This is a genomic window from Streptomyces sp. NPDC002463 (genome assembly GCF_042889835.1).
In the GTDB taxonomy this organism is placed as follows: Bacteria; Actinomycetota; Actinomycetes; order Streptomycetales; family Streptomycetaceae; genus Streptomyces; species Streptomyces nymphaeiformis.
Genome location: NZ_JBIARL010000004.1, coordinates 338,471 through 393,617, shown reverse-complemented (window position 1 = coordinate 393,617; position 55,147 = coordinate 338,471). Strand labels below are relative to the sequence as shown.

The window sequence follows — 55,147 nt, the reverse complement described above, 5'->3', positions numbered from 1 at the left end:
GCGGGGTCCTGGACGGTGAAGTGCGTCCGGGCCTCGGCCAGTCGGGCGCCCTGCCGCCACGCCTCCACGTGCAGGACGAGGGCCGCGGCTCGCGTCCCGCGGTACTTCACGTCGGTGGCCGTGATGCGTAACTCGACGTCGGCGCCGTGTCCTTCGTCGCGTGCTACGGCGGGGTCGAGTTCCCAGCGGAAGTCCTGCCAGAGAAGGTGGTGGTCGAGCGGTACGCCGTACGCGGCGTGCGAGAGCAGGGGCAGGGTCTGGCGTATCGACTCGCTCAGGAGCAGGGGGTCGAGCAGGCCGTCGCGGTGGACGTAGAACCCGTGGGCCCCCGGCCAGCGGGCCGTGACGGCGAAGGCGTCGGGTCCCGTCCGGCGCCAGCCGGTGAGCAGGACTTCCGACGGGTTCGTCTTGTGGGTGAAGACCTGGGGCACGTGTGCGGCGGATAAGGCCGCCTCGTCGTGGACGAGGTCAAGCGAGGACAAGGCAGTTCCCCCAACCGGTTCATAGCCACTCACCCTGGCGTGCCAGCGCACGTCATGAAATGATAGAGGTCATTATTTTATTTTGTCGAGAGGGGTCAGGTGCAGGTGGAAGAGGGCACTCGGACCATGCAGCAGCGCGCCGTCCGCACGCGGGAGGTCCTCCTCCGGGCCGCCGCGGAGGTGTTCGACGAGGTCGGCTACACCCGGGCGAGCATCCTGAAGATCATCGACCGGGTCGGCCTGACGACCGGGTCGGTGTACTTCCACTTCAAGTCCAAGGAGGGGCTCGCCCGCGCGGTGATCCACGAGCAGGCCAAGGACCTGGAGTTCCCTCCCGGGGAGCCCGGCCTGCAGCACCTGATCGACATGACCTCCTACCTCGCCGTGGAGATGCAGCAGAACACCCTGCTGCGCGCGGGCGTCCGGCTCGCCGTCGAGCAGAACGAGGCCGACCTCCACGAGTACGCGATCTACGAGTGGTGGGCCCGGAAGTTCCACGACGAGCTGGTCGCCGCGCGGAGCAAGGGCCAGCTCCTGCCCGGGGCCGACGAGACCGCCTTCGCCTCCCTGCTGGTGGCCGCCTACACCGGCACCCAGATCATGTCGCAGCTCTCCACCAGCCGGACCGACCTGCCGTGCCGGATCGCCGACATGTGGCGATGTATCCTGCCCGCCCTGGCGCCTGCCGACGTCATCGCGGGGATCACCCTTCCCGCCGCCCCCGCCGAGGAGCGCGCGTGACCCTGCGGGTCGTCGTCACCGGGGCCGCCGGGTACACGGACTCCAGGTCCTGCGCGCCGTAGCGGGATTCCGCGGCAGGCCGGACGGCCGAGGTCCACGTCCTCGTCCGCACCGTCTCTCCCGGGCCGGCCGGCGCGTCCCGCCCGTCGTGGGTGAGCGCGGACCCGGCCCGGACGCGGCCGCTGCGTGGGGCCGGCGTGTACGGGGAAGGAGCCGGTCCCCGACTCCCCCGGCCGGTCGCACCCGGCCTCATGCCCATCCCGTCACATGGCTCACTCCAGCATCAACAGCATCGCCAGGGCAACTAGGAGGGAGTCGATCCGGTCGAGGAGACCGCCCGAGCCGGGCAGCCACCGGCCGGCGTCCTTGGCCCGGGCGCCCCGCTTGACCATCGACTCCAGCAGGTCCCCGAGCGGGCCGCCGACCGCCACGGCCACCGCCGTCTGCCACGTGAGGGAGGACAGCACGGCCGGCGTGAGGAGACCGGCCGCGGCCCCGGCCGGCGTGCCGCTCCACCGCTTGGCGGGCGACAGCGGGGAGAGCCGGGGGCCGCCGAGACGGCGACCCGCCGCGTACGCGACGATGTCGGCGATCGACACGGCCACGAACAGCACGAGGCCGAGGGCACCGGACGGTACGAGGCCGGCCAGGGCTCCCAACCACACGAGCCCCAGCAGGCCCGCCCCCAGGCGACGGAGTCCGTGCTCCGCATCGCCCGCGAGCAACGGCCCCCCGGCGATCGCGAGCGCCCCGGCCGCCGCCACCCGCAGCACCTCCCCCGGGGCCAGCCAGGCGGTCAGGACGAGTCCGACGACCGCCGCGCCCAGCACCGCCCGGTCCACCGGACCCAGCCGGAGCAGCCCGCCGAACTCCGCCACCGCGACCACCCCGACCACGGCCGCGAGCACCGCGATCCCGTCTGGAGTGGGCGATGCGGAACCTTCCTGCAGGAGCCAAACGGGACTTGGCCCGACTGATCACGCGCATCGATGAAGAATTCGAGCGCCGTACTCTGCCTGAACCCGACTCCATCGAGTGGGCGACGTTCGGCTGGTGGTGGACCAGAACGCGGGAACGCTGACGGGCCCCGGAACTCGTACACCTCCCCTCCGAATCGAACCACACCGTCACCCTCCTCAGCCGCTCCCCGAGAACTGCGCCAGAGCCGAGAACGGACAGCACGTGTCCAGCAGTTCGGGAGGCAGCCGGCGCCGCGAGCGAATCGACATGCGCACGGGTCTCGACAGCGCCGGTGCCGAGAGAACGCGGGAGGTTGTGGACACTCCACGACGGGGGCAGCCGGCCCGCCGGGCTTGGCAGAGGAGGCCGTAGGGTTCTGCCTCGTGCACCAGCTTGAGATTTCCGACCTGATCACGGCGGTGGAACCACACAGTGGCCGCCGGCTACCGGTCCGGCGCGCCGAGGTGATCCAGCAGTTCCTTGAGAGCGGCGACGAGCGTGCGGCCCGGATTGTTGCCGAGCTGCCCACGGACCAGGACGGCGTACTCGACCCGCACGCCGTGGACCGCCTGCTCATCAGCGTGCACACCGAGCTCCAGCGCCTGAGCGAGGAGCTACGGATCGGTGAACGCCTGGTCCACCTGCTCGGCCCGCTCTTCACCGCGATTCGGTCGACTACCGGGCAGACCGGGCCGTACCGCCTGGTCGACGTCGGTTGCGGCTTGGGCTACCTCATCCGCTGGCTGGCGGCCACCAACGCCCTCGGCGCGGACGTCGAGCTGGTCGGGGTCGACCTCGACGCCGCGCTGGTCGGCGAGGCGGACCGGCTGGCCCGCGCGAAGGGGCTCGGCTGCCGCTTCGTCCACGGAAACGCCTTCGACCTGCCGGAGGCGGCGACCCTCTACGTCTCCACCGGTGTGCTGCACCACTTCCGTGGTCCGGCCCTGGCCGAGTTCTTCCAGGCCCAGGCCGCCTCACCGGCGCATGCCTTCTGCCACTTCGACATCGCCGCGACCCGCCTGGCCCCCATCGGTGCCCGGGTGTTCCACCACGCTCGGATGCGCCACCCCCTCGGCCGCCACGACGGCGTCGTCTCCGCGCGGCGCGCACACAGCGACGAGACACTGCTGCGCGCCGCCGCCGCACCCGGCATCCGGCCGCTGCTGTACGAGCCGCGCGGCTTGGCGAACCCGTTCTGCACCACGTTGCGGCCGGTCATCGGAGTGCGCCCCCACCTGGAGGCGCCGCTCCGCCTGGCGCTGGGACGGGCCGCGCGCCGACTGGTCGGCCCGGAGCACCTGGCCGAGGCCACCGGATGACGCCCGCCATACTGCTCGCGCTACTCGGTCTGATCGACGCGTCGTTCAGTGGATTCCGCGCCTATGCCGGCCGTGACGCCCGTATCCGCAAGCACCGGGCCACGACGCGAGCGGCCTTGCGCGGGCTGGCCGTCGGGGCCGTTCTGCTGCTCGCCCCCGCTCTGACCGCCGCCATCGTGCTGCTGACCGCGTCCGACCGGGCCGAGACCTTCAACGCGCTGGCCGCCGGGGGCCTCGGCTACCTGCTCCCGCTCGCCCTCTACACCGCCGTCGTGATCGTCTCGCTCGCGGCGTACTTCGCCCTGCCCTTCCGGGCCAGCACCCTCGCGGTGGTCATCGGCCTCGGCCCGCTGACCCTGCTGCGCCCGCTCGCCATTGCCGCAGCCTGCCTCGGCGCGCTCATCAACGGTGGCGGAGCCCCGGCCCTGCTGGTCGGCACGATCGCAGGCGCCGCCGTACTGTGCGTCGAACCTGCGGTACACCGACGCTGGTACCACCACGTGCAGTAAAGAACCCGGGTGACGAGGTGCGGCTGCCACCGAACGTCACGGCGATGGCTGAGCCAGTGCTGCCTGTCAGGCTCTGGTTCAACTTGTGTGATGTGCCTCTGCGGCCAGTGCGTCGGCGATTCGCACAGCTGGATCTCCGGCGAACCGATGCCGCGACTGGCCAGCCGGCCAGGTGGAGATGCCGTCCTCCGGCCACCGCGGAACGACGTGGAAGTGCAGGTGAGGCACCGACTGCTCCGAGCCCGGACCACTCGCGCTGAGGACGTTCACGCCGGACGCGTTCAGCCCGGACCGCATCGCCTTGGCCAGACGCTGGACCAGCGCCGTCGTCTCGGCCAGTACCTCGCCGGGCGTGTCAAAGAGGTCGGCGAAATGGGACGTCGGCACCACCAGGGTGTGCCCCGGAGCGAGAGGCTTGAGCGGGGTGAACGCACACGCCCGGGGCCCACGGGCCACCCAGTGTGCGCGGTCTTCGCGGATGAGCTGGCAGAAGATGCACGACATACGGACGACGTTCCCACGAGCCATCGGCACGTCACACGACGGGGTACTGACCGGCGGAATCACGGAAGTTGCGCCAGAGCCGCTACTGCTCGACAGAGCCGAACAACCTCCGCCCGCGACCACTACAGCCCGGGAGGCGGGACCATCCCCATGCATGCGGGGAACAGGGTGGCCCGGTCGCCGTGATCGGCTACGCGGCCCGCAACGCGCAGGCCCCCACAGCGGTTTGAGTAGCGCTACTCAGGCGCCGGGGGCCGCCCCGTCGCACGATGGAACCCTCGCCGACACGGCGCAACCGATCCGCCCAGGAGGAATCAATCATGCGAGACAGCCGCCCCCGCACACTCGTCCGGCTCACGTTCGCCAACCCCGCCTCGCTGGTCTACCTCGGCCTGGTGACCGTGGCAGCGCTCCCCCTGGTGTTCGCCTCAGCGACCGCAGACAGCAGCTTCGCGGCCGTCTGGATACTCCTGGTCACCGCACCCACCAGCCTGATCCTGCTCCTCCCCGACTTCGCGAACGGCGACTCGGGCCTGGCGACCGGGTACTTCCTCGCGGCGCTGACCCTCTCCGCGCTGCTCCACTCCTTCCTCCTCGGCCTCGCATACCGGGGACTGCGGGGAAACCGGGGGCAGCAGGCCCGCACTGCCATGTGAAAACCCTCCCCCGGCTCCACAAAGCGCCGTGCTGTTCGACCCACCAGGAGTACGGGCCGCATCCTTCACGCGGGTAACAGCTTCTGTGGCACGGTCGAGAAGGGCGTCCCGCCCCCTCGCGTCGTCGCGGGCCAGAACAATGACGGGTGCGTCGTCTCCGCAATCTCGGCCCGCCTTTCCGCTGCACTCGCGGACGCCGGGCACTGCAGGTTGCGTGACGTCGCTGCCTCGTGGGCTCAGCCGCGTGCGGAGGACGGTGAGGTCATCGACAACGTCATGTCCCGGTGACTCACGGTCGGCCGCGTCGCCTGACTTCGGCACGTCCCGGCGATACGGCTGGGGCGCGGGGCATCGTCAGGAACTCTGGAACGGCTGGGAGTCGCTCCACTCCCAGAACAGCGTCCCGGCCTCCTCGTGCGCGTCCATGAACGCCACCAGGGAAGCCGGGTCCCCGTCGGCGGGCACGCCGATCGCCACGTGACGGTCACCGCTCCACTCGATGGCGAAGCCCCCGCTCCGAGCCCGCGAGGCGATACCGCCGGCGACCTCTTCGAAGACCTGGGGCTCCAGGCCGGCCTCGAGCAGCGCCCGCAGCGTGCGGTGACCGCCCTTCTCCACGACCGCGACGAGCATGCCGTCCTCGTCCAGGCGCACCACGTCGAAGAGGTTCAGCCCGTAGATCCGGAAGGGCACGCACTGCATGACGAACAGGCCGTCCTCGCGGCACCCGAGCCATATCTGCTCGTGGAGGCCCGGGAAGCCGAACGGAGCCAGATCAGCCATCGCAATGCGCTGGGAGGCCGTAAGGACCGCCGGTTCCTCGTGGACGATGTACTTCTGCGACATGGCCACAGGCTAATCGGCGCCCGTGCGAGACGGGCCTGCCGCCCCCTGCGGCCGGTCCTGTCGCCAGGGTGACCGGCCCGACCGTCAGGGGGCGCCCGTCACAGCCCGTTGTCTCCATCCGCGAAGCGAGCTCCGGCGGGCTAGAAGAACGTCATGTCCCAGTCGCCCGAGATCAGGGCACGCACGGCTTCCTCGAACCCGTGCGCGACCCGCTGGACTCCTGCGTCACCACCGAGGACGATGTCACCGTTCTCCGCGAGGGGAACCATCTCCTCGGTCTCGAAGGCGACGCCCACCGGCAGGGCGGACATGCCGAGACGCTTCTCGAAGTATCGCGCGTTCGGCACGAACGCCTCCGCGGCCTCCTCGACCGAGACCGTCAGCGACGTCTCGTCCCCGGTGACGTGCGACGGCCAGAAGACCGTCGTCTCGCCGTACGTCCCGAGGAACTCCACGAGCGCGTCGGTGACGTGGAAACCCGCCTCCGAGTAGGCCAGGCGGGCCGCATCGACGTCCACGGGACCGCACTCGACGTGCGAGGCACCAGCGAACACCCTGCCGAGGGACTCCCCCCTCGCCCTGCTCTGCTCGTCACTCATCCGGTGCGCACTTTCCCGAGCATGTCGAAGCCCCTCGTTCCCCGTGAGTCCCCGCACGATCCTGGCACGGATGTGGCACACCCCAGGCTCAGCCTCCACATGTGCAGCCGGCGGCCGCCTTCGCCTCCTCCGGCGTCTGCGTCGAGGCGAGGGCCTGCTCCTCGGGGGTGCAGCATGCCGTGGTGCCACAGCAGGCGTCGGGAGCGACCTCGGTGATCTTGGTCAGGGTGTCGGCGTCGGCCTTGACCACGTAGACCTCCCAGGGCTCCTTGCCCGGGCCGGTGACCCAGACCCTGTCCTGAGGGGCGTAGCAGCACGAAGTGTCGTTCTCCTCGAAGGTGGCCAGCCCGGCGTCCTTCAGTCGGGTAGTGGCCGCGGTGACCTGTTCCGTGCTCTCGACCTCCACACCGAGGTGGTCGAGCCGGGTGTCCTCGCCGGCCTCACCCTCGATGAGGACGAGCTTCAGCGGCGGCTCGGCCACGGCGAAGTCGGCGTATCCGGGACGACGCTTCGCGGGCTCGACGCCGAACAGCTTGGAGTAGAACGCGACGGAACCTTCGAGGTCGGCGACTGCGGGCCGCGTGAGAGGGACGTGGTCCGGGCCGTGCGCGAGGTCACGGGGCTGAGCCTCTGGCACAGCAAGGTAGTGATGCGGCGGGCCCCGGTCGCTGTCCTTGAGGATCGGCCCCAGGACCTGGCCGACGACGCCGTGGCCATACTTCGGAGTGTCGGCGCCCGGGCCGAAGCGCGGCAGGAGCCGGAGCCCGAGCACCGTGCGACCCCATCGCCCTGACGACCCACAGACGGCCCGGGTAACGGCTCGTTCGGCGGCTTACGAGCTGATGGGCAGTTCTCGTGCTCGCCGGCGTGCTTGGGCTCGTATCTCCTTCAGGCGATGGTGGAACGCGTTGTGGCGGTTCTGATCGAGGTTCAGCGGAAGGTCCAGCTCGGAGATGAGCTGTGACTCCAAATCCCATGGTTCGCTCTGCTCGATCCAGCACACCTGCGCGTTGTCCGCCATCCACTGGCTCAGTGTGGCCTCGCCGGCCTTGCCGAAGGTCATCCGTTTTCCGCTGCCCACGCGTCGTAGCTCGATTCCGAGCAGGCATCCGAGGGTGAGTCGCAGCGTCGAGCCGGCCGCGTTGCCCCGGTAGTGGTACCGCACCCGCTTGCGCAGGTTCTGTGTGCTGGTCCGGTTCGCCATGTACCGCGGGGCTATCCCGACGTAGAGCAGGCGCCCGGCGTCCAGGTCGAGGTGGGGCGGCTGCTTGAAATGCCACCCGTAGACCCCTGCCGCCGCCGGGACGGGGCTTGGCCGAAGCAAGACCTCCTGCGCCGACCACAACTGATCGGGACTGACGAGAGCGGTGGCTTCCACGGCACCTCCAGACGCGCGACGGCTGATCGTCGCAGGCTACTGGTCATCGCCGACAGAACGTCCCTCGCCTGCGTAGTTGTGTGGCATCAGCTCGGGAATCACCGATCTTCGAGCCGCCCACAGGGCTTTGAAAAGCCCATATGTGTGGAGGAGGCCCTCGAGGTCCCTGCGGCCCTCGTCGCCGGCCGCCGTTCACTGCCCTGTCCGGCACGCGAGTGGCATGTGGCTGTGGAGTCGTCCGCTGCCCTGGCCACGGCGCCCTACGAGGCCAGGAGGGCGGACGGCTCGCTGCCGGGGACGGACTTTCTCACGACGGTGTCGACGGCAAACCGATCCCCGGGGCCGTCCAGGCCCCGCGCTCCGCCAGGTCCAGGACGAGGGCGGCGATGTTCCACGCGTCGTCCTCGCCCCGGTGGTGGCGGCCCTCCAGCGGCAGCCCCGCGAGCTGCAGGGCGCCTGCCATGCCAGGCCGCTTACGCAGGCCGTACGCCTCGGTGAACACGGCTTTGGCGTTGGTGTGCCCCTGCTCTGCCGGCCGGCCGAACGGATAGGGCGCTCCGGCCGCCCGGCACTGTCGTTCGAACTGCTTGCGGTCGTAGTCTCCCCAGCTCGCCCAGGGGCGGCTGCGCGCGTCATGGGCGTCGGCAAGGATGCGACACGCCTCGGCGAAGCCGACGCCACCGGCGACCTCGGCCGGGGTGAGGCCGGTCAGCTCGGTGCAGAAGCCACTCACCTCGGAGCGCTCGGGCCGCACGAGAATCCGGTGCCGGCCCACGCGCCGTCGCACCGTCAGATCCACGACGGTGAGCCCGATCTCGATGATCTCGCTCACCGCGCCGGGCGGCGGCTGTCCCTCCCAGCAAGTGGCCTCGACGTCGACGACGTTCAAAAGGGCGGATCCGTGTTCCATGGCGGCAGGGTAAGGATGCGGGGCGGAGCGGGTCATCCGGTTTTCCGCGAGCCGGACTGCTCCCGGACGCGGCGGACGCCCGGACACGTGGGCCTACAGGATTTCGATGGCGTCCGGCGGGACCGATCCCTCTCTCGCACAGGAGCCGTCACACGGGTCGGAGACGGGGCCGGCGGCCCCTTCTCGACACCCGTCACCGGACCGAGTTCCGGAAGCCCGCTTCCGGCGGAGCTCCTGCCACGGGCCGCTCCGCCTCGTCCTGACTGCCGGCTTCGGCCTGCCAGGCGCTCAAGTGGACGACCACCACGTGACGTCCCTCGGGCACGCGGCGCGCGATCACGCCGTCCGAGGGGTTCTGGCCGACGGCCCTGCCGCCGCTCACGCACCCGTGTCCCCGCGCGACGAACGGATGCGGCATCGCCTCACCGACTGATGGTCCGTCTCCCGCTCGGCCGTCCTCGGTGCCTTCCGTCGGGGCAGGGTTCCCGTTCGTCGTCCACCGGTCTTGCGTGTCCGGGAAGTGGGCCATGCAGGGCTCTCGTTTCTCTCGGGGCCGCGGGGGGTGGCTCAGGCTCGCAGCCAGGCGGCGGTGTCCGGGGGGAGGGCGCCGACGGAGTCGAGGGGGCCGCTGGCGAGGAGGAGTTCGCCGTGGGCGGGGAGGGCGACGGGGCCGTCGGAGAGGTTGACGACGCAGGTCAGGCCGTGCGCGCGGGTGAAGGCGAGGACGCCGTCCTCGGCGGGGAGCCAGCTGAGCGGTCCGTCGCCGAAGCCGGGCACGGTACGGCGCAGTCCGAGGGCGGTGCGGTAGAGGGTGGGCATCGAGTCGGCGTCGGTGCTCTGCCGGTCGACGGCGTAGCGGGCCCAGTCGGCGGGCTGCGGCAGCCACGGTTCCTTATCGGTGCCGAAGCCGTACGAGGGGGCCTCGGCCTCCCAGGGGAGGGGCACCCGGCAGCCGTCACGGCCGGGGTCGGTGCCGTCGGCGCCGTGCACCTCCAGCTCGGAGAGCTGCGCGGCGGACCAGCCGGTGTTGGCGGTGATGTCGACCCGGACGAAGCGGGCCTGGGCGACCAGGCGATGGTGACGGTGTTCCCGGAGCCCGGGGTGAAGGCGTAGGTCGCCGAGGTCTTCAGGGTGGTGAAGGAGGAGTCGTACACGGTGGAGTTGCGGGTGCCGTTGGCGAAGTTGATGCCGTCGGCGTACGTGTTGCGGATCCGCATGCCGCTGAACTCCAGGCCGTCGCCCGGTCCCCACAGCTCCGGGATGTCGGAGTAGTCGCGGCCCACCCAGACGCCGACGTTGGCGTGCTCGATCCAGACGTTGGTGATCTTCGTGCCCTTGCCGAAGCGGCCGTTGAGGCCGACACCGCCCTCGGCGTTGCCGTCGCCGCCGCGGATGGCACCCGAGCCGAAGATGGCGATGTCCGAGATCTGCGTGTTGGCGTCGATGCCGAAGCCGAAGTTGCCCTCGTGCGGGTGGTTGATGCCGCCCGCGTCCTGCGACGGGGTCAGCGTGTAGAGCTGCGAGTGCCACATGCCCGCGCCGTGGATCGTGACGTCGCGGATGCCGACCTGGTTGTACTGCCCCGGTTCAGCGGGTCGTCGGTGAGGATCTTCTGCTCCTGCCGCCACTGCCCGGCCGGGATCCAGACGCAGGAGATCTCGCCCTTCTGGTCGGCGGTGACCGCGCGCTGGATCGCGTCGGTGTCGTCGAGCCCGTCGTTCGGCACGGCCCCGTACTCGGTGATGGAGACGCAGCCGGCCGGCTGGGCGCGGGCGGGGCCACCTGCTCCAGGTCGATCAGGTCGACCACGTAGTACGCGGCGCGGTCGTCGCTGTCGCGCTGGAGCCGGAAGCGGGTGCCCGGCGGGTAGGACCGGGCGAGCAGGGTGTGCGACTCGTCGAAGAGCCGGCGGGCGTCGCCGCCGGGTCGGTTGGTCAGGCCCTCCGGGTCGTCGGTGGTGCCGTACAGCCAGCTGTGCTTGGAGGAGAGGGTCACCTTCCGGACGAACACGTCGTTCGCGTAGAGGCTGAGGGTGGCCTCCTGGCCGCCGCCCGCCGCCGCGTCCGGGATGGAGTTGCGCACGGTCAGGGCATTGGCCTGGTCGACCGAGGTGAACTCGACGATCTGGCCGTTCGCGTCGAGGCGCACGGACCTGCGGCCCGAGGACTCGGTCGCGAAGTTGGTGTGCCGAAGGTGCGCAGCCGGTCCGAGGTGAGCAGGGTGCCCTGGTGGCGGGCGTCCTCGGCCTCGTACTCGGTGTACGGGACGGCGGCGCCGCGCCCGACGACCAGCGAGCGGGTGAAGACGTTGTTGTTCTCGTCGGTCTCGGTGACGGTGCCGGTGGCGTCGGCGGTCGCCGTGAGGGTGACCCCGCCGGAGGCGGCCGGCCAGGTGCCGGAGATCGGGACGTTCACGGTCTGGCCGGCGGCGACGGCGCCGGCCGTGCCCTGGAGGGTGGTCGTCCCCGCGGTGAGCCGGGTGACCGAGCCGGCGGGGACGGCGGTGGTGCCGCGGTTGAGTACGGCGACCGTGAAGGAGACCGGGGCGCCGACGGCCGGGGCGGAGGGGTTGGTGGTGATCCCGGTGACCATGAGGTCGGGGCCGGGGCTCTGGCCGACGGTCAGCTTGGAGGCGGCGGTGCGGCTGTTGTTGGTGTCGTCCAGCTCCGCGACCGTGTTCGCCGGGTCGGCGACGGCGGAGACGGTGTAGGCGCCGACCGGGCGGCGGCCGACGGGGATGGCGACGGTGGTGGAGGCCCCGGCCGGGAGGGGGGCGGCCTGGGCGGTGCCCGCGACGGCCCCCTCGACGCTGACGTCGACGGTGGCGGCGGGGGCCGCGACGGTGCCCGCGTTGCGAACGGTGGCCCGGACGGTGACCGCGTCGGTCTCGGTGGGGGCGGCCGGGGTCCAGGTGAGGTCGGTGACGACGAGGTCGGGGGCAGGGGCGGCGGTGCCGAGGACCTGGAGCTCGGCGATCTGGGCGCCTGGGGCGCCGGTGTTGGACTGGAAGGCGAGCCGCACGTCGGCGACACGGCCGGTGACCGGCACGGTCACCGTGTTCTGCCCGCTGGACGGGCTGAACGCGTAGTCGGCCCGCGGCTTGAGGGTGGTGAAGGCGGTGGCGCCCGCGGCACGGCCCAGGACCTCGAAGGACTGGGTGCGCGGGCCCCACGCCTGGTCGGGGTTGAGCTTGACCACGACGCCCTCGACGTCGGCGTCCGCGCCGAGCTTCACGGTGAGGCTCGCGGGGAAGCCTGCCGACTCCCAGTAGGTGGCGGTGGAGCCGTCGTTGGCGTTCGCGGCCTGGTAGTTCTGGGTGACGGAGGTCGCCTCGATCGCCTTGCCCCGGGCCAGGTCGGTGCCGCCGACGGGCGGCTCGACGGTGCCCGGCTCGCCGTACACCTCGACGGTGGAGAGCTGGGCGGCGTTCCAGCCGGTGTTGGCGGTGATCTGGACGCGCAGGTACCTGAGCTGACTGCCGCTCAGGGTGAGGGAGACGGCGTTCGCGGCGGCCGGGTCGAAGCGGCGGGCCTGGGTGCCGGCCAGGGTGGTGAAGGCGCTGCCGTCGGTGGAGCCGAGGACGGCGAGGTTCTGGTCGCGCGCCTCCCAGCCGGTGGGCAGTTCGAGGACGACGCGGTCGACGCGGACGGCCGCACCGAGGTCGACCTGCGCCCACTGCGGGAAGGCGCCGGCCGGGCCCTCCCAGTAGCTGGCCTGGCTGCCGTCGGTGAGGCTGGCCGCCGGGTAGGCGCCGAGGGCTCCGGAGGCGGTGGCGGGTCTGCCGCGCGCGAGGTCGGTGTCCGCCGCGGTGGCGGCCTGCGCGGGGACGGCCATCAGCCCGAGGGCGATCAGGGCCGCCATCAGCAGCCCCATCGCCAGTCGTCGTCCGTGCACAATGACTCGCAATCTTTTGAGTAATCTAGTCAATGTTTTGCGGATTCTGGTGCACAGGTTTCTACTGGATGACGACGCTGTCAACGGAACGGACAGGGAAATGGCAAAGGCACCGCTCCCCTGGCCGCCCGGAGGACGACAGGAAACGGTGCCTTTGAGGAGGAAGCGGTACGGTGCTCCCGCTAGCGGGCCGGCGGCGCGGTGGACCCGCGCACCACGAGCTCGGGCTCGAAGAGCAGCTCGCCCGGGTGGGAGTGGACCCCCTGGATCTGGGAACAGAGCAGCTCGACGGCGGCCCGCCCCATCGCCTCGATGGGCTGCCGGACGGTCGACAGCGGCGGCTCGGTGCAGTTCATGAAGGCGGAGTCGTCGAAGCCGACGACCGAGACGTCCTGGGGGACTCGCAGCCCGCGGCGGCGGGCGGCCCTGATCGCCCCGAGGGCGAGCGGGTCGCTGGCGCAGACGATGCCGGTGACGCCCTGCTCCAGAAGGCCGTTGGCAGCGGCCTGCCCGCCTTCGAGGGAGAAGATCGAGCGCACGATCTGCTCGTCGGGCAGCGGGGTGCCGGCCGCCTCGGCCGCCGCGCGCGCGGCCTGCAGCTTGCGCCCGGAGGGCACGTGGTCGGCGGGGCCCAGGAGCAGGCCGATCTTCTCGTGGCCGAGCGACACCAGGTGGCGCCAGGCCTGTTCGACGGCGACGGCGTCGTCACAGGCGACGCAGGGGAAGTCGAGGCCCTCGATGGATGCGTTGATGAGGACGACCGGGATGTTGCGCTCGGCGAGCTGGTGGTAGTGGTCGTGCGGGGCGCCGGCCTGCGCGAACAGTCCTCCCGCGAACACGACGCCGGAGACCTGCTGCTGGAGGAGCAGGTCCACGTAGTCGGCCTCGGAGACACCGCCCTTGGTCTGGGTGCAGAGCACGGGGGTGAGCCCCTGCTGGGCGAGCGCGCCGCCGATGACCTCGGCGAAGGCCGGGAAGATGGGGTTCTGCAGTTCGGGGAGCACGAGTCCGACGAGCCGGGCGCGCTCGCCCCTGAGCTGGGTGGGTCGCTCGTAGCCGAGGACGTCGAGGGCGGTGAGCACCGACCGTCTGGTCGCCTCGGAGACCCCGGGCTTGCCGTTGAGGACACGGCTGACCGTAGCCTCGCTGACCCCCACCTTCTTCGCCACCTGAGCAAGTCGTCGCGTCATACACGCAAGAATAGCGCAAGCATCGCAAGAGAATGACAGTCAGTTGCAGTTCTCGCGCAAACCGGGAGCGAGACGGCAGGGGTGCCGACGACGGTGGGCCTCCGGCAACGCGGGACCCGTGATTCCCTCCACCTCGGCGCTCCGCGGACGGGGGCGGAGACCGACGCGCCACAGTCCTGACCTCGATGCCGGGGCACGCGGCTCCCGGATGACGGCTGCACGAACCAGCCCACAGGCAGGTCGATTCAGATCAACACTTTGTGGTGTCTGTCCACGTCGAGATGTCTGCGGCACCCCGACAGACTGCTTCTTCCCGGTCTCGGGCGAGCTTCCGGCAGGTCGCTGCGACGTCCGGCGCTCCGTCCGGGTCCACGAGCGCGTCCTGCACCCCGGTCTGCAACCAGTCACTCTGGTTGTCGTCAGCCTCGGCAACCGCAAGAGCGATGAGCCTCACGGCGGCCACCGTCCCCACCCGGGCCAGGGCCTCCGCGGTCTGTCGAGTCACGGCCGTGTCCTCGACGTCCAGCAGCAGCCCCAACAGCGCGTCCGCAGCCTCGGGCACATCAGCGAAGGAAGCGAGGTCACGCCCGGCACGCACACGTTGCGTCCACGAAGGAGACGACGCCTCGGCCAAGACCGCCTCCCACCCACTCGTCATCTCTGGCACGACCAGACGATGTCATGCCCCACGAAGAAGACCGAATCTCGGCCCGAAGCCGCCCACACGCTCGACGATGAATCGGGCCCGGTGTCTCCATCTCCACCCGTCGTTCCACCCGTGGGTCCAGGTGCGAAGGGCGCCGGATCGGCAGGCTTGAGGCATGACAACGACCGACTGGATCACCGACATCGCCCTCGTCCTCGTCGTCTTCCGGCAGATGCGGGAAGGCCGAATCGACCTGAAGACCTTCCTGATTCCGCTCGGGATCGTGGCCTTCGTGGCCCACACCTACCTCGACACGGTCCCCACGGCGGGCAACGACCTCGTGCTGATCGGCGCGCTGACGACCGTGGGCGCCGCTCTCGGTGTCGCAGGTGGTGTCTACACCCGCATCCGCGTCGCCGGTGAGCACCTGCTGATCAAGGCGGGCGCGGTCTCCGCGATCCTGTGGGTCGCCGGCATGGGCGCCCGCATGGGCTTCCAGGTGTGGGTCCAGAACGGCGGTGCCGACGACGTCGCCCGGTTCAGCGTCACGCACCACATCACCGGCGACCGGGCGTGGGTCGCGGCCTTCGTCCTGATGGCGCTGACCGAGGTCGTCACGCGGCTCGTCACGATCTTCGTCCGCAGCCGGATGGTCGCCCACCAGCAGCCTCCCGCCACGGCGACGCGTCCCGCGCCCGCCCTCGACCGTACGGCCTGACCGTGGGCTATGGTCGCGCCGTGCCCAAAGCCCAGAGCCTCCCGGATCACGGGCCGTCCCCGTACCAAGGGGCCGGCCCCCGGCCGATTCCCGGTCAGGACCCCAAGGTCCAGCGGGCCCTGACCGTCTTCGTCATCGTCGCGGCGTTCTGGACGGTCCGGCCGGTGGGCCCGAGCGGCCGGGGGCTGGTGGTAGTCGTCCTGCTCCTGATCAACTCCATCGCCCTGGCGGCACGGCACCTGCCGGAGGACTGGATTCCGCCGCGCCTCGCCCTGGTCTGGCTGACCCTGGGCATCGTGGCGGCGGCGGCCCTGATCGGCGTCAGCAGCACCGGTACCAGCTACCTCTTCGCCTACTTCCTCGTCGGTCACATCGGGGTCCGCCTCGAACCCCGGCAGTCGCTCACCCTGGCAGCCCTGTGCAGTCTGCTGTGCGGCGGCGTCCTGTACTTCCGCCTCGGCCCCGGCCACAATCTGTTGCCGTGGACCCTCGGCCTGACCACCGGTGCTCCCGTCCTGGTCGGCATCCTCAACCGCAGCCGCCAGCGGGCTTTCGTCGCGGCCATCTCGGCGGCCGAGTCGGCGGAGCGGGCAGCGCGGGCCGAGGCCAGGACCGCTGTACTGACCGAACGGAGCCGGATCGCCCGTGACGTCCACGACGTCCTGGCCCATTCCCTGGCGGGCATCAACATGCAGCTGGAGCTGGCGGACGCGCTGATCGATACCGGCGACCTGGACCGGGTCCGCGAGGCGAACCAGAAGGCGCACAGCATGGTCAAGGAGAGCCTGAAGCAGGCGCAGTGGACCGTGCACGCGCTGCGCGAGGACGCACTGCCGCTTGTCGAGACCCTCACAGCGATGCTGGACACCTCCGGCCACCACGACGCGCTCACCGTTGCCGGGACCGTCCGCGAGGTCCCGTCCCGCGTGACCCAGAACCTGCTGCGGATCGCCCAGGAGTCGCTGACCAACGCGGCCCGGCACGCGCCCGGCGGCGCGGTGCGTGTGGAGCTGACGTTCGGCACCGCGTCGACGGCACTGAGTATCCGCAACGGTCCGGCGACCCGTACCGTGAGCACGGGCACCGGCAGCGGAATGGGGCTGATCGGCATGCGCGAGCGGGTTGCCCTCCTGGAAGGGACGATCACCGCCGGCCCGGTCACCGAAGGACCGGACGCGGGCGGGTGGCAGGTGGAGGCAGTGATCCCGGGATGAACGAATCCACGCAGGACGTGAGGCGGCTGCACGTGGTCGTGGCCGACGACCAGGCTGCGGTGCGCGAGCCGCTGGCCGCGGTCCTCGACCTGTCCGAGGACATCGAGGTCGTCGCGGCGGCGGCCGACGGGACCGAAGTGCTCGCGGCGGTGGCGGCGGGGCCCGTGGACGTGGTCCTGATGGATCTGCGCATGCCCGGCATGGACGGCACCGAGGCGACCCGGCGGCTGACGGAGGAGCACCCGGAGGTAGCGGTGGTCGTGCTGACCACCTTCGCCGACGACGACTCGATCCTGGCCGCGCTGAGTGCCGGGGCGCGGGGCTACCTGACGAAGAACGCGGGGCGTCAGGACATCGCCCGCGCGATCCGCGCCGCCGCCGCGGGACAGTCCGTCCTCGACCGCGAGGTACAGGACCGACTCCTCGCCACCGTCCGTACGAAACCCACGCCGCCCGGGCAGCCGCTGCCCGGGGACATCACGCCCCGCGAACGCGAGGTGCTCACCCTGATCGGCCAGGGCCTGCCGAACCGGGCGATCGCCGAGAAGCTGTTCATCAGCGAGGCCACGGTCAAGACTCACATCAACAACCTGTTCGCCAAGGCGGACATCAAGGACCGCGCCGACGCCGTCCGCCGGGCCATCGCGGCGGGCCTCGCCTGAGCCCACCCGCCCGCTCCTGCGGGTCGTCGACGGCCCGTAGCGCCGGCTTCTCCGGCGTTACGGAGGGCCGGTCAGCGGTCTCCTTCCGGAACCATCAACCTCTCCTTGCGGTTCGGCACAGCGGAGCCGGGGTTGAACCGGCCGACGTGGCTCGCCGCCAGGGGACGCAGCATGGGAAGGAGTGTCGTGCAGAGGAAGAGGATGCTGGTCCACGTCCACTGTCCGGGAGTGGTGGCTTCTTCCATGATGGCGGCCCACCAGTAGTACCCGGGTTCCGAGGGCGGGTGGCCGAAGAACATGCGGACGGTGGTCAGGACGACGGGCGGAAGCCAGGCCAGGGCGGGGCCGGCCAGACTGACAGTAGTGACCGTCAGCGAGGTGTACAGGAGGAGGTTGAGGGCGAGATCGGGACGCCAGGCGTGGACGCCCACCCAGCCCCTGATCGTGATCAGAGGGCCGCTCCTCATGCTGATTCCAGCCTGCATGCCGCGTAGTCGTTCTTGATGCCCTGGGCTTCCTTGGGTGTCAGGATCCGTGCGGGTTCGGGGAACTGGTGCGGGTCTGCCTTGATGTCTGCTGTGTGCAGGAGGGTGAGGTACAGGGAGGACTCCCGCTGCCAGTACGTGGGCCCTGGTCCTGGCTCCTCGTAGAGAGCGGAGCAGTGGAGGGGGCGGACGAGGGCGGAGGTGATCTCTTCGATGCTCAGCGTGTCCGTGGAGTGGGCGTCGGCGGGGATCTCCAGGCCGATGGCACGTGGGGACTGCACCCGGTGGGTGCGGCTCAGTTCCTCGATGCGTTCGGGGACCAGGGCGTCGTATCCGTGGGAGCGGGCGGCGTCGGTGAGCGTTGTCACGTGCTGGACGATCTGGTCGCGGAACCTCTGGTGCTCGGGCTAGAGGCACGCTGCAGGTGCCGAGGCGGTGCAGTCGGCGGGTGTCTCGGCGTTCGCGAGGAGTCGCCGGCTCGGAAGGACGTACTGGCCGGCGACGACCACCGCGGAGATCAGGGCGAGTGCGGCCGTGCCACCGAGGGTGAGGACCCTGCGACCGGATCGCAGACGCACCGGCAGCAGAATCATCAAGGCACCGGTGAGCAGGAAGAGAGCGGCCTGTGCCAGGAGGTAGCCGGGTGCGTATCGGTGGCCGAGGCGGGAGACGGTCGCGCCGTCGAGGGCGAGGGGTTCGAATCGGCCGGTGCTTCCTTCACCGAGAAGGTGGATGAGGGTGAAGGCGCCTACGGCTGCGGTGGCTCCGGCGAGAAGAGGGCTGGCGAGGCGGCCGATGGCGGATCCGAACGCCACGTACCAGCAGACGGCGAGGCTCTGGACGAGGACGGCGCCCGCGAGGCCGAACCGGTGGGGGCTGCCGGGCACGCCGCTGACCGCGATGGCTGCGGCGATGGTGACGAGGTGGACCGCCGGCACGGGCCCGGCGCACCATGCGGCGGCCCGGAGATAGGGCCGGTACGGCCTGCTGGTGGCCAGGACGAGGTGGATGCTGCCGGCGCGGGACAGCCGGGAGGCGTCGACGGCTGCAGCGCCGGCGAGCAGAGGGCCGACGATGAAGAGCGCGATGGCGAACCAGTCCACGGTCCACAGGGTTTCGCCGCGCCAGGGCATGCCGTGCTGGAGGAAGTTCATGACCTCCAGGACGGTGACGGGAACAACCGTCCAGGGGCCTAGGAGGGTTTTGAGGGCGTAGCGCAGGGACGGGGTCACTCAGGGCCGCCCATCAGGGTCGCGATGGCCCGTTCCAGGTCGGTGTCCCCGGGGGCGTCGGGATCGGCTCTTGCTTCGAGGGTGGGAAGGTCGCCGTCGAAGGCGACGTCACCGCCGTGGAGGATGACGACACGGTCCGCCAGGCCGCGGACATCCTCCACCAGGTGGGTGGAGACGATGACGATCCGGTCGCAAGAAACCGCCGTGATCGTCTCGCGCGGCGCGAATCCGCTGCCGTGGATCAAGACCGACCGTGGGTTCGTCGAGCAGGAGCATGGCCGGGTTGTGGATCAGGGCCTGGGTGATCCCGAGGCGGCGCGCCATGCCTCCGGAGAGGGTGCGGATCCTGCTGGTCCTGCGATCGGTGAGGTGCGTCAGCGCGAGGGCATCGGTCACCGCTTCCGGGCGCAGCTTCGCGGGAATCCGGTGCACCCAGGCGACGTAGTGCAGGAACTCCTCGCACGTCGCCCCGGGTGGGAGTTCAGGGTCCTGCGGGAGATAGCCCAGGGACACGGTCCGTTCCGCGGCGTTTCCTGCTTGGAGGCGCAGTGTTCCGGACGTCTGTCTCTCCAGCCCTGCGGCGAGCCGGAAGAAGGTGGACTTCCCGGCGCCGTTCGGCCCCACCAGGCAGGTCACGCCCTCGGATACGTCCGGGGACAGCGGGCCGAGCCGGAACGCACCCCCGTACGCCTTCACCAGTCTGTCGCATGTCAGATGATGCCGGCTCACTTCTCGCTCCCCTGGTCGATCACTGAGACAACGGTGCGCACCGTGCACACGTCACGTGCTGCCGACGGAAGAGATACGGCTTCCCTCGGGCGCGGTGAAGGACGTGGTGCGCCGGCTGCGCGGGGGCTGCTGCGGCCGGCCTGCACAGGGGGTCAGTACTTGTCGCCGCCGTCGGTGTACGACCATCCGGTCAGCGGGTCCGGCCGCCACGGGACGTCCAGGCCGGCGCGGACCTTGCCGCGCACGTAGTCGGCTTCGTTGTGGACACCGGTGGACGCGGACTTGTACACGTACGACCTGCTGCTGTGGTGGGCCGTCTCCGCGCTGGCGTGATCCCGGTACTGCTGCGTACAGGTCATGTACTTGCTGGCCTGGATGCGGTACCCGGTGTTCACCTGTGTTCCGAGCTCGACGTACACCCTGTGGTCATCGGCGTTCGTCAGCTTGCTGTAGCTCATCAGCCGGGAGCTTGTGCCGTTCGAGGAGTTGTACACCTTCCAGGCGCCGTAGGCGTACCCGTGCTTCCGTAGCCGGACACCTTGAGAGGGGTGCTGATGCCGTTCCAGGACGGAACGGTTCTCCGAGGAAGATCTGAGGTCGAGTCAGCACTCGTGAACGCCGCAACGGGGGCTGTGGCTCTGTTCATGAGTTTCGGCTCTGACACAACTTCTGTGAAGCCACACCACCCGGGTTTGTGTCTGCTTCAGGCCAAGCCTCTGACCTGCCGTTTCCCGGCGTGCTCCGGCCTCGGACACCGAGCTTCGACTCGACACCACAGAAGTTGTGCCAGAGCCCGAGTTTCGACAGCACCCGGCGCCGCCAGGAGCGGAAGTGCAGGCAAGCTGGCGGACATCTCGGAGGTCCGGACGAGCCCCGATCCGCACCTCGGTGCCTTCCTTCGAAGGTGAGCTCCTGACATGGCGGACGCGGGCGTCTACCAGCGAGGATGCCGTGCATGACCACAGGCCATAACCTCACCCCGCTCCGCTCGACGCGCCCGGCCCCACTCGTCTTCGGCGCGGGAGCGGCGATCGGGGTGCTGGGCGGGATGATCGGGTTGGGCGGCGCGGAGTTCCGCCTGCCGCTGCTGATCGGCCTGTTCGGGTTCGCCGCCCTGTCGGCGGTGATCCTGAACAAGGCGATGAGCCTGGTCGTGGTCCTGGTCGCGCTGCCCGCCCGGCTTGCAGCAGTCCCGGCCGCCGAGGTCGCCGCCCGCTGGCCCGTCGCCGTCAACCTCCTCGCCGGCAGCCTGCTCGGCGCCTGGGCCGGAGCGTCCTGGGCGGTCCGGATGCGGTCCGCGACCCTCTACAAGGTGCTGGCCGCCCTCATGGTCTTCATGGCCGCCGCCCTGGTCCTCACCCACACCGCCGCCCTGGGCGCCCTCGACCTGCCGCTCTGGGCTCAGATTCCCGCCGGCGTCGCCGCCGGGTTCGGCATCGGGGTGGTCGCCGCGATCATGGGAGTGGCCGGAGGCGAGCTGCTGATCCCCACGATCGTGCTGCTGTTCGGCGAGGCCATCAAGACCGCCGGGAGCCTGTCTCTGCTGGTCTCCCTGCCCACCATGCTCGTCGCCTTCGCCCGCTACAGCCGCGACGGCAGCTTCGCCGTCCTCGGCGCCAACATCCGCTTCACCGCCCTCATGGCCGCGGGCTCCATCGCCGGAGCCGTGCTCGGTGGGCTCCTCCTCGGCGTCTTCCCCGACGCCGTCCTCATCCCTGCCCTCGCGGTGATTCTGCTCGTCTCCGCAGCCAAGCTCGCCCGCCATGACTGAGCGGTCGGGCGACTCCCCATCTCATGAACACCGACTTCCTCACCCGACTCCCCGTAGACAAAATGACCGAGGTCCTGGACAGCGCCGCGACCGCGATCGACCGACTCGGCGGCCACGCCACCACGCCCCGCACATCCGTCGTCATCACCTCGACCCGCTCCAACACGACCTGACGGCCGCAGACATCGGGCGCCGCCGGGTGCCGGCAGACCGGCGGGCCCGGCGACGTCCCCGGAGCGGGGACGCCTGTGCAGTGCTGCAGAGACTCAGGCCGCATGGTGGGGGCGGAGGTGAAGCTGTGAGGCGGGGCGGCTGCGTCAGTCCTTCGTGTGCTGGTCGAAGGTGAACAGGGCCAGGTCTCGGCCCTCGCCCTTGTTGATCCGTGAGCCGGCGATGGCGGTCTGGAGCTGAGCCCTGTTCAGGGGCTTGCCCGAGTTGGACTCGACGGCGGCTATCACGGCTTTGGTGAACAGGACGCCCGCCGCCTGCGAGGGCAGATAGCTCGTCTTGCGCAGGTGGGCGTACTCCGGGCTGTGCTTCTTGGCCTCCGCGTCGATGGTGGCGGGGTTCTTGACACGCACCGGACCGCCGCTTCCGCGACCCCGGTTGACCTTCGTGGTGCTGAGGCCGGCGAGGGAGTTGGTCAGGTCCGTGATCGACAGGTCCCGCTTGAGGATGGCGACCTGCGTGGGGATGGCCGCGGCAAGCGGGGCGGGGGCGGGCTGTCCCGAGGGCTGGGTCGTGGCCTGCTGCTGGTCGCGCAGGTCCTGGGGCTCGGGCTGGTGCATGTGGGCCGTGACACTCGGCTGTCCGCCGACGGTGATGAGGCCCGGGTTGTTCGGCACGAGAGCGGCCGTCTCGATGTGGCCGCCCAGGGTTCCCGAGTACTGGCGGACGAGGGCGTTCGGCCGGCCGGTGACCGTGGTGTGCGGGGCGCCGGGCGTGTTCGTGGGATCCATGACCATGCCCTGGGCGTCCGCGTGGGTCGGGGCGAGGTTCCGCAGATGGGCGCCGTTGGTCAGGGTGGTGAGCGGCAGGGGCTGCGGGAGTCCGGTCTGGGCGTCGGGCATGCCTTCGACCTTTCCCTTCCACTGAGTGGGGACCCAGCGCCGGAAGGTGACCCTCTCGGCGGCCAGCGCGACCTGGTTCGCCTGGGGCATGGCGTTGAAGTGCAGCTTGGTGATGACTCCGGCGTCCACGATCTGTTGGCCGGTGCGCACATAGGTGTGTCGGAGTAGTCCACGTCCACCTTGTAGGTGAACGGGTGGCCCCCGTGCATGAGGTGCTCGGGAAAGCTCTCCCAGCCGCGCATGAGGCCCTGGTTGAAGTGCTTGCTCTCCTGGGGCGCGAGGTTGCCGTGGATGTCGGCGTCCTGGCCCTCCATCAGCGTGTGCTCGATGAGATGGCCGCCGTCGTAGGCCTGGGCGCGGGAGGGGCGGTCGAACAGGCCGCGTTCCATGACGCCGAAATGGCCGTACGGGGAGATCACGCTGTTGTTGCGGTTGGAGCCGTCCGCCTTGCGGGCCGAGGCCGGGTCGATCGCGGCGGTGACGCTGCCGGCGCGGGCGTAGGTGTCCGGGTAGTCGCCGGGCTTCTTGAGGTTGAGCCCGGGGAACTCGTACTCCTCTTGGAGACCGGCGGCCGTGAAGTAGGGCTTGAACGCCTTGCCGAGCGTCTTGATGGGGCTTTGCGCGTCCTGCTCGCGCGGGCTGACCGACGTGAACACCGACTTCCGCTGGATCTGCGGCTCCCGGGTGTCGTGGCCGGTGCCGGAGTCGGTGGCGGGCTCCCGCGCGGCCCGCTGTACGGGCGCCGCCCCGCTCATCGCGCGCGTCGCGTTCGTCTCCGCTTCCCGCTCGAAGCGGTCGGACGGGTCGCTCGTCTTCAGGCCCGAGCCGTTGTCGGTGCCCGCGACCGGGCCTTGGCGCTGCTGGATGACGTGGGTGAGTTCGTGGGCGAGGGTGTGGCGGTCCGCGCCGCCCTCGCCGATGACGACGTGGCTGCCGGACGTGTAGGCGCGGGCGCCCACCTCGGCGGCGGAGGCCTTGGCAGCGGAGTCGGTGTGGATCCGTACGTCGGAGAAGTCGGCGCCGAGCCGGGCCTCCATGTCCGTGCGGTGGCGACGTCGAGCGGCTGCCCGGCGGACCGCAGGACGTCGTGGACGGCGGACCGCTGCACCTGCGCGGGCTGCTCGTGGCCGCAGCCGGCGCCGTGCCGGTGCTGCTCCTGGCCTGCGGGGGCGTGCCCGGCCTGGCGGAGGAGCTGGACGACGGCGGCGTTCCCGGCGGTGCCGTGGAGGGCGAGGAGCCGTTGCAGCGCCGTGTCCGGGGTGGACCGGGCGGCCCTTGCGGGGCTGCTGTGGGGGCCCGTCGCCCGGGTGTTGTCGCGGTCGTGCACGGCGGCCTCTTCCTCCAGGGATTCCGACCCCTCCTGCCTACAGGACGGGCGGGTCGCGCGGCAGGTGCCGGAGGGCAGTGTGGGAGGGCCGGGAGGGCCGGGAGGGCAGACTTCCGTGGTGCGAAGCAGCGACGTCACGTTCGCGAGGGCTCGCCCGGCCTGACCGCACAGGCGAAGCCACGGTTCTCCGTCCCGTTCCGCTGCCGGGCCGACGGGACACGTCCCATCGGCGAGGCCGGACGCGTCCTGACGCGGGAACAGCCCCTGGCACACACATGACCTGCTGTCCCGAGGTACCGAGCGTGTCGCGACCGTCTCTGAGACGTCACGTCACATCCCAGGGACACGGGCTTCTGGAGCGAGCCCGATTCGACGTGCCAAGGTCCTCACCAGACACGGCCGTCGGCTGCACGGACACGCGCCGGCAGAGGGCCGATCTCCCCGGCCTGTCGCCCCCCCCCACCACCAAGGAGCTCCCATGGCATTCAGCACCACGATCAAGCGCGCAGCGGTCATTGCCGCATCCACGCTCACGTTGGCACTGGGCGTGACCGGCACCTCGCACGCCCTCACCCGCGACGGTGACGACCCCAATGCCTCCGGCTGCTCGTCCGACGCGTACACGGCCAGAGAGGCGCACATCCTGGACCGTGACGGCCGGACGATCATCGGCGTCGTGGAACTGCGCTACAGCCCCTCCTGCCGCACCACCTGGGTGCGTATCCAAGGCGACCAGCCTGACCTGCGCGGTTACGTGCAGAGGACACAGGACCATGCGGTGCAGCGCTGCGGCTCCTCCCAGTGGAGTGGGAGCCTCGGCCAGTACTACTGCTTCAGCCCGATGCTCAACGACGCCGGCTACACCTCTTACGCCTACGGATACGCCGTCAAGAACGGAGTCATGAGCAACGAGGCAGTGACCACCACCTACTGATCCCCTCCCTCGTGGCGCGGCATCCCGCTCCCGTCCCACCGCCGTCCTAGGACGGATGAGGCTTCTGCCGTACGCCCTCAGGCCTGCACAGCTATCGGCGGCCGTCCTGCCGCTCCCCACCGTTCTCGTCGCAACACGGCGACCGCGGCCTCCCGGTCGCACCGGACCATCCGCGGACCGAAGCGTCCGGCGCTCTTTCCCCACCACCCGGAGGACCGCCACATGCTCCTCAAGCGAGCAGCCATGACAGCCATCACCGCCGTCTTCACCGCCGTACTCGCAGTGACGTGCGGTGGAACCGCCAACGCGAGCGGCTATGACTGGGCGGACCCCATCGGCTCCGGCTGTTCCAACGACGCTTACACCGCCAGATCATCGGCGCTGCTGGACAACGACGAACAGATCGGCACCATCGAACTGCGTTACAGCCCCACCTGCCGCACGGTGTGGGCCCGCGTGTACTCGCAGGGTCCCGAGCTGTGGGACCCGGTGAAACGCAAGCAGGACTCCGCCACGGCCTTCTGCGAAAACGCCCAGTGGTCCGCCACGAAGGGCCAGTACTACTGCTACACCGCCATGCTCAACGACGCCGGATACCTCTCCTACGCCGAGGGCTACGCCACCGCGAGCGGTCGCTACGGCTGGGACCAGACCATCACCGGCTCCTACTGACGCCGAACGCAACCACCCATCATCCGCGGCCGGTTCTCCTGGACCGCCGCACAATCCCCCGGGAGCATCCATGCGTGTGCCCACGATCGTCAAGCGGACGGCCGTTCTCGCCGTCGTGTCCGCCTCCTTCGCCACCGGCTTCACCGGCTCGGCGTCCGCCGCGGGCTACGACGGTCAGGATCCGATCACCTCCGGCTGCTCCGCGAGCGCCATAACCGCCGCCTCCACTGCGCTGTACGCGAAGGGCGCCCGGGTCGGCACCGTCGAACTGCGCTACAGCACCGCCTGCCGGACCACCTGGGTCCGTGTCTACTCGGACGGCCCGGGCGTCGGTGGTTACGTCAATCGCAACCAGGACGGCGCCACCCAGTGGTGCGGCGGCCCGAGCATCGCGTCCAACGGCCAGGAGTACTGCTTCAGCCCGATGCTGAACGACGCGGGCTACACCTCCTACGCCGCCGGCCACGCCTCGGACAGCACCGGCTACAACGACTCCGGCACTCACACCACGTCCTCGTACTGAGCTCCGCGCCGACGCGAGGGGTGCCGCACGGCCGCATGGCCCCGCCCCTCGCGCCGGCGCCCGGCCGTACCGGCCCCCCGGACCCGTCCCGTAACAGGATGTGCCGGAGCGTGCTGACAGCAGAGCTATTCGGTCGTTCGGCAACGCCGCGGGGTGCCGTGCCAGGCGTCACGAACCTGTCTGTGATCGGCAGACCGGGTACGGACCGGCGTGCAGTGGCGGGACCTGCCCGAACGGTTAGGGCCGTGGAAGGCCGTCTACGAACGGCACCGGCTGTGGTAGGCCGACGGGACGTGGGAGCGTCTACTTCAGCAGGTCCAGGCCGCGGTGTCAAAGGGGGTCGAAGGGCCAGAAAATCAGGACGGAACAGCATGGCAGAGTCTGCACGCCCGCCTACGCAAAGGCCCACGCGGCGGGCGGCCACACGGCTTCGACGAACAGCGGTACAAGAAACGCAACACCGTCGAGCGAGCCATCAACCGGCTCGAGCAGCACCGGGCGGTAGCCACCCGCTACGACAAGCGCCGCTACGTCTACCTCGGCAACGCAGCCGCAGCAGCCCTCACCATCTGGCTCCGAACATGAGCGACCTGGCAGTCCCTAGCGCGCAAGCGTGTCGAACCAGCGCACGATCTGGGGCCCCGCCAGCTTGAAGGACCCGTTGTGGTCGGCCTTTCCGTGGTCGACCACGGGGGCCGTCACGCCGTTGCGGGCCAGATCAGCCGCGCAGCTGATGGAGTTGGCGATCGCCACGTCCGTGTCGCCGGCCGCGCTGTGCAGCCGTACGGGCACCTCGGGCTTCCAGTCGCAGGTCCCGTCCTGCGCCTCGAGCGCGGCCAGCAGGCCGCCGTCCGGGCGCCGCAGCCGCTCGTAGAAGCCGTCGGTCAGCAGCTCCTTCACCGAGCCGGGCAGCTTCGTGACGATGTCCTCCTCGGTGTGCCGGGTGTCGAAGAGTTCCTCCACGTACCCCGCGTACGGCTGCCGGAAGGCCTCGGCCGGGTTGTCGTAGACGGGGTGTAGCCGGTTCTGCGCGGTGAGGAAGTACGACATGTAGAAGACACCGCTGATGTCGTTGACGCGGCCGTCGAGCAGGGCGGGGATCTCGGCGCCCTGCAAGTCGTACGGTCCGGCGACCGGCGCGAGCGCCCGCAGCCGGAAGTGCCGGTCCGCGCCCCGCGCCAGCTCGCGGCCCAGCGCCATGGCGACCTGGCCGCCTTGTGAGAACCCGGTGCCGTACACGTCTCCGGTGAGCGGCCTGCCAAGCGCACGCGCGGCGGTCCGGGAGGCCCGCAGCATGTCGAGCGAGGCGGAGACGGAGGAGGCGGTGTCCATGTAGGGGTGGAGGCCGGGGCCCTTGCCGAGCCCGAGGTAATCGGGTGCGGCGACGGCGCGGCCCGCGGCGGCGTGCAGATAGGGCGCGTAAAGCCCGAAGTCCTCGGCGACGGACGGCGCGTAGTCGCGGTGGACCATCGTGCCGTGCGTGTCGGCCACCAGGTCGAGCCGGCGCTCGCCACCCTTGGGAAGCACCAACAGGCCGGTGGCAGTGGTCGGTTCGCCCCGAGGCGTCAGGGTCCGGTACGTGAGGCGGTAGCCACGCACACCGTGGCGCACGGTCGCCGGGTCGATGTCGGCGCCCTTGAGGAACGCGGCGACCTCGGCCCGGCTCAGGTCGGCGACGGGAGTGACACCGAGAAGGGCCCCGCGCCCCATGCTCTGCTGGACCGGGCGGGGTTCGGGCGCCGCGACCGCCGGGGTGGCGGCAAGGGCGGCGAGGACGACGGCGGTCGCGGCGGCCAGGGGCTGGCGTACTCGCCTGCGCCGCATGGCCTGTCGGAAGCGGGTGCGGGTCGTGGTGTGGGTCATGGCGACGACGCTACGGAGCCGTTGGTCACCGGGACATCCGACGGTCCCCCGGCCAAGGGTGCGGCCAGCCCCACCCCGGAACCGGGGAATCCCCCGGGCGGAGGCGGGTTGGGCCGGCGTCCGGCTGTGTACTCCGCGACCCATGAGCCGAACGCCGAGCCCGCCCGCGGAGATGGAGCCCGTCGTGGCCGTACTCCTGGGCCGGGCAAGGGAGCTCCGGGACGGTACGGCGTGGCGGGTGAGGGCCGAGATCCCGTGCTACGGCGGCGACGAGGCCGTCTTCGAGCGGCTCGCCGACGCCTGCCGCCCCAACGCCGAACTCGCCTTCGGCAAGCTCACAAGCGCCGCTACGTCTACCTCGGTACCGCAATCGCAGCAGCCCTCGTCATCTGGTTCCGAACGTGATCGCCCGGACAGGTCCCAGCGCCTGCTGCCAGGCGGCGGCCCAGGAGCCGGTGATGGGACAGGCGCTGCCTCTGCGGGCAGGGCGGGGCAGGTGGGTGTGCCCTGCGGGTCGTCAGCGGCGCCGGCCGTGGCCGGGCAGTCCGGCGGGGATCGCGTACACGCTGGAGCCGCTCCTGCCAGTGACCGGCTTCGCCCACCCGCGGCTCGGAGCGGGCGGCACCAGGCGCAGCAGTCCGTCCACGACGGGGCGAACGGCGGGGGCCTGCAGCGGTTCTCCGGACAGCGGGCACTGCTCGCCTTCGGGCATGAGGTGCTGGGCGAGGGCCTTCCTATAGGTGACGCGGGCCCAGGCGCCGCAGGCGCACTCGTAGCTGTTCTCCAGCTCCTTGACGGGCAGGACCACTTCCCTGGACTTCGGGCAGAGGCCCGGCCGGCTGGGGGTCGGGTGCTCGTAGAGGCAGCCGCTGCGCAGGCTCGCCTTGGTCGTAGTGCCGCACTCGGGGCAGACGTACACCTTCGTCGGTGCAAGAGCTTGCCTGGGCATGTCGTCACCCTTCGCTCGGTCTGGTCCCTGTCCCCTTGCGCCGACTCGCTGCACGGGCGGGGCGGTGAGGTTCTCCCCCGCCCGGCTGCCGCCCACACTCGACAAGCACGTCCACCGCGCCCGCAGGCGAGGAGAAGTGCGATGTCCGAGAAGACCGTCCCCGACGACCCGTACGGCTACGACACCAACACCGTCCGGGTCGGGCAACACGACCTGGCGTGCCTGCTGCTGATGTTCCGATCGGCGATCCACCGCTGGGCGGAGGAGGAGGGCCGCATCGTGAGTGGCCTGCCGGACTGCCACGCGTAGCGGCGCGAGGTCCGGCTCGGTGCCGAACGGCCCCGCGGCTCCTGGTGAGCTGCTCGCCAGGGACGCGCGTTGCGCCGGCTCGGTACAGCGGCCGGAAGGCCGACGGGGGCGACAGCGGCTGCGGCTGCGGCTGCGGCGCAGGCGATTCACTCGATGGGGATCCCGGGCAGGGCGTCGTCTCGCCTACGGTCGTTCCATGACCAGTGACGGCGTAGTTGTGGATGAGGCGATCCGTGCAGCGTGGGACGCGTACCGGGTCCTGGAGAAGCGGACTTCGGACAAGGACCGCCAGGAGGCGCAGCAGCGGGTCAAGGCCGCTGTGGACGCGTACGGGCGTGAGGAGGTGTCCCGCGGCACGGTCTTCCTGGTGGGCGTGCTGACCGGATACCTGATCGCCGAGCAGCCCAGGGGCGAGGGCCGGCTTGATCCGCTCAGCGATCTGATCCCCGCTGTGATCCGCAGGCTCCCCACCTTCGAGATGGCCGACCCGGCTCAGGTGCCGATGGTCACCGGCGTCCTTATGGCCGCGGCGATGGGCATGGACACCGTGGCGTGGCGCGACCGGTTCGGACAGATTCCGCCGGAGGAGGCTCTGGTACACGGCTTCGTGTTGTGGCTGCTCGCCGACCTCTTCGATTCCATGGCCGGACGGCCCGGAGTCATCGATCACATGATGCGGGATACCTTCGAGGCCATGATCGCCGAGCAAGACTGACGTGCGGGCGATGCCCACTGTGCAGCTATTGGCGGATGCGGCCGTGGCCACGATGCGAAACGCCTCGGCCCCGGCCGCCGCCCCTCGCGTCCGCGGTGTTGCCGGGCACCGGCCGTGCCGCGGCGACCATCAGCTTGGTGTCCGCGTCGATGATGACCTGCACGTGCGCCGAGAACCGGTAGTTGCGCGAGGACGCGCCGGCCTTCCGGTCACGGACCGGGATGAGGGTGCCGTCCACGATCCACAACCGCTCCACCGCGTCGGCCGGACGTGCGGCCGGCTCGATCGCGAGCAGCGGTCGCAGCCGCTGGATCACCCGGCAGACCGTCGCAGGCGAGCAGCCGAACAGCGGCGCGAGCTGCCGCATCGTGGGGTTCGTCCGCTGGTACACGGCCACCAGCAGCACCCGGTCCGCCGGCGGCAGGCACCACGGACCGCCGCCAGGCCCGTTCCCGCCCCGTTCACGCACGACCTTCGACAGCCGCTCGAACTGCCGCATCCGCAGACCCGTGAACGTCTCCACCCACAACGACTCAGCCATCAACCCCCCGCCCCTACAGGGAAAATGTCCGAACCGAAGCCTTCTGCGACACGCTTCAGACCCTGGAAGAGACCCGGGCCACCTGGCTGAGAAGAGCACGCCGCGGCTCCGCCGAGGTCTTCACGAGCGGTGACCTCGACCAGGCGGCCCACCACGCCGCCGAGGTCGTCGCCATCTCGACCGACACCGACTCCGCACGCAACCTCACCGCCGCGTTCGCCGCCCAGAGCACCATCGCCGCCCGTCGGCAGGGCCCCTTGAACCGGCACCCACCAGGAATGTCAGGCCAGGCGCCGCCGCAGTTCCGCCACGATCCTCGCGGTCTCGGCCGGCGCCACATCGGCCGTCCCGTGTTCCGCCATGAGCGCGTGGAACTGCTGCTGCTCGTACGGGACCCCGGGCGGCAGGGCGGCGACATGCCAGTGCACGTGCGGATTGCCCTGCCGAGACCCCAGCGACAGCAGATACACCCGCTCCGGAGCCAGCACCTCTTCCACCGCGAGCGTCACGCGGCGCACGGCCTGCATCATCCGCAGGTAGCCGTCCTCGGAGAACCCGCTGACGACATCCTCCACGTGCGCCTTGGGCGCGACGAGAACCTTGCCCGGCAACGTGGGCCACCGGTCCAGGAAGGCCACGTGGTCAGCATCCTCGTAGACCAGCTCGTGCTCATAGTCAGGCTCTCCTCAGAGGAACGCGCAGACGAAGCACGGCCCGAGACGGGCCCTGGTCTCGTACGCCTCCAGATCGAAAAGCGAGCGGTCCACAGACGGCATGACACTCCTTCACCGGGGAGGGGTTCTTCCTGCGGCTCGTCGGCAGGCCGTAGGGGCTACTCCCTGTAGTGGACACCGTGTGCCCGTCCGTTGTGGGAAGACACGCGCGTCGAGAGCCCTCCGCTCCGGACTCCGGAAGCACCGGCGGACCGAGAGCTCCTGCCGGACCGCAGTGTGGAATGCCCTCCCGGCCGGGTGGGTTCCAACGGGTGACGTCCAGTGGCCCGGCCGCGAGCCGCAGGCTGAGGCCGGGCCGTCCGCCGAACCAAAGACATGGGGGCACCCCCGGCGGCCACGATCAACACCGCGCAACAGGACCACCCGGTCGTGTCGATCGTCAGTGGTCCTCCCGGAGCGTGGAAAGCCGAAATCGCAACCTGATCCAGGCATCCCTCGACCGCCGGAACAGCGCCGAAGCACCGGCCGCGACCTCTGAAAGCCCGCCCACCGCGACCACCTCGCCCCTCCTGGACGCCGACGTCCGCACGCCGGCACGAAGGTCCGTCCGGACACGAGCGCCCTGCGCCCGCTGAGCGACGCGGACGTGCTCGAGCTGGACGAGGACGACGGAGGGGCGGACTGGACGTCCACATCGGGTGATGCGGGCATATCTGGTGGCCGTGTGCTCGGAAATCGCCGGTGCCGGTAGAGGAGCCGATGTCAGGCTGCCTGGTACGTCCGACTAGGCCTTGATTGATGCGGCCGACCTGGCGGCCTGTTCGATCTTCGCGCAGTAGGCCGCACGGGCTTCCTCGTCGAGAGGCTTCTCCTGTTCGGGACGCAAACCGGTCCGGCCGTCGATGCCCTCGCGCAGGATATCGGCGTGCCCGGTGTGCCGGATGGACTCGCCGAGGACGTGGACCATGACGGCGAACAGGTTCGTGTTGGAATGAGGCTCCGGCCACCACGGCACGTGGCCGGGGGCGTCGAGGGGAAGCTCGTTGATCGTCGCGTCCGAGTGTTCCCACGTGCGCCGGTAGAACCCGATGATCTGATCGCGGGTCTCGTCCTCGGCCGCCCACTGATCGCTGCCGTCGGAGTCCTGCCACCGGCACAGCGGTTCCGGGGAAGGGCGATCGAAGACCTCGCCGAAGTATCTGGCCTCGACGGTGGCCACGTGCTTGACCAGACCGAGGAGGTTGGTCCCGGTCGCCGTCAAAGGTCGGCGGGCGTCGTATTCGGACAAGCCGTCGAGTTTCCAGAGCAGTGCCTCGCGGTCCCGCCGCAGTCTCCCGTGCAGGTTGTCCTTCGCGAATTCATCGATCATGCTGCATGAACCTTCCATGGGCTGTTCGTGGTCTCAAGATCTTGCACGTGGTCCGCAACGGCCGGCAGAGCCGAGGCTCGGACTCCCTGCACAATGAGCTACCGGGAATGGCTTTTCTGTCAGAGGGACGTGGGGGTGGGGTGCCTGACGGCTCGCGGCCGACCCGACCTGCGGCGGTTACTGTGCAAGAGAACTGCACGCATGCTGTTCGGTGCCGTTCTCTGACCCCGTCGAGCAGTTCGGGACGGGGACCGGTGAGGTGGGCGGGTGCCAGGTGAGAATCCAGCCGGCGGTAAGCGCCACCGCGCCGCCGGCCAGGGCGATTGCGCCGCCTGTTCCGATGCCTGCGGCCACCGAGCCGAAGCAGGCCGGTCCGACGCCCTGAAGCGTCATGCCGCCGGAGCCGAGCAGACCGAAGGCCTGGCCCTGGCCATCCTGCGGCAGGGCGTCCAGGAACGGCCGCTGCAGGCCGAGACCGTAGGCGAATCCGAAGCCGCAGAGCAGCAGCAGACAGGACGAGACGCCCACTCCGGGCTCGGCAGCGAAGCCGACCAGCGGCAGTCCCATCAGCGCGATCAACGGGACTACCAGTCGCTCCCGGGTGGGCGGCCGTAGCAGTCGCCCCACCAGCAGGTCACCGACGAGCATGCCGACCGGCAGACAGCCCATCAGCACCGCGTACCAGCCGGGCGCGAAGTGGCGTCCTCCCGCGTAGGCGACGATCAGGCCTTCCGCGCCTGCTACGAACGCGGGCGGTAGCCACTGGGCCAGCATCAGCCGTCGCACCGTGTGTCCGCGCAGCAGCAGGCCGGCACCGTGCAGGCTTGCCCGGACGGCCCCGCCATCGCCCCGAGCGCTGCCGGGTGTGCCGCCGAACTCTCCCCGCTGCAGCAGGGGTAGCCGGATGCGGACAGCGAGCGCGCAGCCGAGGTAGAGGACGGCGCTTACCGCGAGCGCCCGGTGCGGGCCGAGTACCGCGACGACCGCACCTCCCAGCGCCAGACCGAACAATTGCGCGCCGGAGGCAGCGATGTTGTTCAGTGAACGGCCCAGCACATAGGCGTCGCCCTCCAGCCACTGCGCGACCAGCCGACTCGACGCGCCGCTGAACACCGGTGTGGCGAGGGCGACCAGCGCCACGACACCGAGGCTTGCCGCGATCGGCATCCGCACCAGGGCGAGCAGCAGGGCGGCGGCGCACTCCAAGGCGTAGCCGCCGGCGATGAGCGCGCGGGGCGGCAGTCGGTCGGCCAGTGAGCCCAGCAGCAACGAGCCGAACAACTGCGGGAGAAAGCCGATGCCGAAGGCCAGTGCGCTCAACAGCGCGGAACCGGTGACCGCGAAGACCAGAACCGAGAACGTGGTGATCCGCAGCGAGTCCGCAGTGATCGCGACGGTGCGGGTCGAGAAGAGCAGCCGGAATCGCGGCTCGGCCAGTACCTCCCGGTAGGTGGCGCGGTGGTTGCCCTGCGCGGGTTCGGCGGTTGGGGTCATGACGCCCAGCCTCGCCGTGCGCCCACGCCACCCACCAATGATTCGTCGCTGGACGAATCGAAAATAGACGTGCCGCGGTAGCATCGCGGGGTGCTCCGCTTCGAAGTCTCCGTCGAGGACCTGCTGCGCAGCCGCTTCGCGCTGTCGCCCGCGCTGGACCTCTGCTTGCTGCTGCGCTCGCTCGCCGGCCAAGGCCAGCCGCTGCCGCGGGCCTGGGCCACCCGGCTCATGCCGGCTTTTGAACGGCTTCGCCGCGAGACCGAACTGGACGCCGCCCTCGCTCTGCACACCCCGCAAGGCGGACCGAACTTCGTCGCCCCGCCCCCGCGCGGCCTCAACCAGACCTGGGCAGACGACCTGGCCGTGATCCGGGCCACACCGCTGGAAGCGGCCCGCCGCGAATACGCCGCCACCGCGACCGGCCCGTCCGCCCGTGATCCCCGCGTACGTGCGGTGCTGGACTCGACGGACGCCGTCTCCAGGATCGCCGAGGCGATGGACCAGGCGTGGCACGAGCTGCTCGCCGCGGACTGGCCGCAACTGCGCGCGATCTGTGAGCGCGATGTCGTGCACCGGGTGGGTGTGATCGGCGAACACGGGTGGGCCACGGCCATCGAGAGCCTGCACCCGGGCATCGCCTGGCGCGCCGGCGGTATCGAGATCGGCTTCTTCCGAGGCGGAACGGTCCACCTCGCGGGCGACGGGCTCCTGCTGATCCCTTCGGTCGTCGTCGGGCACATCGCCGCTCACCTGGAAGACCCCTGGCCCAGGACCTTGGTCTATCCCGCCCGCGGCACCGCCGCCCTGTGGGGCGAACAGGAGACCGTCCCCCAACCGGACGCGCTGACCGCTCTGGTCGGCCGGGCCCGAGCCCGGCTGCTGTTGGCGCTGGACGCCCCGGCCAGTACCAGCCACCTCGCCCGAAGCCTCGCCATGGCACCCGGCGCTGTAGGAGACCACCTCGCCATCCTGCGAAGTGCGGGGCTGCTCGTCCGCGCCCGGTCCGGACGGTCGGTGCTCTACCGGCGCACCCCGCTCGGCGATGCACTGGTCGCCGGTTCGGGCTGAGGGCTCGGATCAGCACTGCTTTTGATGCGCCGCCAGCAGACGACTGCGCAGCCGAGGGTGTGGAAGGCCTGGTGGATGTCGGCGCGGACTTCCCAGTGGATACGCAGTCGGCGGAACCGGCGCAGAAGTGCGAAGGCCGCTTCGACGACCCAGCGGTTCTTGCCCGGGCCGCTTCCGTGCTCGGTGCCGCGCCGGGCGATGAGCGGGCGGATGCCCAGCTCACGGACCTGGCGACGGTGGACGTTGTGGTCGTAACCGCGGTCGGCGCAGAGGACTTCGGGGCGCTGACGGGGTCGTCCGCGCTTGCCGCGGACGGGCGGTACGGGGTGGATCAGGGGCAGGCGCCGGGTGACGTCGTTGCGGTTGCCACCGGTCACGCCGGGGGCCAGGGGCATGCCCTGGACGTCGACGATGCCGTGGTGCTTGCTGCCCTCCTTGCCCCGGTCCACCGGCGAGGGCCCGGTGGCGTCTCCGCCCTTCAGGGCCCGCAGGTGGGAGCCGTCGACGGAGGCGCGGGACGGGTCCGGTTCGGCCCGCGGTCCCCCGGTCATGCCGTCCGGCTGAGCTGACGAGCGTGCTGGGCCCGGCGGGAGCCGGATGATCGTGAGCTGGTGAAGGAACCAGAGCAAGAACGGCGAACGTCTCCTGAAACGATCAAGATTGAGGAGACTGCGCAGTGCGGATCTACATCAGTGTGGACATGGAGGGCGTCACCGGGCTGGTGGATGCCGACGATGTCCAGCCCGGCGGCCGGGACTACGAGCGTGGGCGGCTGATGATGGCAGAGGACGTCAACGCTGCTATCCGCGGTGCCGTCGCGGCCGGTGCCACCGACATCACCGTCAACGACGCGCACGGTCCGATGCGCAACCTCGTGCCCGAGGCACTGCACCCAGCAGCGCGCCTCATTCGCGGCAAACCCAAACAGATGCTCATGCTCGAAGGCCTCGCTCCCGAGCACGACGCCGCGGTTCTCGTCGGCTACCACTCACGGGCCGGTGCGCTCGGCGTATTGAGCCACAGCTTCATGGGGCACGAGATCGAGGACATGTGGCTGGACGGCCGGCCCGTGGGTGAGATCGGCCTGGCCCATGCCACCGCGGCTGCCATCGGCGTGCCGGTGACGGTCCTCACTGGTGACGACTGTGCCTGCGCAGAGATGACGGAGTGGGACGCCTCGGTGAGGACCGTGGCAGTGAAGTACGCGCGGGACCGGTTCTCGGCAGATCTGCGGACGCCGGAGGAAGCACGTGCGGCCATCGAGAAGGCGGTCGCCGCCAGTCTTGCCGTACCGCCGAAGGCTCCAGCCGTCGCAGCGGCCCCCTCCACCCTCACGGTCCGCTGGCAGTCGGCTTCCGTTGCCTCGACGCTCCTGGGAATTCCAGGCGTCACGTCGTCGGACAGTCGGACCGTCCAGGCGCAGGGCACACTGCCCGACCTCTATCGGCTGTTCGGCGTGTGGATGCGAGTGGCCGCGTCCCTGACCAACCAGCCTCCTTACTGCTGACCGCCGCGGGCGGGCTGCGACTATGTCGCCGGTGCGGAGGTCCGCTGATGCACGGGCCTGCGGCAGCGGCCTGGTCGCCGCCGCCGACGGGGTGCGCTTCGCCGGGCGGTCAGGAAGAGGACTCGGGGTAGGCGAGATCGCCCCGTACGACGGCGCTGCGCGGCAGTTGACCGAAGTCAGGAACCGAACTGACCGGCCGGACGGTGGACTTGGGGTCGGCCGGCCTCGAAGGGGGCCAGGTGACCCGGCCAGGGATGTCGAGGCGTCGAGGCCCCAGCCTCTCCAGAGGATGTCGGTGACCGGGCCCTGGGTTCTCGCCGGTTCGAGGCGGTCAGGCGGGTCCGTAGATGGCGCTGCCGGCCTTGGTGATCAGTGCCCAGTACCGGTCACCGTAGGACCAGTGCCACCACTCGGTGGGGTAGTTGGTGAAACCGGCGTCGCCCATGGTTCGGGCCAGGAGGTCGCGATTGCGGCGTGCTCGGTCGGACAGTCCTGAGGCGTTCAGCGGACAGTACTTCTCGTCTCCCGTGCGGTGGCCGTTCACGGCACCGCCCATGTCCAGCTCGACGCCGTCGGCATCGATGAGCGTCAGGTCGAGGGCCGCCCCGGCGCAGTGTGGCGCCACCTCGACCGGGGAAACGAAGGCGCTGGCCCGGCGCCGCAGGTCGACAGGGTCGGTGATGCCTGAGCGGCGTATGCGGTCCTCGTAGAGGGCAAAACGCCGCGCCTGCTCAGTGCTGCTGCAATGCCCTTCTATGACGAGGAACCTGACGCCGTCGGGAAGCTTCTCGGAGGCCGAGCTCAGGCGTTCGAGCACGCCGATCCTGACCCGACCGTATGCCCCATCCTCGTCTCGCTCCCGGGAGTCCAGTGCAATCGCCGGGACCGAGGCGATCTCTGCGAGAGGCTCGCCGCAGTCCTGCACCGGGATATTGCCCACCTGGGGATCGCTCAGCAAGATCATGGAACCTGAGCCTAAACGCCGCTGCCCTACGGCGAAATCAGGCCCCCGCGTGTGTCGGCACGGCCAGCCCCCACCGCCGGGCATACAGGCCAGAACCTGCCGTCGATCGCGGAGGCGGCCGCGAACCGGCAATCGCCCGCAGCCCCCTGCGTCGACGCCCCTGACCTGCGATGCCTCCCCCAAGTTTTCGAGGTCCGCTGCGAGTCCGAACAGGACACACAGGACTCCGGCAAGTACGGGCGTGTGCCCGTGTCGGCGGCAGCGACGATCTGTGGGACGCGGATCGTGGTCCGCGTGAGCAAGTTCGGTTCCTTTACGAAGCCGTGAGCGCTCCGGAACATTCGCGTCGGTGGCCACACCCTCTACGTGGAGCGGATCGATCAACTTTCTCTGTTGGACGCCCTGGTCCGTTCGGAGGAGCAGGTCATGGCGCTCTGCGCAATGGGCGATGTTTCATGGTTGTGCGCTGTGTGACGAAGGGTGCCGGGTGCTGCCGCGGTCCGAGCTCGGCCCTTCCCGCAACGGGGCCCTGGGCCACAGGCGTCCCCCACGGGCCGGATGCAGGGCAGCAGGGTAGGGGGACGCGCCGGCCACCAGGGGCGGGGCCAGGGCCGGCGGCGTACGGCCGCTGACGGCCGCAGGGCACCGCTGGAGGAACGGGGTTTCGACTACTTCGAGGTGGCCACCACGCAACAGAGCAAGGTCGGCGGCTACCCGGGATGGCCCCAGCAGCCCGACCGGCCCGGCTGCGCGAGCTGCGGCACCCGCATGGAGCACCTGCTCAGCGTCACCGCGACCGAACCGGGCATGCGACGTCGGCTCCCCCCTGGACGACCGCGACCCTTGCCGAGAGAAGACGACGCAGACGCGCTCTCGGCTGCTGCGGGCGAGAGGGCTTGACGAGGAGAAACCCGCTGGTGGTGAGCGACGTGCCAGGTGATGCTGCGGTTGTGATTGAACGGGATGACGCCATACGCATGGTTGAGGATCATCTGGAGCGTGGCCATCAGGCGGAGGCTGCCGCTGGCGCCGATCGGTTCCCGCGCCACGTGATCGTCGGCGTGGTCGAGCACGAGCTCGTCTGGAAGGTCTATGTCCAATCCGAGGAGTTTGCGCGGACGCGCAGTGCAGCCGCGATGTCGGTGGGACATGGCCCGTATCTGGTCGACCGCGTCGACGGCGGCCTCCACTCGATTGGAGTGCTCTCCGAGATCGAGGAGGCATGGGAAGACGACTACCGTGGCCGGATCCGAGGACTGCCGGTACGCACTCCAGTGGATGATCTCCACGACGAGCTACGGACGGCGGCCGAAGCCGCGGGCGGCCGCATCGCGGCTGTGCGTGCCCTTCGCCTGAGGGTGACTGGGCTGTCCCCGACACACGCCCTCGCCTACGTATCCGGGCTGCTGACGGGCGAAGTACCGGCTCAGCTTCTGGCCGTCGTCCACCAGGAGCTGGTGAGACCGATCGACCGGGTACTGGCCGTACGCACCTACGGCGTTGACGCTGATTTCTGAGCTGCCGGCGCCTGCTCCCTCGTCCCGTGTCGCGGGAGATGCAGGCGAAGGCCCTCCTCCACACCAAGGTCTGGTCATCCGGAAGTTCACCACCGGCGGTGCCACGCGCAACCTGGTGCAGGAACAGCCAGTCCTGTGCCAGATCGGAGAGCACCGGTCAGTCCGGCTCCGGCTCGGCATCCCGCCGTGCGAGCGGCTCGCGGACCGGTCCGGTCCTCGGCGAAGCGCGCGGTCGCCGAGGCGCTGGGCGACGTGGATTCACGGTGAAGGGCAAGTCCGGCGAGCACCTGGTGCGCGTCGTAAACCAACCGGCCGCGCACAACCAGCAGCTGTTCCACGTTCTGTCGGAGCCCGACTCCTCCGTCCGGACGCTGCCGGCCCAGCCACATCCAGGCCCAAGCCACTGAGTCGCTGTCTACGTCCGGTGCAGGTGCCGGCTTCGCCGCAGAGTGCAGCCGACCAGCGGGACGAAAGGCGTACCCGGTCATTCACCGCCCGCGGAAGGAGGCGGGCCGCCTTGCGGGAGGGACCTCCGCGGTCAGAAAGGAATCGGGTCGGGGTCACAGCAGTCGGTCGACCAGCCCGTCGATGTAGTCCGGGGTGAGCGGGACCATGCCGAACAGGACGCGGATGTACATCGGGGCCAGGATGTGGTCCAGCACGTCGAGCGCGTCGGGTGCGTTCTCTCCACGGTCGCGGGCGCGGTCGAGCATGGACTGCAGTTGCCGGGTGCGTTCGGCACGGAGGGCGTCGCCGGCCTGCAGGCCCTGCTGACCGCTGCTCGACAGGGCGACGGCCAGGTGCAGCACCGCCGGACCGTCGGGTCCGGTGATCTCGCGGGCCACTTGGGCCGCGTAGGTGCGCAGGTCGCCTGCCAGGCTCCCGGTGTCGGGCATCGGTGACTGCGCGTTGAGACGGGTGAGCGCCACGTCGGTGAGCAGGGTTTCCAGGTCGCCCCACCGGCGGTAGATGCTGCTGTCGGCCACGTCCGCGCGGGCTGCTACCTCGCGGACGGTGAAGTTGCCGTAGCCGCGCTCGCTGATCAGGTCGGTGACGGCCTGGTGCACCTGCGCGCCGACGCGGGCGCTGCGTCCACCGGGCCGCCGGGCTCGCTGTCGCTCGTTCATACCCACACCTTAACGCAGCCAGTACTTGCGTTTGCGAGGCAACCCTCCTTACAGTCACCTAACGCAGTCATCAACTGCGTTAGGACGCTCGGATGTATCCCACCCACGTCGACCGTGGCCGGGCGCAACCATCGATCGAGGGGGTCTCCATGGCTGTATCGAACGCGACCGCAGGCAGTTGCTCGAACCGGGCCGTGCTGCTCGCGGTGACCTGCCTGGGCCAATTCATGGTCCTGCTCGACAACACGATCGTCGGAGCAGCGCTGCCCGACATGCAGCACCGGCTGCACACTCAGCTGACCGGTCTGCAATGGATCGTCGACGCGTACGTACTACTGGTCGCCATGCTGCTGCTGTCCGGCGGTGTCTTCGCCGACCGGTTCGGCCGCAAACGGGTGTACCTGACCGGCGTCGCGGTGTTCACCGTCGCGTCGCTCGTGTGCAGCCTCGCGCCCTCGCTCGGCTGGCTGGTCGCCGGCCGGGTGCTGCAGGGCATCGGGGCCGCGGCGCTGAGCCCTGCCTCGCTGGCCCTGCTCGCCGCCGCCCATCCCGTGCCGCAAGACCGGATCAGGGCGATCGGGCTGTGGGCCGGATTCAGCGGAATCGGTCTGGCCGCAGGCCCCGTGGCCGGCGGCGTGCTGACGGAGGCCTTCGGCTGGCCCGCCATCTTCCTGGTCAACCTGCCCATCGGCGTGGTCCTCCTGCTGGTCGGTCTGCGCAACCTTGAAGAGACCCGCAATCCGAGCGCCCCTGCGATCGATGTCCCGGGGACGGTGCTGTCCGTTCTGGCTGTGGGGGCGCTGACCTACGGGCTGATCGAGGGTGGTGCCCGCGGCTGGACGTCGCCGGTGATCCTGAGCAGCTTCACCGCCGCGGTGATCCTCCTGGCCGCCTTCGTCGCCGTCGAAGCGCGTCGCTCCGCGCCGATGATGCCGCTGCGGCTGTTCCGGCAGCGCCTGTTCACCGTGTCCAACACCGCCATGACCGTGGTGGGGTTCGCGCTCATGGGGTCGTCGTTCTTCTTCTCCCAGTTCTTCGTGTACGTCCAGGGCAGCTCGATCCTGCGCGCCGGCCTGCAGACCCTGCCGGTGTCCCTCGCCATGGTGATCGTCAGCCCGTACGCGGGCCGGCTCGCCGCCCGGTACGGCTTCCGCATCGTGGTCACCACCGGCCTGGTCCTGGCCGGCCTGGGACTGCTCGTGCTCGGCATGGTGCACGCCGACACCGGCTACGGGAACGTGTGGTGGCGGCTGGGACTCGCCGGCATCGGCTTCGCCCTGACCCTGTCCCCGCTGACAGGCGCCGCCATCCAGGCGGTCAGTCCGCAGGAAGGCGGCCTCGCATCCGGCATCAGCAGCACCACCCGGCAGATCGGTGCGGTGCTCGGCGTGGCGCTACTCGGAGCCATCGTCCGCACCAGGCAATCCAGCGGTGCCTCCTTCGAGGCCGGCCTCGACAGCGCCTTCATCGCGGCCGGCGCCATCACCTTGGCCACCGCCGTGTTCACCGGCCTGTGGCTGACGAGGTCCAAGCCCGCGGAAGGCTCCACGGCACCGCAACGCTCCACCGATCCAGATGCGGTCATCACCTCGAACGAGGCACCCGCGAACAGCCGTTGACCATGACACCCCGCCTCGGCCGGAAGAAGAGTCCGCGCGCCGAGGGTGAGGAGCAGGGGTGGGAGTACCCGGCCTAGCCCGGCTGGACGGGACCATCCCCCGCGGGTACAGGGAGCAGGCGTGCTTGTCGGCCTCCATACCAAGGATCTCGGCACCATCCCCGCGCGAGCGAGGAGCAGCTGGCGCCGCGATGGTGGCCGCCGAGCCGACGAACAGCACAGCACCACCCCTCCCCCATACTTGCCGCTCCGTCCCAGCCATGCTCCTCACCCGGAACAACAGGGTGAGAGCCTCCCACTGGTCGCGGCTGTCGGCGGGCCGAGATCAAGCCTCACCTCGATCCGCCGCCGGCCGGGTGGTCAGACGGCAGGCATGATCGCACCTCGGGGTGGTCCGCGTTCAGGTGGTCGAACGGTGTCCGCTGGACGTCGCGCAGGTGCTGGTCGAAGAAGGCGCGCAGGTAGGTGCGGGTGATCGTCATGGTGCGCAGCCCCGAGGTGGCCGCGCCGAGCGGCATACCGAACTGGTCGGCCAGCAGGCCGAGATCGGTGAAGGACGGGTGCTTGGCGCCCGCCACCACCAGCCAGCGCTTCCAGCCGGTCAGTAGTGGCCAGTCTCGGGCCCAGGTGTCCGCGGCAGGCCCGTCGCCGGGAGAGTACTGGCCGTCCCTGCCGAGGAACAGGAACGGGCGGTCCAGGCCGGAGTCCGGGATCAGAGGGTCGGTACTGCCGTCCACGTTGCTGCCCGCGCGGATGCGCTCGTCTGCAAGCATCGCCGCGATGGTGGCCGCGCCGCCCGCGGAATGTCCGGCCATGCCGATCCGGTCCGGGGCCAGCCCCGCCGCGCCTGCCCACGGCGGGTTGCTGCCGAGCAGTTGGTCCAGCACGAAAGAGGCGTCGCGGGCGCGGCCGGTCTTCACCTTGTGCCAGAACTCGGCAGTGCGCGCAAACCCGCGGCCGAGGGCGAAGGCGGCCACCCGTCCGTCCGGAAAGGTGGTGGCCGCGGTCTCGTAGGTGTGGTCGATCGCGGCCGCGACATAACCGTGGCTGGCCAGGTCTTCGCCGATCGAGGTGAGCGTGGCGCGGGGCCGGGTGAACCCGGGCGAGAGAACGATCAACGGCAGTTCCCGCAGCCCGGGGGCGAGTGGGGCGTCCGGGAAGGCGTTGGTGCGCACCGAACTCAACGCGTCGGGCGCGATGGCCACCTGCTGGTCGGTCAGGACTTCCGCCGACTCGGTCTGCGTCAGGTAAGGGGCGCGCGGACCGGACGAGCGTGCGGCCGGGTACCAGATCGAGATCATCAGCTCGCGCGTTGGCGCGTCCGCGACCCACGGGTCCGGACGGGAGACATCCTCGAGATACACCGACGTGGTGCCGACCGGATGCGACCCGGTCGGCGTCGGCAAGGTGGGTATGGCCATGCGGTGCATGGTCGTCGGCTGCGCCCGACTGCGCCATCAGGGAGAACCCCCATTTGTGAGCCCGGGCGAAACATCGGCCGAGTGAGGGGCGCGGTCAAAACGCGACGTCTGGCCTGATGGGTCGGCCGCGCCGTCCCCGGCTCTGCGGAACCTTCGATGGCACACGAGCAACTTTCAGTGGCGCAGGCCATCGGGAGTGGTCACCACATTCATGAGCGTGAACGTCGACGAAGGTCCGAAACGGCCTCCAGCGCGGCGTGCCAAGGATACGTGGAGGGGTCACCCTTGCCTGGCCCGTTGGGCACGAACCCGCCCTCGCCGTACACCACACGGACGCCGGCGCCGCGCAGGGTCTCGATCGGCCGCTCGAATGGGGGGTGGGCGACATATGCCCTGTCATCGATGACCCGGGCGACGTCGAAGAGCCGGAGGCGCCGCGCTGCTGAACAGGTACAAGGTCCGCTTACTCATGGCGCTATCCGAGCACACGGAATCGCCCCCGACTCGTGGGAAGTCGGGGGCGAACCCATCTCGCGCGGCACTGGCCACGAATAGCGTTCCAGATGACGGGTCAGGAACGGAGTACCTGTATGCCGACGCTGGACGACGACCACACACGAAGACGCCGTTTCTTTGGTGCTGAGGGTGCCCACAGGACGGGGCTGGTATCGCAGGGCGCCGGCGGCGATCACATGGGAAACAAGCAGCGGTCGAGGGCCGCACTCCGCGCTGGGGTGCGGCCCTCGGTGCATGTGGTTACGAGGTCCAGCCGCCGTACGGCACGGTGATGAGTTCCATGGCGTGGCCCGCCGGGTCCATGAAATACACGCCGCGGCCACCGTCGTTGTGGTTGATCGTGCCGGGCTGCTTCCGGTGGGGGTCGGCGTAGTGCTCGATGCTGCGCTGTCTGATCTGCGCGTACGCCGCGTCGAACTCCTCCTCGGAGATCAAGAAGGCGTAGTGCTGGGGGGTGATGCTGTCCGCGGGAATAGTGGCGAAGTCCAGCGTGACGCCGTTGCCCAGGCCGACCGCGATGAACGGACCCCACTCGGCGGTGATCTCAAGGTTGAGCAGGTTCGCGAAGAATTCTGCGGACTCCCGGTTGTCCCGGGCGTGGACGATCGTGTGGTTCAACTCGACTGACAAGGAATGCCTCCGAAGGCATGTCCCGACACCTCCATGTCTCACCCAGCCGGTGACCGACACGCGATGTCGCCGTAGATCATATTTTCCGCCTATGCAGTAAGTCAACGGTAGTTGATGAGGGCTGCGGCCATACCGGCGAAGGCAAGGAAGTGCTCGGCCTTGCGTTCGTAGCGGCGGTGCAGGCGACGGCATCCGGCCAGCCAGGGCACTGCCCTTTCGACGACCCAGCAATGGCGGCCCAGCCAAGTGGACGAGTCGATGCCCTTACGGGCGATGCGGACGCCGATGTGTTCACCGCGGAGCCATTTCCGCAGTTCAGGCATGCCGTAGGCCTTGTCGGCGTGCAGGCTCTGGGGCTTGAGGTGACGGCCGCGGTGGGGGTCGTGTTTCGTTTGGGGACCCGTGATCATGGGCTTCGGGGCTTGGCTGTCGTGGGTGTCGGCGGCCGAGGGGTCGACGAGGAGTGGCAGTCCGTTCGCGTCCGACAGGACGTGCATCTTGGACGCCGCCTGCCACGGTCCACGGGGCTCGGACCTGTGAGTTCGCCCCCTTTTCCGCCCGCACGTGAGCGGAGTCGAGGACCGCTCGGGACAGATCGAGCAGGCCGGCGTCGTCGAGACGGTGGAGGATCTCCTCGTACAGCCGGCCCCACGCCCCTGCCCTGGACCAGATCAGGAACCGGCGGTGGGCGGTCGACTTCGAGACCCCGAAGCACGGCGGCAAGGCCCGCCAGCCGCAGCCGCTGATCAGGACGTAGACGATCGCGGCGAACAGCGTCTCATCAGGCATGTCCTGCGTCCCGCCGCCCTGTGACCGCACCTTCGACGGCAGGATCGGCGGTTTCGCGATCTCCCATGAGCCGTCCGGAACAATCCAACTCCGGGTACCCCGCCCCATGACGACCTCATCGTCCGCCTCACCACATAGGACACGGTCATGGATCCGCTCGTGAGATCGTCGTGCTCGTGATCGAGTCCTGGGTGATCAATGACGACAGCCCCGTCCCTGTGTCGTCCGAGGCGGCGCTGGAGGCTCTTCGTTCGAGGATCGACAGCGGGCGGCTCGAGACGTGGCTGACCAGTTCGTCCGGACGATCGCTGGCCTTCGTGACGAACACCGAGCGCGCGATGGTCATACTGCTCGAAGAAGAGGGCGACCCCGGCGAGCATGCCGTGGACCCCGGAGCTGAGGGGTCGAGCGACGGGTTCGTCCTCTGCAACGGGCAGGACGACGAGTATCCGGATGAGGACACCGTGCTCATCCGTGAGGCGTTCAGACTCGTGGAACACATCGTCGGCACGGGCACTTGGCCCGCGGACGCGCGTTGGGTGGCCGATCGCTGACAACGGTCTATCGCCGGACCCGGATGAGGGAGCGATGAGGTCCAACCGAGTACTGCGGCACAGTGGTTGAGTACGCGCACTCATGCCGGGTCTTCGTCGCAGGCCTGAGGATAAGGGGCACAGCCCCAGACACGAGGAGCCGGCGATGTCCGCCATCCAACCGACCTTCAACCCGGCAACGGACGCACGATCGGCCTCCGGCCGCCGACTGCCGGCCGTTCTCGCGCTCGCCGTCACAGTGGCGCTTACGGTGTCGGCGCTCGGCGCCGCAGACCCGACCACCTGGGCGCTGGAGACGGTGTGGGTGATGCTGGGCCTGCCGCTGGTGATCCTGCTACGCAAGCGGTTCCCGCTGAGCGGCTTGCTGTGCGTCCTACTCGCCGCACACGCCACGGTTCTCATCGTGGGCGGGCACTACACCTACGCGGAGGTGCCGGCCGGCGACTGGGTGCGCGACTGGTTCGGTCTGGAGCGCAACCCCTACGACCGCTTCGGCCACCTCATGCAGGGCTTCGTCCCGGCCATCCTGGTACGCGAACTCCTCGTCCGCACTTCGCCGCTGCGCGGCAGCCGCTGGCTCGCCCCGCTGGCCGTCTGCGCCTGCCTCGCCTTCAGCGCCGTCTTCGAAATGCTGGAATGGCTGGCGGCCGTGACCGGCGGCCAGGCCGCAGACGCGTTCCTGGCCACCCAGGGCGACGTGTGGGACACCCAGTGGGACATGTTCTGCGCCCTGATCGGCGCCACCTGCTCCCTGCTCCTCCTCAGCCGCCTCCACGACCGCGCTCTCACCCGCCTGACGCTCCCGGCACGGAACTGAACGAACGGCCTTCCCCCACCGGACGGACAGCCCGTCCCTGCTCATTCCCGTGCCTCACGTTTCCGTACGAGACCTGGGAACGGGGCGGTTGGCGGTCCCTATAACCGCCGGTGTTCCCGAGAAATGACGGTACTCGCCCTTCGCGACACCTCAACATGCGGGCCCAACAGCCCCAAAGCCGGAAGGCGCCCACTCTGTCGATGTCGGCCATCGTGCCCTCACCAGCCGATGTGTACCGGCCTCGCCGGCGGGCCGTTCTCGCGCAGCCACGTCATCCCGACCTGCCGCCCGCAAGCGGCCGGGCATTACGCCCGGCCGGGCGTTGACCGGTCCCCTGATCAGCGTCTCCGACGCCCCCAGGGCTCGGGGGCCAGCGGCCCTCTTACAGGATCTCTACGCAGATGACGGGGACTCAGGTGGTCGCCAGAGTGCAGGTCACTCCGCAGTGGTGAACACGTGCTCGGCCGGTGGGCCCACCAGCAGTCCCGGACCCGCCGCGAGCGCCTCGGTCAGATGCGGGCTCGACAGGTGCGCCTCGAACGCAGCGCGGTCCTCCCACTCCTCGAACACCAGCCACGCACCCGGGTCCTCGGGGTGGACGTACGCCTGGTAGCTGATGTTGCCCGGCTCGGCCCGCGACGGCGCGACCAAGGACAGGGCCTGCTCACGGACCTTGCCCTCGGCGCCGGGGGCGGCCTTGAGCAGGGCGATCGCGGTGACCTTGGGCATGGGGCGCTCCGTTCGAGGCGTACTTCCGGGACGCGCGAGTCTATGTCTGCGCGCCGTACGCCACAATGCGCCGCCGCTCGTACCCACGTTGCCAGAGCACGCTCGCGTCCGGTGGTGCGAAGCGTGGCAGCCGCTCGCTCTTCGAGGGTTATGGAGAGGCGGGCGCCCTCGAAGCTCCCGCTGTCCTTCTCCGACCATGGGGTGTCCACGCCCCGTCGGTCATCAGCCACCGTCCGTCTGCGAACACGGGGATCCCGGCCCCGCTGCCGTTCTCGGCCGTGAACTTGCGGCTGCCCGGCGCGGCCACAGCCGTTTCCAGGAAGCCCCATCAGCATCCGACCCCACCCCTGCTCGCTCGCCGGCATCGCGTCGGCGGGCTGGCGCCTCCCGCTCTCGGTTCGACAAGATTTCGGGCATGGGGATACGGCGAGCGCTCCAGCGCCGCCTGCTGTGGTCGGGGGCAGGCGCGGTCGCTATGTGGCTTCTGGCGTTAGGGATCTTGGGCGGCTGGGACGTCGCAGATCCCGTCGCCAGTGTCGTGGGAGCGCTGGCAGGCGTAGCGGGCCTGGCCTACGCCCTGGTTGCGCCGCTGGACGTGGAGCAGTCGGCCGACCGGCTGGCGGGCGAAGTCGTGCGCCGGGAGCAGGCCGAGTACGTGCGGTGGCTGGACGGGAGTACGGGTGGCCGTATCGACCTCGCCTACACCGCGCTTGTCCACGGCCAGGTCGAAGGAGCGCCGGCCGAGGGCCGACTGAGCGACCTGACCGCACTGCACCAACGTCTCTCACCGCCGCGTGTGGTCATCACCGGCGCCGACGTCACGGACGATGCCGGGACCGGAAAGTCCCTGGCAGCCCTGTCCATGGTGCTCGACCTCGCACGGGACAGGGAACCCGGACAGGCCGTCGCCCTGCGCATGGCAGCCGCGTCGTGGACTGGCCAGGATCTGGAGGAGTGGCTTGTCCAACACCTGGTGACGGCGTTCGGTGTCGGCAGCGGGCCGGCACGACGGTTGGTGGAGGCACGCCTCGTGCTTCCCTTCGTCGACGGCCTCGACGAACTGGACCCGCCGGGCACCGCCCCGTACTCCAGCCGAGCCGCCGGACTGGTGCGCCTGCTCAACAACTGGCAGCACGGCACGCAACCGGCCGCCGTGGTCGTCACGTGTCGACGCGGCGTCTACGACGGCCTCGTCGGCGCGGAGGCGCATCTGCGGGCCGCGGCCGTGGTGCGGCTGGCACCGGTTGACGCGGAGCAGAGCCGCACGTTCCTCCAGAGAAGCGTGGCCGACACCGAGGCGGGACTGAGCCGCTGGCAGCCCGTGCTCGACGCCCTGACCACCGCTCCGCAGGCAGGCCCCGTTCCGGACACGCCGGCCGCCGTCCGGCTGCGCCAGGCACTGGCGACACCGTGGCGCCTGTCCCTTGCTGTGGCGGTCTACCAGGAGCGAACCGCCGAAGGCCACTATCGACGCAGTCCCGCGGACCTCCTGCCTCTGGCCGAATCCGGCACACTCCGCCAGCACCTGCTCGGCCTCTACGTCCCGACGGTGCTGGCGGCGCGGGGAGACGGGACCGTAGACCCCAACGGCCCGGCCGGACACTGGCTGACCGTATTGGCCGCCTACCTCGACGACAATCGCAACGGCCGACAGGCGGAGGGGCGCACGCTCTCGGCCACAGACCTCGTGCTGCCCGATCTGTGGCCGATGGTCGGCGCACGGCGCACCAAGCGCGCGATCCTGTGGGCCTGCCTCGCCTGGGCCGGAGTACTGGAATTCGCGGTGGTTGTCCGGGCGGCCACGACTTCCTGGGAACAACTCGGCTTCTCCTTCATGCCGCTGCTCGCCCTTCTGCTCGCATTCAAGCCGGACCTGTGGGAGGGCGACGACCGCATGGTTCTGCGACCACGCCGCTTCGCGCTGGGATGCGCCCTGGGCTCCGTCCCTCTCGTGCTCCTCGGGCTGTTCGACACCTCGACGGACTCGGCAGTCGGCTGGGTGACGGCTGCGGCAGCCTTCGGGCTGATGCTCGGTGGCGCCATGGGCGTTGCTGTCGCACCCGACGAACGAAGAGACGGGCCCCGCGCTCTGGTGCGCAGCGATGCGATCTCCTGGGCCCTGTTCCTGGGAGACCTCGTGGCGATCTTCGCCCTGCTCGGCTACGGGATGGCCGGTTGGCGGGGCCTCGCCTTGACGCTCCTGCCCCTCGCGCTCGTCGGCGCGCTCATCTCCAACTCGCTGTCGCTCCGCTACGTGGTCTTCCTCGTGCTGGCCCGCAGGGTCCTGCCATGGCGGCTCGGCCGCTTCCTGCACGCGTGTCACCAGGCCGGGATACTGCGCACTGCCGGAGCCGCCTACCAGTTCCGGCACCGCGAACTCCAGGACTACCTGGCCAGGCAGCGAGGCCGCGTGGGCGTCTGACCGCTGCCGCGGAAGGTGGGATCGACTCTGCGGGCACGGGGCCGTCCCAGCGGACAGTAGGACCTGTTGGCTCATCGTTCATGTGACGAGATGCCGTAGGGGACATTCGGGTGGAGTACCGGGTGCACCGCAACTGCCGCCCCTCCCGTCCCCGTCGTCTTGTGCACTGGCATGACGAACGAGGAGGCACCCGTGACTGGTTCTCAGGCTTTCACCACCGGCATCGCCGTGCTGCGCGATCTCGACCCGTACCGCTTCCCCGCCGCGCTCGTCGACGACAGCGGGCCGGAGTGGACGTCGGCGGCCCGTAGTGCCCTGGAGGTCTGCGACTACTACTCGCCCGCACCGGCCCCGGAGAGCCGCCTGTCCGCTCCTCTCGAGCCGGCCGACCGCCGCCGGCTGGAGCTGCACGCCACTCTGACCACCGCAGGCATCGCACCCCTGCCGGGCGACCTCGACGCCATCGAGGCCCTGTGCCGGCTGGACGACACCACCCATCTCGCACTCCGGCGATGGATCAACCACGCCGTGTAACCACCATACGGTTGAATACGATCCGACGTTTTGCCCGCCCCGCGTCCGTGCGGGGACCATCCCCACAGGTGCGGGGAGCAGAACGTCTCGGGCCTCAAGCTCAAGGTGCGTGAGTGACCATCCCCTTCAGTGGGGGGGTGCCTGCGTATCGTCAACGGACTCGACGAGAAACTCATCTAGTGCCGCATCAGGCAACGTTCGCCCCGTCCTGGCGTGTCGCCCGGTTGCTGCGCCGGGCGGCGCCAGGCGTCCAGAATGATCACGGGGCTGAACGCGTGTAGGTCCGGGATGTTGACGACGACGAGGGCAGACGGCTGCTGCGGATCATCCACAGAGGCACCGGCTCGGTGGTGACCTGGCGGCGAGCGCAGATGGTGCTGCTGTCCGCCCAGCGCATGCCGGTGGCGAAGATCGTTGAGGTGACGTTCACCAGCGCGGACCGGGTCCGCGACGTGATCCACGACTTCAACACGGACGGCTTCGAGTCGCTCTACCCCAAGTACAAGGGCGGCCGGCCCAGGACGTTCACCCTGCCCGAGCGCCGTGAGATCAAGAAGACCGCGAAGTCCAGGCCGTTCGAGCATGGCCTGCCGTTCTCGACCTGGAGTCTGGCGAAGCCGGCGGACTTCCTGGTCGCCGGGGGTGGTCGACGACATCAGCCATGAGGGCCTGCGCATCCTGCTCCGCGAGGAGGGCGTCTCCTTTCAACGCGTGAAGACCTGGAAGACCTCCCGCGACCCCGACTACGCCGCCAGGAAAGCCTGGGTCGAACACCTCTACGCGATAGCCGACGACGAGGTCATGCCCGAGGAAGGCGAGCCCGAAGTCATCTTCTACTTGGACGAGTTCGCCCCCATCGACCTCCAGCCCCATCCAGGTCGGCAGTGGGCGAAAATCGACGGAAGGCGCAAGGACCCCGATCGCGAACCCCGGTCCCGATGGCGGGCGACCTACACCCGCCCGCACGGAGTGCGACACCTGTTTGCCGCCTACGACCCGGGCAAGGACCAGTTCTACGGCCACATCAAGAGGACCAAGAACCGCTCCAAGTTCCTGGAGTCCTGCCGCTATCTGCGCTCGCTGCACGCGGCCGAGGTGCGGATCGCAATCGTCTGTGACAACTACTCCTCGCACCTGACCACGAAGCGGTGTCAGCGGGTCGAGACGTGGGCTGCGGCGAACAACGTCGAGATCGCCTACACCCGACCAACAACTCCTGGCTCAACCGGATCGAGGCCCAGTCCGCCGCCCTGCGCTACTTCGCTCTCGACGGCACCGACCACGCCAGCCACAAGGCCCAGGGCAGCATGATCCGCCGCTACATCATCTGGCGGAACAAACACGCCACCGACGAACGCCTACACGAAGTCGTCAGCAGGGCAAACGTTGCCTGATCTATTCGTCGTCGCGGCACAGGCAGAAGGGGTGGCCGGCCGGGTCGAAGAGCACCCGGACGTTTTCCCGCGGCTGGAACTCCGCAACGGTGGCGCCCAGGACGACCGCCTCGGCGACCGCCGAGTCCAGGTCGCCGACCTGGAAGTCGAAGTGCATCATCGGGCGCTGGTCGCCGTCGGCCGGTGGCCACACCGGAGCCCGATAGCCATCCGCCTGCTGGAACACGAAGAACGGTCCTTGCGGGGAGGCAGCCACGACGGCTGTTCCCGGCTCTTCGTGCCCGATGTGCCAATCGAGGAGTTCGGCATAGAACTTCGCCAAACCACTGGGGTCCGGCGCTTCGACCGTCGTCCCCCACCACATGCCGCCTGTTCGAGATCGCATGCTTGAGCCTATCCGAGGCCCCCACACACGCCGCGACCACCCGTTAACTCCGGAGCGACTCAGCCCGTGCAACACGACAGGGCGAACGTTGCCTGATGCGGCACTAGATCGGTGCGGCCCAGCTGGACTACCTCCGCCACTGATGCCGCTCTTTGAAAACCGGCCCCCCGATCGGGAGCCACCCCACACCTGCTCGATGAATCTCCCCGGTCATGGGACACCTGACCTGCCGCCGGGCCCACAAGGGAGAGGCCCCCCGATGGGCAGCCGGATCCGGGGAGCGGGGCAGGCTGTCCAGGGTGGCCGAGTGCCAACGCGTAGCGCCGGCCGTAGGCGCCGGGGTCGTACGGACACCGCTGTCGACTACGGCCCGCTCGTGGCCTTTCCTGCGTTCAAGGACGCGCGCTGGATCACCGGGGACGTCGTTCCCGTCCGTGGTGCCATGGGTTGGCGTCACGCGGTCCTCGCCCCTGCCCGGGAACCGGCCGGAGTCGTTGTTCAAGGTCAGCGAGGGGTGAGGAGGCAGAACTCGTTGCCCTCCGGGTCGGCCAGAACCGTCCAGGAGATTGCGGACTGGTCGATACCAGGGTCGGTGGCGCCCAGGGCGCGGAGTCGGGCTGCCTCGGCGGCCAGGTCGTCACCGGGGTAGGGGCGGATGTCGAGGTGGACGCGGTTCCACACGCTCTTGGTGTCGGGGGTGCGGAGGAACTCCAGGTAGGGGCCTACGCCTTGGGCGGAGCGCATGGTCGCGTGGTCGTCGGTGACCTCGTGCAGCGTCCAGTCCATCGCCTCGCCCCAGAACCGGGCCATCTCTCGCGGGTCGGCGCAATCGACCACGACCGCGGCGATCGGTCCGGTGTTCCGGTAGATCGGGCGGGGCTCCAGGACGCAGAACTCGTTGCCCTCCGGGTCGGCCATGACCGTCCAGGGGACGTCGCCCTGGCCCACGTCGGTGAGCGTCGCGCCGAGATCCTTCAGGCGCGCGACCAACTCCGCCTGATGGGCGGTCGAGGTGGTGGCCAGATCAAGGTGTACTCGGTTCTTGACCGTTTTGGGTTCCGGGCTGACGACGATGTCGATGCAGACGGCCACGGGGTCGGGGTAGGCGAAGCCCACGGGTTCGAGGTTGGTCACGCCGGGTGCCTCGCTGTCGACACCCCAACCGAGTGCCTCCGCCCAGAACCGGCCGAGCGCGGAGTCGTCCTGGGCCTTCATGTTGATCTGCACGAGTCGTGTTGCCATGCCGCAGATCCTAGAAGCTGCCGCCGGCCCGCACCGTCGCGATCAGGCATGTGCTCGACCAGGTGCCGGCTACGGTCGCGCTTGCGGAGACTTCCGCCGAGGGCGAGTCCTTGTGCACGAAAGCGAGCCCTGCCGCCGCTCGCATCCGACCAGTCAGCGGCACGGCCCAAGCTCCGACAACTCGCTGACGCCACCAACCGATGGAAGGCTGCTCAAGCCCGCGCCGGCAGACTCGGCCCGCACACTCCACGAGCGGGCGACTCCAGCCGGCAACACGCGCGACGCTCGCTGAAACCACCCACTCCGCTGAAATCTGGGCCAAGTGTGGTGAAGGGTAGTCGTGGCCCTCTTCGTTCCACAGTCGGTTGCTGTCGGCAACGGGAAACCTCCCAGCGGCATAGCTTCCGACGGACTCCGTGGCGCAGTGTGCGCCTGTTCGGTCGGCGCGCCTTGGGTCCGGTCGGCTGGTCCGGCGTTTCCCTCAGGCAGCCGGGTGCGGTTCGCGCGTCCGCAGTCTGTGTGCGAGCAGGCCGAGCAGCACGGCGTTGGCCAGCCCGGACAGGGCCACCCCGATGGAGAAGATCAGCGGGCTCAGCCAGGTGATCGAGGAGTGGTACTCGACGGGTGACGACACCGCCATCGCGAGGATGCTGAACGGCGCTGTGGCCATGAGCGGCCAGATCCCGGCGAACCCGGGATCCGGCAGCACGAACGCGGCGCACAGGAAGAACCCCAGCGCCACCGCGACCACGGCGAGGTATCCACGTGCGAGCCAGTTGTCCACCGCGGGCGCCAGCAAGGCCCGAACCCTCTGCGGGCGGGTGCCCGCAGGGCCGGTCATGTCCGTTCTCTTCTGCTCGGCCGGGTTCGCGACGTGCGGGAGGGGCTCACGCGCGCCGGTCGGTGTGGCGGTCGCGGCCCTCGTGGCGAGGGCGCCGAGCACGGCGGCGTTCACGAGGGCGCACAGCAGGAGCCATACGGCGAAGACCGCGACCGCCGTCACGTCGGCCGCCCCGTCGACCTCGGCGCCGGGGTCGAGAGGGAGGAACACACACAGGAAGGAAAGGGGCGCCGTCAGCAGCAGCGGGCTCCCGGCGAAGGTGCTCTCCGGGAAGAGGAACATGACCGTGAAGGAGACGGCGAATACCGCCAGATAGCCCCGGGCGAGCCAGTTGCCCGAAGCGAGCGCGAGGAGTCGGCGCAGGCGCGGGACGCGGCGGGGGTGGGACGCAGTCGGCATCGGTTGTTTCCTCGGGTCGGTCCGTTTGGTGATCTCCACGGTGGACCACCAGTCGCGCTCCGGCATGAGTACGGGTACTCACCGGCAGGACCGCAGAAACCGCACGCCTCCGCGCAAGACCCTCACTCCGCGATGGTCGCCTCTCAGCACGTCCGCGCATTCCGTTCGCCGGCCTGGCACCGTCCGCGGGTCGGCACGCCATGAGCGGGGAAACAAGGTGAGCAGGTCCGGGGACCTGTGGGCGCCGGGTGGGGAAGCTCAACGAGCCTCATCATGGCCAGGGCGGTGGCCAGTCAGGGCGAGGCGGTACGGGTGGCCAGACGGTGGGCGACCCGGTCGAGGGCGTAAGCGCGTTCGGGGACGTAGGAGCGGGCGGCCGGGGTGGGCTGCATGACAGGCGGGAAGTCCTGGCGGAAAGCGAGGCAGGCCAGGGCAGGCACCGTGCCACGGGAGCGGGGACGGATCAGGCGCAGCAGGAGCCCCGCGGCAGGGGGCGGGTGCCGGCCCCAGGAAGGACATGGGCAGAACGGCAGTGAGACGCCGCGGCCCGGGAGACTGCGAGAACGGCGAGGAAGGGCCCGGGCCGGGGGCGACCACCAGGGCCGTCAAAGGATGTATGCGGAAAACACAAGCGAACACGGGCCCCGGCCGGGGCGCCTCGCGTATGCGGAAACGCAAAACTGCGGCGCATAGCCCCCTTTTGATATGCGGGTTTTGATAGGCGGGAGCCTCATACGGGTGGGGTAAGCAACCAGATACGGGGCCGGCGGCGCGTACCGAGAACAGCAC

General features: G+C 70.0%; 50 protein-coding genes and 12 pseudogenes (1 of these 62 only partly in view). 25 read left to right on the top strand and 37 right to left on the bottom strand.

Annotated elements, in window-relative coordinates; all coding sequences use genetic code 11:
- Window positions 1-482: the 5' portion of a ScbA/BarX family gamma-butyrolactone biosynthesis protein gene (locus ACFYX3_RS12080; RefSeq protein WP_389011450.1), read on the bottom strand. It extends 439 nt beyond the left edge of the window; only the first 482 of its 921 coding nucleotides appear in the window; the start codon lies at window positions 480-482; the stop codon falls past the left edge of the window.
- Between the two features lie 126 nt (window positions 483-608).
- Between ACFYX3_RS12080 and ACFYX3_RS12075 the strand changes: the two genes are divergently transcribed.
- Window positions 609-1,223 (top strand): ScbR family autoregulator-binding transcription factor, encoded by a 615-nt coding sequence (locus ACFYX3_RS12075; protein WP_389011447.1) that lies wholly within the window; start codon window positions 609-611, stop codon window positions 1,221-1,223.
- A gap of 272 nt (window positions 1,224-1,495) precedes the next feature.
- Here ACFYX3_RS12075 and ACFYX3_RS12070 read toward each other — a convergent pair.
- Window positions 1,496-2,146: pseudogene (locus ACFYX3_RS12070) on the bottom strand (phosphatidate cytidylyltransferase); the annotation flags it as partial.
- A 456-nt stretch (window positions 2,147-2,602) separates the two neighbouring features.
- Here ACFYX3_RS12070 and ACFYX3_RS12065 point away from each other — a divergent pair.
- Both ACFYX3_RS12065 and ACFYX3_RS12060 read left to right on the top strand, forming a co-directional pair.
- Window positions 2,603-3,502, top strand: a complete 900-nt coding sequence (locus ACFYX3_RS12065) for a class I SAM-dependent methyltransferase (RefSeq protein ID WP_389011444.1) — start codon at window positions 2,603-2,605, stop codon at window positions 3,500-3,502.
- Window positions 3,499-4,011, top strand: a complete 513-nt coding sequence (locus ACFYX3_RS12060; RefSeq protein WP_389011441.1) for a hypothetical protein — start codon at window positions 3,499-3,501, stop codon at window positions 4,009-4,011. The genes ACFYX3_RS12065 and ACFYX3_RS12060 overlap by 4 nt, the downstream gene beginning before the upstream one ends.
- A 78-nt stretch (window positions 4,012-4,089) precedes the next feature.
- Here the strand turns inward: ACFYX3_RS12060 and ACFYX3_RS12055 are convergent, their stop codons facing one another.
- The gene (locus ACFYX3_RS12055) at window positions 4,090-4,515 is read right to left on the bottom strand and encodes an HIT family protein (protein WP_389011438.1); all 426 of its coding nucleotides are present in this window, start codon (window positions 4,513-4,515) and stop codon (window positions 4,090-4,092) included.
- A 320-nt stretch (window positions 4,516-4,835) separates the two neighbouring features.
- Between ACFYX3_RS12055 and ACFYX3_RS12050 the strand changes: the two genes are divergently transcribed.
- Complete coding sequence (locus ACFYX3_RS12050) at window positions 4,836-5,171, top strand: SCO4225 family membrane protein (protein WP_389011435.1); 336 nt, start codon at window positions 4,836-4,838, stop codon at window positions 5,169-5,171.
- Between the two features lie 354 nt (window positions 5,172-5,525).
- On the opposite strand, the gene ACFYX3_RS12045 is transcribed toward ACFYX3_RS12050, so the two are convergent.
- The 3 genes and pseudogenes from ACFYX3_RS12045 to ACFYX3_RS12035 form a co-directional block, all read right to left on the bottom strand.
- On the bottom strand, window positions 5,526-6,017 hold the full coding sequence (locus ACFYX3_RS12045; RefSeq protein WP_389011432.1) for a DUF4265 domain-containing protein: 492 nt from the start codon (window positions 6,015-6,017) through the stop codon (window positions 5,526-5,528).
- 140 nt (window positions 6,018-6,157) lie between these two features.
- Window positions 6,158-6,616 carry a hypothetical protein gene (locus ACFYX3_RS12040; protein ID WP_389011429.1) on the bottom strand — a complete coding sequence of 153 codons (459 nt, stop codon included), beginning with the start codon at window positions 6,614-6,616 and terminating at the stop codon, window positions 6,158-6,160.
- Between the two features lie 88 nt (window positions 6,617-6,704).
- Window positions 6,705-7,187: pseudogene (locus ACFYX3_RS12035) on the bottom strand (ArsI/CadI family heavy metal resistance metalloenzyme); the annotation flags it as partial.
- A gap of 78 nt (window positions 7,188-7,265) precedes the next feature.
- Between ACFYX3_RS12035 and ACFYX3_RS12030 the strand changes: the two are divergent.
- Window positions 7,266-7,409, top strand: a complete 144-nt coding sequence (locus ACFYX3_RS12030; RefSeq protein WP_389011426.1) for a hypothetical protein — start codon at window positions 7,266-7,268, stop codon at window positions 7,407-7,409.
- A gap of 39 nt (window positions 7,410-7,448) precedes the next feature.
- Here ACFYX3_RS12030 and ACFYX3_RS12025 read toward each other — a convergent pair whose 3' ends face one another.
- The 7 genes and pseudogenes from ACFYX3_RS12025 to ACFYX3_RS11995 form a co-directional block, all read right to left on the bottom strand.
- Window positions 7,449-7,994, bottom strand: a complete 546-nt coding sequence (locus ACFYX3_RS12025) for a GIY-YIG nuclease family protein (protein ID WP_389011423.1) — start codon at window positions 7,992-7,994, stop codon at window positions 7,449-7,451.
- Window positions 7,995-8,301: 307 nt separating this feature from the next.
- A complete protein-coding gene (locus ACFYX3_RS12020) occupies window positions 8,302-8,904 on the bottom strand; it encodes an exonuclease domain-containing protein (RefSeq protein WP_389011420.1) in 603 nt (200 codons plus the stop codon).
- 193 nt (window positions 8,905-9,097) lie between these two features.
- Window positions 9,098-9,286 carry a hypothetical protein gene (locus ACFYX3_RS12015; protein ID WP_389011417.1) on the bottom strand — a complete coding sequence of 63 codons (189 nt, stop codon included), beginning with the start codon at window positions 9,284-9,286 and terminating at the stop codon, window positions 9,098-9,100.
- 185 nt (window positions 9,287-9,471) lie between these two features.
- Window positions 9,472-9,879, bottom strand: a pseudogene (locus ACFYX3_RS12010) (DUF3459 domain-containing protein); the annotation flags it as partial.
- Window positions 9,871-12,776: pseudogene (locus tag ACFYX3_RS12005) on the bottom strand (hypothetical protein); the annotation flags it as partial. The pseudogenes ACFYX3_RS12005 and ACFYX3_RS12010, both read right to left, overlap by 9 nt.
- 203 nt (window positions 12,777-12,979) lie before the next feature.
- Window positions 12,980-13,987, bottom strand: a complete 1,008-nt coding sequence (locus ACFYX3_RS12000) for a LacI family DNA-binding transcriptional regulator (protein ID WP_389011414.1) — start codon at window positions 13,985-13,987, stop codon at window positions 12,980-12,982.
- 250 nt (window positions 13,988-14,237) lie between these two features.
- Window positions 14,238-14,645 carry a hypothetical protein gene (locus ACFYX3_RS11995; protein WP_389011559.1) on the bottom strand — a complete coding sequence of 136 codons (408 nt, stop codon included), beginning with the start codon at window positions 14,643-14,645 and terminating at the stop codon, window positions 14,238-14,240.
- Between the two features lie 163 nt (window positions 14,646-14,808).
- Here ACFYX3_RS11995 and ACFYX3_RS11990 point away from each other — a divergent pair, with 163 nt between their 5' ends.
- From ACFYX3_RS11990 to ACFYX3_RS11980, 3 genes are read left to right on the top strand one after another with little or no spacing between them, the layout of a single operon-like run.
- Window positions 14,809-15,351, top strand: coding sequence for a hypothetical protein (locus ACFYX3_RS11990; protein WP_389011411.1), 543 nt, complete (start codon window positions 14,809-14,811; stop codon window positions 15,349-15,351).
- 20 nt (window positions 15,352-15,371) lie between these two features.
- On the top strand, window positions 15,372-16,565 hold the full coding sequence (locus ACFYX3_RS11985; protein ID WP_389011408.1) for a sensor histidine kinase: 1,194 nt from the start codon (window positions 15,372-15,374) through the stop codon (window positions 16,563-16,565).
- Window positions 16,562-17,227 carry a response regulator gene (locus ACFYX3_RS11980; protein ID WP_389011405.1) on the top strand — a complete coding sequence of 222 codons (666 nt, stop codon included), beginning with the start codon at window positions 16,562-16,564 and terminating at the stop codon, window positions 17,225-17,227. Before ACFYX3_RS11985 ends, ACFYX3_RS11980 begins: the two co-directional genes overlap by 4 nt.
- A 71-nt stretch (window positions 17,228-17,298) precedes the next feature.
- On the opposite strand, the gene ACFYX3_RS11975 is transcribed toward ACFYX3_RS11980, so the two are convergent.
- From ACFYX3_RS11975 to ACFYX3_RS11950, 6 genes and pseudogenes are all read right to left on the bottom strand, one after another.
- Window positions 17,299-17,694, bottom strand: coding sequence for a hypothetical protein (locus ACFYX3_RS11975; RefSeq protein ID WP_389011402.1), 396 nt, complete (start codon window positions 17,692-17,694; stop codon window positions 17,299-17,301).
- On the bottom strand, window positions 17,691-18,080 hold the full coding sequence (locus tag ACFYX3_RS11970) for a hypothetical protein (RefSeq protein ID WP_389011399.1): 390 nt from the start codon (window positions 18,078-18,080) through the stop codon (window positions 17,691-17,693). The genes ACFYX3_RS11975 and ACFYX3_RS11970 overlap by 4 nt, the downstream gene beginning before the upstream one ends.
- A gap of 39 nt (window positions 18,081-18,119) precedes the next feature.
- Window positions 18,120-18,944 (bottom strand): hypothetical protein, encoded by an 825-nt coding sequence (locus ACFYX3_RS11965; protein WP_389011396.1) that lies wholly within the window; start codon window positions 18,942-18,944, stop codon window positions 18,120-18,122.
- Window positions 18,941-19,189: a hypothetical protein gene (locus ACFYX3_RS11960; protein WP_389011574.1), complete on the bottom strand. Its 249-nt coding sequence runs from the start codon at window positions 19,187-19,189 to the stop codon at window positions 18,941-18,943. The genes ACFYX3_RS11965 and ACFYX3_RS11960 overlap by 4 nt, the downstream gene beginning before the upstream one ends.
- A gap of 19 nt (window positions 19,190-19,208) precedes the next feature.
- Window positions 19,209-19,568 (bottom strand): annotated as a pseudogene (locus tag ACFYX3_RS11955) (ATP-binding cassette domain-containing protein); the annotation flags it as partial.
- Between the two features lie 257 nt (window positions 19,569-19,825).
- Window positions 19,826-20,131: a hypothetical protein gene (locus ACFYX3_RS11950; protein ID WP_389011393.1), complete on the bottom strand. Its 306-nt coding sequence runs from the start codon at window positions 20,129-20,131 to the stop codon at window positions 19,826-19,828.
- A 497-nt stretch (window positions 20,132-20,628) separates the two neighbouring features.
- Here ACFYX3_RS11950 and ACFYX3_RS11945 point away from each other — a divergent pair, with 497 nt between their 5' ends.
- Entirely contained in the window at window positions 20,629-21,444 is an 816-nt protein-coding gene (locus tag ACFYX3_RS11945) for a sulfite exporter TauE/SafE family protein (protein WP_389011390.1), read from the top strand.
- Between the two features lie 317 nt (window positions 21,445-21,761).
- Here the strand turns inward: ACFYX3_RS11945 and ACFYX3_RS11940 are convergent, their stop codons facing one another.
- The gene (locus tag ACFYX3_RS11940) at window positions 21,762-22,514 is read right to left on the bottom strand and encodes a hypothetical protein (RefSeq protein ID WP_389011387.1); all 753 of its coding nucleotides are present in this window, start codon (window positions 22,512-22,514) and stop codon (window positions 21,762-21,764) included.
- A 686-nt stretch (window positions 22,515-23,200) separates the two neighbouring features.
- Window positions 23,201-23,841 (bottom strand): annotated as a pseudogene (locus ACFYX3_RS11935) (DUF4157 domain-containing protein); the annotation flags it as partial.
- 478 nt (window positions 23,842-24,319) lie between these two features.
- Here ACFYX3_RS11935 and ACFYX3_RS11930 point away from each other — a divergent pair.
- From ACFYX3_RS11930 to ACFYX3_RS11910, 5 genes and pseudogenes are all read left to right on the top strand, one after another.
- On the top strand, window positions 24,320-24,775 hold the full coding sequence (locus tag ACFYX3_RS11930) for a DUF2690 domain-containing protein (RefSeq protein WP_389011384.1): 456 nt from the start codon (window positions 24,320-24,322) through the stop codon (window positions 24,773-24,775).
- 222 nt (window positions 24,776-24,997) lie between these two features.
- The gene (locus ACFYX3_RS11925) at window positions 24,998-25,447 is read left to right on the top strand and encodes a DUF2690 domain-containing protein (RefSeq protein ID WP_389011381.1); all 450 of its coding nucleotides are present in this window, start codon (window positions 24,998-25,000) and stop codon (window positions 25,445-25,447) included.
- 70 nt (window positions 25,448-25,517) lie between these two features.
- Entirely contained in the window at window positions 25,518-25,970 is a 453-nt protein-coding gene (locus tag ACFYX3_RS11920) for a DUF2690 domain-containing protein (RefSeq protein ID WP_389011378.1), read from the top strand.
- A gap of 195 nt (window positions 25,971-26,165) precedes the next feature.
- Window positions 26,166-26,249, top strand: a pseudogene (locus ACFYX3_RS11915) (transposase); the annotation flags it as partial.
- 111 nt (window positions 26,250-26,360) lie between these two features.
- Window positions 26,361-26,555 (top strand): annotated as a pseudogene (locus tag ACFYX3_RS11910) (IS5/IS1182 family transposase); the annotation flags it as partial.
- A gap of 15 nt (window positions 26,556-26,570) precedes the next feature.
- Here ACFYX3_RS11910 and ACFYX3_RS11905 read toward each other — a convergent pair.
- Complete coding sequence (locus tag ACFYX3_RS11905) at window positions 26,571-27,833, bottom strand: alpha/beta hydrolase (RefSeq protein ID WP_389011375.1); 1,263 nt, start codon at window positions 27,831-27,833, stop codon at window positions 26,571-26,573.
- 517 nt (window positions 27,834-28,350) lie between these two features.
- Window positions 28,351-28,782, bottom strand: coding sequence for a hypothetical protein (locus tag ACFYX3_RS11900; protein WP_389011372.1), 432 nt, complete (start codon window positions 28,780-28,782; stop codon window positions 28,351-28,353).
- A 141-nt stretch (window positions 28,783-28,923) separates the two neighbouring features.
- On the opposite strand from ACFYX3_RS11900, the gene ACFYX3_RS11895 reads away from it, so the two are divergent.
- Window positions 28,924-29,091: a hypothetical protein gene (locus ACFYX3_RS11895; RefSeq protein WP_389011369.1), complete on the top strand. Its 168-nt coding sequence runs from the start codon at window positions 28,924-28,926 to the stop codon at window positions 29,089-29,091.
- A 196-nt stretch (window positions 29,092-29,287) separates the two neighbouring features.
- Window positions 29,288-29,806, top strand: coding sequence for a hypothetical protein (locus ACFYX3_RS11890; RefSeq protein WP_389011366.1), 519 nt, complete (start codon window positions 29,288-29,290; stop codon window positions 29,804-29,806).
- A gap of 85 nt (window positions 29,807-29,891) precedes the next feature.
- Here the strand turns inward: ACFYX3_RS11890 and ACFYX3_RS11885 are convergent.
- The 4 genes and pseudogenes from ACFYX3_RS11885 to ACFYX3_RS11870 form a co-directional block, all read right to left on the bottom strand.
- Window positions 29,892-30,347: pseudogene (locus tag ACFYX3_RS11885) on the bottom strand (transposase family protein); the annotation flags it as partial.
- A gap of 281 nt (window positions 30,348-30,628) precedes the next feature.
- Window positions 30,629-31,009 (bottom strand): HIT family protein, encoded by a 381-nt coding sequence (locus tag ACFYX3_RS11880; RefSeq protein WP_389011556.1) that lies wholly within the window; start codon window positions 31,007-31,009, stop codon window positions 30,629-30,631.
- Between the two features lie 796 nt (window positions 31,010-31,805).
- The gene (locus ACFYX3_RS11875; RefSeq protein WP_389011363.1) at window positions 31,806-32,390 is read right to left on the bottom strand and encodes a DinB family protein; all 585 of its coding nucleotides are present in this window, start codon (window positions 32,388-32,390) and stop codon (window positions 31,806-31,808) included.
- Between the two features lie 177 nt (window positions 32,391-32,567).
- Window positions 32,568-33,884, bottom strand: coding sequence for an MFS transporter (locus ACFYX3_RS11870; RefSeq protein ID WP_389011360.1), 1,317 nt, complete (start codon window positions 33,882-33,884; stop codon window positions 32,568-32,570).
- Window positions 33,885-33,974: 90 nt separating this feature from the next.
- Between ACFYX3_RS11870 and ACFYX3_RS11865 the strand changes: the two genes are divergently transcribed.
- Window positions 33,975-34,952 (top strand): ArsR/SmtB family transcription factor, encoded by a 978-nt coding sequence (locus ACFYX3_RS11865; RefSeq protein ID WP_389011357.1) that lies wholly within the window; start codon window positions 33,975-33,977, stop codon window positions 34,950-34,952.
- Between the two features lie 17 nt (window positions 34,953-34,969).
- Here the strand turns inward: ACFYX3_RS11865 and ACFYX3_RS11860 are convergent.
- A pseudogene (locus ACFYX3_RS11860) lies at window positions 34,970-35,482 on the bottom strand (IS5 family transposase); the annotation flags it as partial.
- 146 nt (window positions 35,483-35,628) lie between these two features.
- Here ACFYX3_RS11860 and ACFYX3_RS11855 point away from each other — a divergent pair.
- Entirely contained in the window at window positions 35,629-36,459 is an 831-nt protein-coding gene (locus tag ACFYX3_RS11855; protein WP_389011354.1) for a M55 family metallopeptidase, read from the top strand.
- A 331-nt stretch (window positions 36,460-36,790) separates the two neighbouring features.
- Here the strand turns inward: ACFYX3_RS11855 and ACFYX3_RS11850 are convergent, their stop codons facing one another.
- On the bottom strand, window positions 36,791-37,423 hold the full coding sequence (locus ACFYX3_RS11850; protein WP_389011351.1) for a M15 family metallopeptidase: 633 nt from the start codon (window positions 37,421-37,423) through the stop codon (window positions 36,791-36,793).
- Window positions 37,424-38,340: 917 nt separating this feature from the next.
- Here ACFYX3_RS11850 and ACFYX3_RS11845 point away from each other — a divergent pair.
- Window positions 38,341-38,940, top strand: a complete 600-nt coding sequence (locus ACFYX3_RS11845; protein WP_389011348.1) for a YrhB domain-containing protein — start codon at window positions 38,341-38,343, stop codon at window positions 38,938-38,940.
- 560 nt (window positions 38,941-39,500) lie between these two features.
- Here ACFYX3_RS11845 and ACFYX3_RS11840 read toward each other — a convergent pair.
- On the bottom strand, window positions 39,501-40,067 hold the full coding sequence (locus ACFYX3_RS11840) for a TetR/AcrR family transcriptional regulator (protein WP_389011345.1): 567 nt from the start codon (window positions 40,065-40,067) through the stop codon (window positions 39,501-39,503).
- Window positions 40,068-40,216: 149 nt separating this feature from the next.
- Between ACFYX3_RS11840 and ACFYX3_RS11835 the strand changes: the two genes are divergently transcribed.
- Window positions 40,217-41,686 carry an MFS transporter gene (locus ACFYX3_RS11835; RefSeq protein WP_389011342.1) on the top strand — a complete coding sequence of 490 codons (1,470 nt, stop codon included), beginning with the start codon at window positions 40,217-40,219 and terminating at the stop codon, window positions 41,684-41,686.
- Between the two features lie 331 nt (window positions 41,687-42,017).
- Here the strand turns inward: ACFYX3_RS11835 and ACFYX3_RS11830 are convergent, their stop codons facing one another.
- From ACFYX3_RS11830 to ACFYX3_RS11820, 3 genes and pseudogenes are all read right to left on the bottom strand, one after another.
- Window positions 42,018-43,106, bottom strand: a complete 1,089-nt coding sequence (locus ACFYX3_RS11830) for an alpha/beta hydrolase family protein (protein WP_389011339.1) — start codon at window positions 43,104-43,106, stop codon at window positions 42,018-42,020.
- Between the two features lie 756 nt (window positions 43,107-43,862).
- Window positions 43,863-44,252: a VOC family protein gene (locus ACFYX3_RS11825; RefSeq protein WP_389011337.1), complete on the bottom strand. Its 390-nt coding sequence runs from the start codon at window positions 44,250-44,252 to the stop codon at window positions 43,863-43,865.
- Window positions 44,253-44,353: 101 nt separating this feature from the next.
- A pseudogene (locus ACFYX3_RS11820) lies at window positions 44,354-45,149 on the bottom strand (IS5 family transposase).
- Between the two features lie 68 nt (window positions 45,150-45,217).
- Between ACFYX3_RS11820 and ACFYX3_RS11815 the strand changes: the two are divergent.
- Window positions 45,218-45,595 (top strand): hypothetical protein, encoded by a 378-nt coding sequence (locus tag ACFYX3_RS11815; RefSeq protein ID WP_382662795.1) that lies wholly within the window; start codon window positions 45,218-45,220, stop codon window positions 45,593-45,595.
- Window positions 45,596-45,740: 145 nt separating this feature from the next.
- Window positions 45,741-46,412, top strand: coding sequence for a DUF2238 domain-containing protein (locus tag ACFYX3_RS11810; protein WP_389011334.1), 672 nt, complete (start codon window positions 45,741-45,743; stop codon window positions 46,410-46,412).
- A 435-nt stretch (window positions 46,413-46,847) separates the two neighbouring features.
- Here ACFYX3_RS11810 and ACFYX3_RS11805 read toward each other — a convergent pair whose 3' ends face one another.
- Window positions 46,848-47,141, bottom strand: a complete 294-nt coding sequence (locus ACFYX3_RS11805) for a putative quinol monooxygenase (protein WP_389011331.1) — start codon at window positions 47,139-47,141, stop codon at window positions 46,848-46,850.
- A 475-nt stretch (window positions 47,142-47,616) separates the two neighbouring features.
- Between ACFYX3_RS11805 and ACFYX3_RS11800 the strand changes: the two genes are divergently transcribed.
- The 3 genes and pseudogenes from ACFYX3_RS11800 to ACFYX3_RS11790 all read left to right on the top strand — a co-directional run bounded on the left by ACFYX3_RS11800 (window position 47,617) and on the right by ACFYX3_RS11790 (window position 51,491).
- Window positions 47,617-49,563 carry a hypothetical protein gene (locus tag ACFYX3_RS11800; RefSeq protein ID WP_389011328.1) on the top strand — a complete coding sequence of 649 codons (1,947 nt, stop codon included), beginning with the start codon at window positions 47,617-47,619 and terminating at the stop codon, window positions 49,561-49,563.
- Between the two features lie 192 nt (window positions 49,564-49,755).
- The gene (locus tag ACFYX3_RS11795) at window positions 49,756-50,097 is read left to right on the top strand and encodes a hypothetical protein (protein WP_382662788.1); all 342 of its coding nucleotides are present in this window, start codon (window positions 49,756-49,758) and stop codon (window positions 50,095-50,097) included.
- A gap of 314 nt (window positions 50,098-50,411) precedes the next feature.
- A pseudogene (locus ACFYX3_RS11790) lies at window positions 50,412-51,491 on the top strand (IS630 family transposase).
- A 1-nt stretch (window position 51,492) separates the two neighbouring features.
- Here the strand turns inward: ACFYX3_RS11790 and ACFYX3_RS11785 are convergent.
- The 3 genes from ACFYX3_RS11785 to ACFYX3_RS11775 form a co-directional block, all read right to left on the bottom strand.
- Window positions 51,493-51,855, bottom strand: a complete 363-nt coding sequence (locus tag ACFYX3_RS11785) for a VOC family protein (RefSeq protein ID WP_389011324.1) — start codon at window positions 51,853-51,855, stop codon at window positions 51,493-51,495.
- Window positions 51,856-52,380: 525 nt separating this feature from the next.
- Window positions 52,381-53,118, bottom strand: a complete 738-nt coding sequence (locus ACFYX3_RS11780) for a VOC family protein (protein ID WP_389011321.1) — start codon at window positions 53,116-53,118, stop codon at window positions 52,381-52,383.
- 481 nt (window positions 53,119-53,599) lie between these two features.
- Window positions 53,600-54,358 carry an SCO4225 family membrane protein gene (locus tag ACFYX3_RS11775; protein WP_389011318.1) on the bottom strand — a complete coding sequence of 253 codons (759 nt, stop codon included), beginning with the start codon at window positions 54,356-54,358 and terminating at the stop codon, window positions 53,600-53,602.
- Window positions 54,359-55,147: the final 789 nt, after the last annotated feature.

Coding starts and splice junctions, on each gene's coding strand:
- ACFYX3_RS12075 (WP_389011447.1), top strand. CDS start 609: ATGCAGCAGCGCGCCGTCCGCACGCGGGAGGTCCTCCTCCGGGCCGCC.
- ACFYX3_RS12060 (WP_389011441.1), top strand. CDS start 3,499: ATGACGCCCGCCATACTGCTCGCGCTACTCGGTCTGATCGACGCGTCG.
- ACFYX3_RS12055 (WP_389011438.1), bottom strand. CDS start 4,515: ATGTCGTGCATCTTCTGCCAGCTCATCCGCGAAGACCGCGCACACTGG.
- ACFYX3_RS12050 (WP_389011435.1), top strand. CDS start 4,836: ATGCGAGACAGCCGCCCCCGCACACTCGTCCGGCTCACGTTCGCCAAC.
- ACFYX3_RS12045 (WP_389011432.1), bottom strand. CDS start 6,017: ATGTCGCAGAAGTACATCGTCCACGAGGAACCGGCGGTCCTTACGGCC.
- ACFYX3_RS12040 (WP_389011429.1), bottom strand. CDS start 6,616: ATGAGTGACGAGCAGAGCAGGGCGAGGGGGGAGTCCCTCGGCAGGGTG.
- ACFYX3_RS12030 (WP_389011426.1), top strand. CDS start 7,266: ATGCGGCGGGCCCCGGTCGCTGTCCTTGAGGATCGGCCCCAGGACCTG.
- ACFYX3_RS12020 (WP_389011420.1), bottom strand. CDS start 8,904: ATGGAACACGGATCCGCCCTTTTGAACGTCGTCGACGTCGAGGCCACT.
- ACFYX3_RS12000 (WP_389011414.1), bottom strand. CDS start 13,987: ATGACGCGACGACTTGCTCAGGTGGCGAAGAAGGTGGGGGTCAGCGAG.
- ACFYX3_RS11995 (WP_389011559.1), bottom strand. CDS start 14,645: ATGACGAGTGGGTGGGAGGCGGTCTTGGCCGAGGCGTCGTCTCCTTCG.
- ACFYX3_RS11990 (WP_389011411.1), top strand. CDS start 14,809: ATGACAACGACCGACTGGATCACCGACATCGCCCTCGTCCTCGTCGTC.
- ACFYX3_RS11980 (WP_389011405.1), top strand. CDS start 16,562: ATGAACGAATCCACGCAGGACGTGAGGCGGCTGCACGTGGTCGTGGCC.
- ACFYX3_RS11975 (WP_389011402.1), bottom strand. CDS start 17,694: ATGAGGAGCGGCCCTCTGATCACGATCAGGGGCTGGGTGGGCGTCCAC.
- ACFYX3_RS11950 (WP_389011393.1), bottom strand. CDS start 20,131: ATGAGCTACAGCAAGCTGACGAACGCCGATGACCACAGGGTGTACGTC.
- ACFYX3_RS11945 (WP_389011390.1), top strand. CDS start 20,629: ATGACCACAGGCCATAACCTCACCCCGCTCCGCTCGACGCGCCCGGCC.
- ACFYX3_RS11940 (WP_389011387.1), bottom strand. CDS start 22,514: ATGCCCGACGCCCAGACCGGACTCCCGCAGCCCCTGCCGCTCACCACC.
- ACFYX3_RS11930 (WP_389011384.1), top strand. CDS start 24,320: ATGGCATTCAGCACCACGATCAAGCGCGCAGCGGTCATTGCCGCATCC.
- ACFYX3_RS11925 (WP_389011381.1), top strand. CDS start 24,998: ATGCTCCTCAAGCGAGCAGCCATGACAGCCATCACCGCCGTCTTCACC.
- ACFYX3_RS11920 (WP_389011378.1), top strand. CDS start 25,518: ATGCGTGTGCCCACGATCGTCAAGCGGACGGCCGTTCTCGCCGTCGTG.
- ACFYX3_RS11905 (WP_389011375.1), bottom strand. CDS start 27,833: ATGACCCACACCACGACCCGCACCCGCTTCCGACAGGCCATGCGGCGC.
- ACFYX3_RS11900 (WP_389011372.1), bottom strand. CDS start 28,782: ATGCCCAGGCAAGCTCTTGCACCGACGAAGGTGTACGTCTGCCCCGAG.
- ACFYX3_RS11895 (WP_389011369.1), top strand. CDS start 28,924: ATGTCCGAGAAGACCGTCCCCGACGACCCGTACGGCTACGACACCAAC.
- ACFYX3_RS11890 (WP_389011366.1), top strand. CDS start 29,288: ATGACCAGTGACGGCGTAGTTGTGGATGAGGCGATCCGTGCAGCGTGG.
- ACFYX3_RS11875 (WP_389011363.1), bottom strand. CDS start 32,390: ATGATCGATGAATTCGCGAAGGACAACCTGCACGGGAGACTGCGGCGG.
- ACFYX3_RS11870 (WP_389011360.1), bottom strand. CDS start 33,884: ATGACCCCAACCGCCGAACCCGCGCAGGGCAACCACCGCGCCACCTAC.
- ACFYX3_RS11850 (WP_389011351.1), bottom strand. CDS start 37,423: ATGATCTTGCTGAGCGATCCCCAGGTGGGCAATATCCCGGTGCAGGAC.
- ACFYX3_RS11840 (WP_389011345.1), bottom strand. CDS start 40,067: ATGAACGAGCGACAGCGAGCCCGGCGGCCCGGTGGACGCAGCGCCCGC.
- ACFYX3_RS11835 (WP_389011342.1), top strand. CDS start 40,217: ATGGCTGTATCGAACGCGACCGCAGGCAGTTGCTCGAACCGGGCCGTG.
- ACFYX3_RS11830 (WP_389011339.1), bottom strand. CDS start 43,106: ATGGCCATACCCACCTTGCCGACGCCGACCGGGTCGCATCCGGTCGGC.
- ACFYX3_RS11810 (WP_389011334.1), top strand. CDS start 45,741: ATGTCCGCCATCCAACCGACCTTCAACCCGGCAACGGACGCACGATCG.
- ACFYX3_RS11805 (WP_389011331.1), bottom strand. CDS start 47,141: ATGCCCAAGGTCACCGCGATCGCCCTGCTCAAGGCCGCCCCCGGCGCC.
- ACFYX3_RS11800 (WP_389011328.1), top strand. CDS start 47,617: ATGTGGCTTCTGGCGTTAGGGATCTTGGGCGGCTGGGACGTCGCAGAT.
- ACFYX3_RS11785 (WP_389011324.1), bottom strand. CDS start 51,855: ATGTGGTGGGGGACGACGGTCGAAGCGCCGGACCCCAGTGGTTTGGCG.
- ACFYX3_RS11780 (WP_389011321.1), bottom strand. CDS start 53,118: ATGGCAACACGACTCGTGCAGATCAACATGAAGGCCCAGGACGACTCC.
- ACFYX3_RS11775 (WP_389011318.1), bottom strand. CDS start 54,358: ATGCCGACTGCGTCCCACCCCCGCCGCGTCCCGCGCCTGCGCCGACTC.